Below are 41097 nucleotides of genomic sequence, written 5' to 3'. Positions count from 1 at the left end.
GCGGCGTGAGAACCGAAAATAATGTCCAAAATTACTGGACCAGATCAAGCCCGCTCCCACAGTTGAACCGCGTATATCCGCAAGAGATTGGTTGGCTGTCAGGTCGCTTTCGCGGGCAAGTCGGATCGCCGCACCGCTCGCTCCTACGGGATCGCCGTTGGCCTTTCAACGAACAAAGGCCCGGGCCAAAGCGGTGAAGCTGGGGCCGGCCAGTACGATCAGCAATGCCGGGAAGAGAAACAGCATCATCACCACGGACATTTTCGCGGACATCTTGGAGATGTATTCCTGCAAGCGCGTCAGGCGCCGGTCATCGAGCAGTGTCTTGAGTCCCAGCAGTGATTTCATGGCGCCGCCGCCCTGGTGGATCAGTTGCTGAAGAATCACGCAGGTGTCGGTGAACTCGTCCACTGCCAGTAACTGGGTGGCCTTGTTCAGTTCTTCGCCAAGCTCCAGACCGGAATCGACCCGGGTCAGTATCAGGCGCAGTTCATGGGTCAGGGCTGGCAGTAATTGTTTGCCTTCGATACTCAGCACTCGCAGCGACTGCTCCACCGCCATGCCGGATTCGAACAGGATGCGCAGCAGTGGAATGAAGGTCGAAATCTCGATCGCCAGTTGTTTTTGCCGACGGTGTGCGGCAGCGGCCAGTAAGCGTTTGGGTAGCAGATAGCCAAGAGCGGTGGCGAAGGCCGGGGTGATCCAGTGGTTGTTCACCTGCGAGAAGAACACGCTCTGGATCAACAGACTCAGGACCAACGCAAGCACCGGTATGCCGATCTGGCAGGCAGCGAACAGCGAGCGTTGCCGGGCGCTGCGCCAGCCGAGGCGATTGAGCAGCGTCTGGGTTTCGTTGTCCAGTTTGACCGAGCGCTGACCGATGCGACTGTCGCCCAGCACTTGCAACCAGTGACGGACGCGATGGTCGCTCAGTGGTTTGCCGTCCAGTCGTTGAGCCACCTGGCGAGCACGTCGATGTTGGTTCAGCAGGCCACTGAGCAGCAACAGCGTGGCCGCCAGAAACAACAGTGCGCTAATCAGCAGGGCTATTTTCATACGCTACGCAACATGCGCCACAGCGCCAGGCAACCCACGACCTGCAGGCCGAACGCGGTCGCGAGCATCATTTGTCCCGAGCTGCTGCTCCACATGGCGAACAGGTATTTGGGATTGGACAGCAAGAAGTAAGCGGCGAGCCCCACGGGCATCAGGGCCAGTACCAGTGCGGTGATACGGGTTTCGCCCGTCATGGCGCGCAGTTGGCGCGCAGCCTGGTCTCGTTCACGGACCATTTTGATCAGGTTCTCAAACAGCTCACTGGCATTACCGCCGTAGCGGTGATTGACCTTCAGGCCCAGCGCGAACAAGCGAAATTCATCTTTCTCATACAGTTCGGCGAAGTCCGTAACAGCGTCAGGCAGGCTGACGCCCAGATTCACATTGCGCTGGACCCGGCCCATAGCGTTTTTCAGTGGGTCTTCGGCGGCATCGATGGCGACCAGCACCGCATCGGCCAGGGTGCGTCCGGACTTCAGACTGCGCACCGTGTGATCGAGCAACGACGGCAGTTGTTCGATCATGCGCTTGAGCCGGCGCTGATAGCACCAACTGATGTACAGCCGCAGAGCCAGGGGTGGCATCAGCAGCAACACCAGCAAACCGATCCAGCCCGCGAGAGCAACGCCCAGCAAGACGCCCAAGGCCCAGAGCAGCAACCACGACCCCAGGCGCTCGGTGGGACGACCGAGGCCGGCGCGTAGAAAGGCCCGTTCCAGGCCTGCCCAGGATGATTTTGCCACCGCCAGTTGCGGTTGCCCCTGCATCAAGCGACCGAGGGTTCGATCGATGCCGGTCTGGCGCAGACCGTTGTAGAACAAACGGATCGACAGGCCCAGCAACGTCAGGCAAATCAGGATGAGCAGCGCCGGTTTGAGCATGCCGTGATCCTTCAGTGCGATAAGGGAGAGAGCGCCGATTCGCGACGCAGTTTGTCGCCGGCGGGGTTGACCGCCTCGCGCAGGAAACCGAAACCGGTGCGTCGGTCGAAGCGGAACAGCGTATTGGTCACATACACGTCGTCACGAATACCGACGACTTCCACCACTTCGCTGACGCAGCGGCGGCCATCGGGCAGGCGCGTCAGTTGGATCACCACGTCCAGCGCCGCGCAGATCATTTGCCGCAAGGTGCGTTCGGCGATGGTGCGTCCAGTCAGGCCCACCAGCGTCTCCAGGCGCAACAGCGCATCCTGGGCATTGTTGGCGTGCACGGTGCTCATGGAACCGTCGTGCCCGGTGTTCATCGCGGTGAGCACGTCGACCACTTCGACGCCGCGAATCTCGCCGAGGATGATCCGGTCCGGGCGCATCCGCAGCGCGTTGCGAATCAGATCGCTGGCCTTCACTTCGCCATGGCCTTCGGCATTCGGCGGTCGGGTTTCCAGGCGCACCACGTGAGGATGGCCGAGTTGCAGTTCGGCGACGTCTTCGATGGTGACCAAGCGTTCGTGGGGGGCGATCAACTGGCTGAGAATGTTCAGCAGCGTGGTCTTGCCGGTGCCGGTGCCGCCGCTGACAAGGATGTTGCAGCGCTTACCCACGGCCTCTTGAATAAATTCGAAGATCGCCTGATCGATGGTTTGCATCGCCATCAGATCGGAGCTTTTGAGCATGTCCTTGCGGAATTTTCGAATCGACAGGCATGGGCCATCGAGGGCAATCGGCGGGATGATCGCGTTGACCCGGCTGCCATCGGGCAGGCGCGCATCGACCATCGGTGAAGACTCGTCGAGCCGTCGGCCCAGGGGCGCGAGAATCCGCTGCATCACCCGCTCGACATGGTGGTCGTCGATGAAGCGCAGGTCACTCAGGTGCAATACACCCTCGCGCTCGACGAACACCCGGTGCGGGCCGTTGACCAGAATTTCGGTCACCGTCGAGTCACGCAGCAACACCTCCAGCGGACCGAAACCGGTGAGCTCATCGACGATTTCTTCAGCCAGCCGCTCCATCTCGTACCGGGAAATCGCCAGGTGCAGACGGGCAATGTACTCGGCGACTTTGTCGATGACGAACTGCGACAGCATTGGCCGCGAACCTTCCAGCAGGTTTTTCCCGGACTCTTCGATGGCGTCGATGATGTAGCGGTGCAGCACCAGTTTCAGGCCTTCGTGGTCGGTATTGCCGACCGGCCCGTGGGAGGGCGCGCCGAAGAGTTTTTCCCCGCTCATTGCGCGCCCCTCAATCGGTCAAACCAGCCAGCCTTGGGTTTGTCCAGGTCTTCGGAGCGTTTGGCCAGCCGTTCGCCGAGGGTGCGCAGGCTTTGGGTCAGGTTTTCGCGCGGGGCCAGTTCGAACAGGCTCACCCCCTGATTCTTGGCGTTGAGCCGCACTTCCGGGCTGTAGGCCAAGACTGCGATAACCTCCATGCCGAAGCTTTTGCTCAAGGTGTCGGAGTCTGGCGCGACGTTGCGCAGATAGCGGTCTACCAGCAACCGGGCGTGGTCGAGCTTCAGACCTTTTTCACGCCAGCGGCCGAGCACCTCAAGGTTGCGTCGGCAGTCGAGCACATTCTGATCGGTGTACCACAGCAACTTGTCGCAATGGCTGACGAAGGTGCGCAACGCTTCGCTGTCCGACTGGCCGGTGAGGTTCACCACGATGTGCTGGAAATGTTGACGCAAGGCGCTGAGCAGCATGTACAGCTCGGCGGCACTGGTCTGTTCCAGCGGTTCGTCGTGGCTGGCGTAGGCGAGAGTCCGCAGCCCGGCGTCACAGGTGGTGAAGGCGCTGTCGATCAGCGTCGCGTCGAGGCGCCTCAGGTGTCGCAACGCATCGCCAAAATGAAACGAGCTCTCTAGCCCCAGCAACGCAAGGCTGTCGCCACGCGGCAGGCCCAGATCCAGCAACAGTGTCTGCTGGCCGCTCTTTTGCACCACGTGCGCGAGATGGTTGGCGAGCAACGCTCCGTCGGCATTGCTCTGTGCACCGTAAAGCACGGTCAGGCCACCCTGTTGACTCTGTTGCAGGTTCGGCGCCACGGTCGGCAGACGTTTGCTCAGACGTCGCACCAGCCCGGCAACTTCACTGGAACGCGAGCCGTAAGAGACGAAATCCCGCGCGCCGGCACGCATGGCATTGAGCACGAGTTGGTTGTCCATGCCGTCGCCCAAGGCAACGATCGCCAGCATCGGTTTGGCTTCCAGGGCACCCTCGATCAACGCGCTCTGGGCCACCACATGCTCACGGTCCAGACCCACGAACACCAGGCTGGCGAAGGTCACGTCCACCAGCGTCAAGAGTTCATCGAGGTTGCCACCACCGGCGCTGATCACTCGGCCCAAAGGGGCAAGCGCACCTTGCAGCCACTCGAAGTCGGTGCTGTTACGCGTGATCGCGAGGAACGTCTGACTCAGGTTCTGGGGCTGGCTCATTGCGATAACCCACCGCATTTATCGAAGCAGCCGTTATCGAGCAAGTACTGCGTGAAACGTCTGCGCATGGAGAAGCGTCCTCGCTCGATTCAGGGCGTTTGTTGGGTGACTTCATTGCCGCGGATGACTTCCACGCTCGACTTGCGCGGTGCTGCGCCGCCAATGGCGGGTTTGGGTGTACCGTTCAGGGCCAGTTGACTGAATTGCACCAGTTCGCGATTGGCACTGGCCAGGCTCGCCTTTGATTCGCGGTTGCCAGCCCAGTATTGGTTCAGGCGTTTTTCCTCGGCGCTGCGCACGGCCAGGCGCAAAACCCCGACCTGAGCCGCGAGCATGAGGCGACTCAAGAGGGGTTCGGGGACGGCGAGCAAAACGGTGCGGGCGTTGGCACGCAGTTGTTCTTGCTTGAGTCTTTCTTCGGGGTTGCGTGCGGGGTTGGCAGGCTGACCATCGTTCATCAGCCCGAGCTGGTCGCCGACACCGAGTACTCGCAACGCCGGAATCACGACTTGGGCCGATTGCTGGAGGTTGTTGGTGTCCATGCGCAGAAACAGCAGGACGTCGACGTAGTCGCCGGGGCTCAGCTGCCCGCCGACATTGACTACGTCATCTGCCGCCACGGCAAGGGCGCGCTCATCGGGGCGGATCATTCGCGCCAGCGCACCGCCGGTTTCGAAACTTTCATCATTGAGCCAACTGCCGGCAGTCAGCGTGCGCCAAGGCATACGGCCGATGGCTTGATCGAGACGAGACAGGCTGCCGGCCGGGGCGGTACGGAGTTTTTCCAGGGTCACGTCGGCGGCGGTAATTTGCTCGAACGGCGCTATGTCACGCAGCAGCACAACCACTGGCTGGCGAGTCGGGTCGTCCGCCGGCGCCAATATCGGGGCCGATGACGTGCCGGGTTGCGCGACGGATTCGGGTGCCGGTTGGCGACTCAACGCCAGCCCCCAGTAACCGGCAATGATGGCGCCTACCAGAAACAGCGCGGCCAGGCCCATGGTGACGCGACTGTTCATGACGGCTCTCCCTTTCCTGCTGCGTAACGCCCCCCAAGAGTTCTAACGAGATGACTTCGCAATCAGGCAGCTATGAACATCGAACTATTTCGCTATTTGACGGTAGCGCAGGTAGAGCAAAACGCCATTACAGGGCGGGAAATATCTGACAAAAGTAACGGCTCGAAGCCTAAAGCGCTGTTTTATGACGTCAATGAACTTATTACTACTTCAGTATTAATAGGTTGTAACAGTTGTTGGTCTGGGGTTTGCCGACAATGCTGATGCTGGCATAGGGGAATCATGTTGCAGCTGTGCAACATCCGCTGTCATAGGAGACACATCATGTCCTTTACTAAAGTTGTGCAGAAGATCAAAACCGAAATCATTTTGTTCAAATACCTGGCCAAAGATACCGAGGGTGCTTCGGGTATCGAATACGCGATCATTGCGGGCATGGCAGCGGTTGCCTTGGTGGTGTTCATGACGCCTATCTCGGGTGCGGTAACCGATATTTTTACTGTGCTCAAGGATTCGCTAGTACCTGCTACTCCTTGATGCAGACCGCTTGCTAACCTGCCAGGGTGGTTCTAACGTCAACGCTTAGTCCATTGCAGGTGTTTACTCATGAATGCTCCCGAGCTGCCACGCCAACAGCTGCTTCTGGTCGATGATGAGGAAGATGCGTTGCTGGAACTGGCGGAGTTGCTGGCGGGCGAGGGCTTTACTTGTTTTACGGCAACGTCGGTGAAGCTCGCCCTTCATCATTTGACTTGTCATCCTGATATCGCGCTGGTGATTACTGATTTGCGGATGCCGGAGGAGAGTGGCATGTCGTTGATCAAGCGGTTGCGTGAGCATACGTCGCGTCAGTATTTGCCGGTGATTGTGACGTCGGGGCATGCGGATATGGATGATGTGAGTGATATGTTGCGGTTGCAGGTGCTGGATTTGTTCCGCAAGCCGATTTATCACGTGCGGTTGTTGGAGACGTTGAATAACTTGTTTCCGCAGCCGCGGGGTTTGGTCAGTTCCTGATCTTGGCGTTCGGTGTTCCGGCAGGATGACCGCGTTATCGTTCTTCGTCGGATCGCCGCCCGGAGCAAGCCCGCTCCCACACTGGATCTCCAGCGAACACAATATGTGTGAGCTCCCTGGGTCAAATGTGGGAGCGGGCTTGCTCGCGAATGCGATCTCGCAGACGCTGGTAATTGCAATGCCGAACCATCAAGCAACAGGCCGCCACTGCCCCACCATATGTTCCAGCTCCCCTGCACCCATCAACTGAAAGTCCCCACTGGACCCCGCCGCACTGGACATCAGCGTCACTTCACTGGGAAGGCGTACCGGTTTCCTGAACTGCACCGCGATCTCGACGTTGGCCGTCGGCAAATGATCGGTCAGGGCTGCCAGCGTACGCGCCTTGTTCCACAGGCCATGGGCGATGGCGCTAGGGAAACCGAAGAGCTTCGCGCTGATTGCACTCAGGTGGATCGGGTTGTAGTCCCCGGACACCTTGGCGTACCGCCGGCCAATGTCCGCGGGTGCTTTCCAGTGGGCCACTTCGGTCAGCGACAGCGTTGATGCAAACGCTTCCTCGACCGGCTCGCCTTCCAGTTTGACGCCGCGACAGAGCATCTGGCTTTCCGCCTCCCACAACACTCCCAACTGGTCGTCGAGCGTCGTCACCAAATCGAACGTCGCCCCCTTGGCATGGGGTTTCAGGTTCTGCACCTTCACGCTGACCCGCACCCGGTGCACGCCGCCCATGGGACGCAAGATGCGGATGCGGTTGCTCAAGTGAATCAGCCCCAGCAGCGGGAACGGAAACGCTTTGGCAGTGAGCAATTGCATCTGCAAGGCGAACGCCAGGATGTGCGGATACGTCGGTGGCAGCAGCCCGTTGTCGGCGAAACCACAGACCTTGCGATAAGCCTCCAGGCGTTTCGGATCGACATTGACCCAGCAGTGATAACCCAGGTCGGGCAAGGCGCTGCCGGTGATTTTGCGGCGTGTTACCGCCTTCACATACAGCGTTTGCAGGCCCGGTTCGCTATTGAGTGTGTGCCAGTCAGTGGTCATGGTCAGGCTCCCAAAACGCTTTGCCCGCAAATGCGCAACGCTTGTCCGGTAAACGCTCCGGTGCCCGGTTGTGCCAGCCAGGCCACGGCTTCGGCGACGTCTTGTGGCAGGCCGCCCTGGCCCAAAGAACTCAAGCGTCGCCCAGCTTCGCGCACGCCGAAGGGCAGGTGCGCGGTCATTTGGGTTTCGATGAACCCTGGCGCTACCGCATTGATGCTGATGCCGCGCTCACTCAGCAGCGGCGCCCAAGCCTGGGCCAGGCCAATCAACCCGGCCTTGCTCGCGGCGTAATTGGTTTGCCCGCGATTGCCGGCGATGCCGCTGATGGACGCCAGCAGGATCACTCGGCCGTTGTCGCGCAGGGTGCCGCTGTCGAGCAAAGCCTTGGTCAGCACTTGCGGTGCGTTGAGGTTGACTGCCAGCACCGCGTCCCAGAATTCCGGGGTCATGTTGGCCAGGGTTTTGTCCCGCGTAATGCCCGCGTTGTGGACCACGATGTCGATGCCGTCGGGCAAATGTTCGATCAATTGTGCGGCGGCGTCTTCGGCGCAGATATCCAGGGTGATGCCGCGCCCGCCGAGGCGTGCGGCCAGGGCCTCGAGATCGTTCTTGGCCGGTGGCACGTCGAGCAGGATCACCTCGGCGCCGTCGCGGGCCAGGGTTTCGGCGATCGAGGCGCCGATGCCGCGAGCCGCGCCCGTCACCAGTGCCTTGCGTCCCGACAAGGGGCGACTCCAGTCCATCACCTGCACCTCACACGCCTTTAAGCGAATGACTTGTCCGGAAATGAACGCGCTTTTAGGCGAGAGGAAAAACCGCAATGGGCCTTCCAGTTGATCTTCGGCACCTTCGCCGACATAGATCAGCTGCAAAGTGCCACCGCTGCGCAGTTCCTTGGCCAGCGAACGGCTGAAACCTTCCAGGGCGCGTTGGGCGCTGGCGGCGAACGGGTCGCTCAAGGTCTCCGGCGCCCGGCCAAGAATCACCAGGTGCGCATGGTGATCGAGGTTTTTCATCAGCGGCTGGAAGAACTCGCGCAGCTGTTTCAACTGATCGACCTGCACCAGATCACTGGCATCGAACACCACGGCTTTGAGTTTCTGACCGTGGCCGGGAATCCACGCGGTGGCCAGGGTCGGATCGGTGCCGTAGCTGTAAATCGTGTCGGTCAGGCGGTTGGCGAGAGTGCTGACTTTTTCCGCCAGCGGGCCACCGCCAATCAACAGCGCCCCCTCGATAGGCCGCAGCCGGCCTGCTTGCCAGCGTTCCAGTCGTACCGGCGACGGCAGACCCAGGGCACCGACCACACGATGGCCGATGGACGAATTGGCGAAGTCGATATAGCGATCAGACATGGATCATGCTCCAGCAACTGGGATTAAAAGTGTGGACCATGAACGGCAATTAGTCGTTCGATCCACGAGATACGGCCTACGCTTGATCATTGCAGGTTAGTTTGAGATTGGGTTTAGCAGGACTTTCAGGAAATGCAGCCCCCTGTGGGAGCGGGCTTGCTCGCGAAAGCGGTGTGTCAGTCAACAGAGATGTTGAAGGTGATGACCCCTTCGCGAGCAAGCCCGCTCCCACAGGGTTTGGTGTTCATATTTGATTAAAAGGAGCTTTTTCATGACTCAGCTGCGCCGCGTCGCGATTATCGGTGGTAACCGTATCCCCTTTGCCCGATCCAACGGGCCATACGCCACTGCCAGTAACCAGGCGATGTTCACCGCAGCGCTGGAAGGCCTGATCGAGCGCTATAACCTGCACGGTGTGCGCATGGGTGAAGTGGCGGCTGGTGCGCTGCTCAAGTATTTGCGCGATTACGGCCTGACCCGCGAATGCGTGCTCGGCTCGCGGTTGTCGCCAATGACGCCGGCCTACGACATCCAGCAAGCCTGCGGCACGGGGCTGGAGGCGACGTTGTTGGTGGCGAACAAAATCGCCCTGGGTCAGATCGAATGTGGCATTGCCGGTGGCGTCGACACTGCCTCGGACGTGCCGATCGGGGTCAACGAAAGCCTGCGCAAGATCCTCTTGCAAGCCAACCGCGCCCGAAGCACCGCCGACAAACTGAAAACCTTCCTGCAACTGCGTCCCCGACACTTGATGCCCGACTTTCCAAGTATCGGCGAGCCGCGCACCGGCCGGTCGATGGGCGAGCACTGTGAAATGATGGCTCAGACTTGGAGCATCCCGCGTGACGAGCAGGATCAGCTGACCCAGGAAAGCCATCAGAAACTGGCCGCGTCCTACGCCGAAGGCTGGCACAACGATTTGATGACGCCGTTCTTGGGCCTGACCCGGGACAACAACCTGCGCCCGGATCTGACCCTGGAAAAACTCGCCTCACTGAAGCCGGCCTTCGAGAAAAGCGCCAAGGGCACCCTGACCGCGGGCAATTCCACGCCACTCACCGATGGCGCGTCGGTGGTGCTGCTGGGCAGTGAAGAATGGGCGAAAGAGCGCGGCTTGCCGATCCTCGCCTATTGGCGTGACGGCGAGGCGGCAGCGGTGGATTTCGTCAACGGTGCCGAAGGCCTGCTGATGGCGCCGGCTTATGCCGTGCCGCGTTTACTGGCACGCAATGGCCTGACCTTGCAGGATTTCGATTACTACGAAATCCACGAAGCGTTCGCCGCGCAAGTGCTGTGCACATTGAAGGCCTGGGAAGATCCAGAGTTCTGCAAAACCCGCCTCGGCCTCGACGCACCGCTGGGTTCCATCGACCGCAGCCGCCTCAACGTCAAGGGCAGCTCACTGGCCGCCGGGCATCCGTTTGCCGCCACCGGTGCGCGCATCGTCGCCAACCTGGCGAAGCTGCTGGACGCGGCGGGCAAGGGCCGAGGGTTGATCTCGATCTGCGCCGCCGGCGGTCAGGGCGTGACGGCAATTATCGAGCGCTGATTATTGGTTGTTCTGATTTGTTCAGGCAGTGACGCCCCCATCGCGAGCAGGCTCGCTCCCACAGGGTTTTGCGCTGTCCTTGTGGGAGCGAGCCTGCTCGCGATTGGCCGCGTAGCGGCCACCGGGATTTTGGATCAGGTCCTGAACCGCCGAACCAACCCATCCAGCTCATTCGACAACCCCGCCAGGCTCTGAGAATCCAGCCGCGCCGAGTTCGCCAGTTCTGCTACCAACTGCGCATCGCCATGAATCTGGCTGATATGGCGATTGATGTCTTCCGCCACTTGATGCTGTTCCTCAGCCGCCGTGGCGATCTGGGTGTTCATGTCGCGAATCACATCCACCGATTCACGAATCTGCCCGAAGCTGCTGCGCGCTTCGCCGATACGGGTCACCGATTGCTGGGACACTTCCAGGCTCGCATGCATCTGCTGCGTCACCTGGCTGGTGCGCTTGGCCAGGTTGCCCAACAGCCCGTCGATTTCCGCCGTGGAGTCGGCAGTGCGTTTGGCCAGGGCGCGAACTTCATCCGCTACCACCGCAAAGCCACGACCCTGTTCACCCGCCCGGGCCGCTTCGATGGCGGCGTTCAGCGCCAACAGGTTGGTTTGTTCGGCGATGGAACGAATGGTCCCGAGGATCGACTGAATGTCGTTGCTATCGCGTTCAAGCTGTTGCATCGACTGCGCCGATTGTTCGATTTCCTGGCTCAAGCGATCAACACTGGTGACGGCTGCATCAATCTGTTGCTGACCTTCGCGCGCCTGGCGCTGACCGCTGTCGGCCGATTCGGCGGCCTGGCTGCAGGAACGTGCGACTTCGTTGGCGGTGGCGACCATTTCATGGAACGCCGTGGACACCATGTCCACCGCTTCACGCTGACGTCCGGCGGCTTCGGCCATGTCGCTGGACACCCGGGTCGAGCTTTGGGAGGTGGCGAGGATCTTGCTCGCGGCACCGCCGATGCTCTGAATCAGGTTGCGAATCGCCGCCAGAAACTGGTTGAACCAGTTGGCCAGTTGCGCGGTTTCATCGCTGCCACGGATGTGCAGGTTCTTGGTCAGGTCGCCTTCACCCTGGGCGATGCCTTCCAGACCGCTGGCCACGCTGCGGATTGGCCGCACGATCAGGCTGGCGAAACTGGCGCCGACGATGGCAAAGAGCACCGCGAGTACCGCCGCGATGATCGCGATCAGCCAGGTCAGTTGAGTGGCCGAGCTCATTACGTCGGTCTGCTTGATCAAACCAATAAAGGTCCAGCCCAGTTGCTCCGACGGCCAGACGTTGGCCATGTAGCGTTCGCCATTGAGCTCGACTTCCACCAGCCCTTTACCAGCCTTGGCCAATTGCGCGTAGCCGTCGCCGAGGCTATTGAGGGCTTTGAAGTTGTGTTCCGGTTGCTTCGGATCGACCAGCACCGTGCCGGTATTTTCCACCAGCATCAGGTAGCCGGTTTCGCCGAGTTTGATCTGTTTGACGATTTCGGTGAGCTGTTTGAGAGAGACATCGATGGCGAGCACACCGCCCTGAGCCCCGAGCTGATTGGCCACGGCACGCACGGTGCTGACCAGCACGGCGTCATCGCCGGCCCAGTAATAGGCCTCAGTGCGTAACGTCTTGCCAGGGTTGGCCATGGCTGTCTTGTACCAGGGGCGAGCACGTGGGTCGTAATTGGCCATCTTCGGGTCAGCCGGCCATGTGGCATAACCACCGCTGGACAAGCCGTAAGACACATAGGAGTAAGCCGGATGGCTGGTGGCCAGCCCAGTGAACAAGTTCAACAGCTTTGTGTCCATCTCACTTTCGGGAAGTTGCGCGGCATCGGCACTGACCCGGCTTTTTATGCTGGCATCGCCCGCTTTGACCAACGGCTGACCGGCCAGGTAATCGACGTTCTGGCTGATGCCGTCAAAAAACAACTGCATGGCATTGCTGACCTGACGAATCTCACGGCCACTGCCATCGACAAAATTATCCTTGGCATCGCTGCGCAAGTTCAGCACCACGAGGGTAGCGACCAGCACCACGGGCAAGCAGGCGATGATTGCAAACGCCCAGGTCAGCTTCTGTTTGATGTTCATCCGCGCTCCAGTTTTTTCTTGTAGGCCCACGCAGTGCAGATGACTCGCGGATTATTGGCAGCCGAAAACGTTAGATACCCCGATCCTTGAGTGCGCCCCCGTTATCATTGTCGGGGCTATTGTCGGACAATTCCTTTTCTCTCTAATGACTTCGGCTGAGGAACGTGGAAATTTAGGCCTGTTGAGAAAAATCCGGCGAAGGGTAGGGGCTATGTGTCAGATTCTGTCGCAAATGCCCCTGTAGCCCTTCGTCAACAAGTGGCGCAGGCTCAGCTATGATCCTGAGCGGTCAATGAGTTGTGCCCGATTAATCCGGCACATTGTGTGCTTCTTGATGTTCATGGGAACGTTCATAGGTCGGCAACCCCTCCCGCGAATGAGAGGATTGCCGTATAACGAATGACTTTCGCGTGTTTGGTAATAAAGGACCCACAATAAAAGCTGATGAAGACTCCAAAACGCATTGAACCCCTGATCGAGGACGGTCTGGTCGACGAGGTGCTGCGCCCACTCATGAGTGGTAAAGAAGCAGCTGTTTATGTGGTGCGCTGCGGCAACGAGCTGCGTTGTGCCAAGGTCTACAAGGAGGCGAATAAACGCAGTTTTCGTCAGGCGGCCGAGTATCAGGAAGGCCGCAAGGTGCGCAACAGCCGGCAGGCTCGAGCGATGGCCAAAGGCTCCAAGTTCGGCAAGAAAGAAACCGAAGATGCCTGGCAGAATGCCGAAGTGGCGGCGTTGTTCCGGCTGGCCGGTGCCGGTGTGCGAGTACCCAAGCCGTATGACTTCCTCGAAGGCGTGCTGCTGATGGAACTGGTGGCCGACGAGTACGGCGATGCCGCGCCGCGTCTGAATGACGTGGTGCTGGAGCCGGATCAGGCGCGCGAATATCACGCGTTTCTGATTTCGCAAATCGTGCTGATGCTGTGTACCGGTTTGGTGCACGGTGACCTGTCCGAGTTCAACGTGCTACTGACGCCGACCGGCCCGGTCATCATCGACCTGCCGCAAGCGGTGGATGCGGCGGGCAACAACCACGCGTTCAACATGCTGGAGCGGGACGTGGGCAACATGGCGTCTTACTTCGGTCGTTTTGCACCGGAGTTGAAACGCACCAAGTACGCCAAGGAAATGTGGGCATTGTACGAAGCTGGCACTTTGCACCCGGCCAGTGTGTTGACCGGCGAGTTTGACGAGCCGGAAGAGCTGGCGGACGTTGGCGGGATCATGCGCGAGATCGAGGCGGCCCGTCTCGATGAAGAGCGCAAGCAAGCGGTTCGGGCGGCGGATGATGCGCCACCGAGCAAGACCGAAGAGCCGCCTCCACCGTGGATGCAGTGATCGGTTGACCCAAAACCCGGCTTCGGCCGGGTTTTGTACATAGGATCACCGAATACCAAAACTTGGCGAAGATCCAATGTGGGAGCGGGCTTGCTCGCGAAAGCGGTGTGTCAGTCGACATCACCGTTGACTGACACGCCGCCTTCGCGAGCAAGTCGGATCGCCGCACCGCCGCACCGCCGCTCCCACAGTAGATTTTTGGTGTAAGTGAAGCCGTGTTCACACCATGCCCACATACCGGCGATTTTCGATGGCGGTCTGGGCCAGCGGGAAATTCATTGGAGCGCGAATCGCCAGTCGTCTGAAAGGTACGGACAACGTTCATCTGGAACGGCGATTTTTCTTCGGCGTGTTGCTGATGTCCTGCCATCCTGATGTTTCAGCAGCAGACACTTTACGGCTTGCTGCTGTTTTCATTGACCGCAGGCTTGGGCGATGGCTTCTCGGAAGTCGGCCTGATGTCGCGTCTGCAACGTGAACCGGACAACCTGCGCCTACCGATTTTCAGCTTTCTGACGCTGCTGCAAATGACCGGGTTCGGCATCGGCATGTTGATCGCCGCGTCGTTCTATTCGTGGTGGACGCGCGGCGCGGTGGTGTTGTTGTTCCACGGCATTCCCCTCACCACGTTGCTGGTGGCGAAGGGATTGGCGCTCAGGAATGGGCGGGTTCGGCGCAGCAGCCCGACGCCAGCTCCTTGAGGATCGGGCAGTCCGGGCGGTGGTCGCCGTGGCAATGTTCTACCAGGTCTTGCAGGGTGTCGCGCAGTTGGCCGAGTTCGCGAATCTTCTGGTTCAGCTCGTCGATGTGCTGACGGGCCAGAGCCTTCACATCGGCACTGGCGCGCTGACGGTCCTGCCAGAGAGTCAGCAGTTTGCCGACCTCTTCCAGTGAGAAACCCAAATCCCGAGAGCGCTTGATGAACGCCAGAGTATGCAGATCGTCATCGCCATAGACCCGATAGCCGCTGTCGGTGCGATGGGCCGCCTTGAGCAGGCCGATGGATTCGTAGTAACGAATCATCTTCGCGCTCAAACCGCTCTGGCGGGCCGCTTGGCCAATGTTCATCGGTTGTTCTCCAGGTCTTTGGGTTTCCAGGTTTTCAACAGTAACGCATTGCTCACCACGCTGACGCTCGACAGCGCCATGGCCGCGCCGGCCAGCACCGGGTTGAGAAAGCCGAACGCCGCCAGAGGCAGGCCGATCAGGTTATAGACGAAGGCCCAGAACAGGTTTTGGCGAATCTTCGCGTAGGTCTTGCGGCTGATTTCCAGCGCCGCCGGCACCAGCCGCGGATCACCGCGCATCAGGGTGATCCCTGCAGCGTGCATGGCGACGTCGGTGCCGCCGCCCATGGCGATGCCGATGTCTGCCGCGGCAAGGGCCGGTGCGTCGTTGATGCCATCGCCGACCATTGCCACCACACCGGTTTTTTTCAGTGCGGCGACGGTGGCGGCTTTATCCGCCGGCAGGACTTCGGCGTGGACGTCGCTGATGCCCAGCGCCTCGGCGACCACCTTGGCGCTGCCGCGGTTATCGCCGGTCAGCAGGTGGCTGCTGATGTTCCGTGCGCTTAAGCGTTGCACTGCTTGCAAGGCGCCGGGTTTGAGCGTGTCACCGAAGGCGAACAGGCCGAGCACCCGTGGTTCTGGGCTTTGTTCGATCAGCCAGGACAGGGTCCGGCCTTCGATTTCCCAGGCGATTGCGGAATCGGCCAATGGCCCGGCGCTCAGTCCGCTTTCTTCCAGCAGACGCCGATTGCCCAAGGCCAACCGTCGACCGTCGAGACTGCCGGCAATGCCGCGCCCGGTCAGCGATTGACTGTCGCTGACATCAGCCACGGTCAAACCGCGCTCGGCGCAGGCATCCAGCACAGCCTTGGCCAACGGGTGTTCACTGCCGCGTTGCAGCGCACCAGCCATTTGCAGCAGGGCAGCTTCATCACCCTCGATGGCACTCAGATGCGCGATGCGCGGCGTGCCCGAAGTCAGCGTGCCGGTCTTGTCGAACACCACGGCGCTGACTTCATGAGCGCGCTCCAAAGCTTCAGCGTCCTTGATCAGAATCCCGTAGCGCGCCGCCACACCGGTGCCGGCCATGATTGCCGTCGGCGTGGCCAGCCCGAGTGCGCAAGGGCAGGCGATCACCAACACTGCGACCGCATTGATCAATGCGGTTTCCAGTGGCGCGCCGTACAGCCACCAACCGATCAAGGTCGCCAGCGCGATCAACAGCACCGCAGGCACGAACACCTGGCTGACTTTATCCACCAGTTTCTGGATCGGTGCTTTTGCCGCCTGCGCGTCTTCGACCAGGCGGATGATCCGCGCCAGCACGGTTTCTGCACCGAGCGCCAAGGTCCGAACCAGCAACCGACCCTCGCCATTGATGGCGCCGCCGGTGACCTTGTCGCCCGGCTGTTTTGGCACTGGCAGGCTTTCGCCGCTGATTAGTGCTTCGTCGGCGTGGCTCTGACCCTCCACCACTTCGCCATCCACCGGGAAGCGTTCGCCGGGTTTGACCATGACCAGATCGTCGAGACGCAAAGCGCTGATCGCAACGTCCTGCTCGCGGCCATCGATCACCTGAATGGCTCGCTCCGGACGCAAGGCTTCAAGGGCGCGGATGGCGCTGGCGGTCTGGCGTTTGGCGCGGCTTTCCAGGTACTTGCCCAGCAGCACCAGAGCGATCACCACTGCCGAGGCTTCGAAATACAGGTGCGGCTGGCGGCCGGCGGCGGTGGCCCACTCGTAAACGCTCAAGCCATAGCCGGCACTGGTGCCCAGAGCCACCAGCAAATCCATGTTGCCGGCGCCGGCGCGCACGGCTTTCCACGCAGCGACATAGAAGCGTGCGCCGAAGATGAACTGCACTGGCGTGGCCAACGCAAACTGCACCCACGCCGGGAGCATCCAGTGCACGCCGAAAGGTTGCAGCACCATCGGCAGCACCAGCGGCAAGGCGAGGGCGATAGCTGCCAGCAAAGCCCAGCGTTCGCGGTGCAATCGTTGTTGTTGATTGTCGGTTTGCGGGTGTTCGACTTCCCAGACGCTGGCGGAGTAACCAGCCTTGGTCACGGCGCCGATCAGGGTTTGCGGGTCGACCTGGCCGAGCAATTCGAGGTGCGCACGCTCGTTGGCCAGGTTGACGCTGACACGTTTTACCCCCGGCACCTTGGCCAGCGCCCGTTCGACGCGGCCAACGCAGGACGCGCAGGTCATGCCTTCGATGCTCAATTCCAGGCTCTGCTGTGGAACGCTGTAACCGGCCTGATGCACCGCGTCCATCAAGGCCGGCAGGCTGTCGCTGGGTGCTTGAACCCGGGCCTGTTCGGTGGCCAGGTTGACGCTGACGGCCGTGGCGCCGATGACTTTGCTCAAGGCACGCTCGACACGCCCGGCGCAACTGGCGCAGGTCATGCCGGCAATCGGCAGATCGAAAGTGGTGGATTCGGACATCGGTCACGCTCCCTGTAGAAATTACCTACAGGATCAACCTTGCCATGCTGGCAAGGTCAAGCGCCACTCTGCAAATCGCTGAGAGCCAAATCCTGGAAGGACAGGGAGACCATGTCGCGCCTTTCGCGAGCAAGCCCGCTCCCACAGGTCTTGCATAAATCCTGTGGGAGCGGGCTTGCTCGCGAAAAGGCCATAACATTCACCCACGAAGATGAGTCAGACCCCATACGCTGGGTTTCAGTATTCCAAAGCCGCAGGCTTGAGATACATCCCTTCCTGCGTCATCGCAATCCGGAACTTCAACACATCCCCGGCCTTGAGCGTGATGTTCTGCGACCCCGGTGCGAGCATTCCCGGGTTGCACCCCGGCGCCTGGCCCGGCAGCAGTTTGAGGCGCAGGGACACATTGCCCGGCGGCAGGTTGAATGAGGTGCTCTGTTCCTGGAACAGTCGCGCCGATAGCTGATCCTGGATGTACACGCCGATCTCGCAGGAAGTCGACACTTCCAGGCGCTCGCGGGAAATGATCAGCACACCGTAGTCCTCCCCGGCGGCTTGAACCGAAGGTGTCGCGCCAAATAGGCTGAGGAAGCCAAACAGGCTGAAAGCTGACCAGCGCATGGCTGAATCTCCTGATGTCGAGTCATAGATGGACGCAGCTTGGCCGAGCGCGGCGCCGATTGCCACCCCGGCAGCTTGCTTCAGAACTTGACCTTGCCATGGTGGCAAGCTCGAGACTGCCCTCAACCCTATTGAAGGGCCCCATCAAGGAGACGTCCCATGCAAGTGTTCAACGTTGAAGGCATGTCCTGCGGTCATTGTGTCAAGGCCATCACTCAGGCGCTGCAAGCCAAGGATCCCGCGGCCAGCGTGCGCATTGATCTGGCGGCAAAAGAAGTCGGCGTTGAAAGCGCGCTGACGGCCGATCAGGTGATCGCTGCAATCAGCAAAGAGGGTTATGGCGTCAAACTGGCCTGAGTTTTTTAATAGTTAGCGACCTAACGGAATGTTCAAGGCGTCCACGCCCGGCTAGACTATTGGCCTGCCGATCCATGGCCAACCTGCATGCCTAACCTGGACGCCTGATGAACCTCCGTACAATCCTGATTCTCGGCACCTTGAGCGCTTTCGGTCCGCTGGCGATCGATTTCTATCTGCCGGCATTCCCGGCGATGGCGCTCGCTTTCGGTACCGACGAAAAACACGTTCAACTGACCCTGGCGGTCTACTTCCTTGGCTTGTCCATTGGTCAACTGGCGTATGGCCCGGTGGCGGATCGCTTTGGGCGACGGATCCCCTTGCTGACCGGCGTCGGTTTGTTCACTGCTGCGTCATTGGCCTGTGCTTACGCGCCGAGTCTGGAGTGGCTGATCGGTGCACGTTTCGTCCAGGCGCTGGGCGGTTGCGCAGGCATGGTGATCGCTCGGGCGGTGGTCAGCGATAAATGCGATGCGGTGGGTTCGGCGAAAGTCTTTTCGCAACTGATGCTGGTGATGGGCCTGGCACCGATTCTTGCGCCGATGCTGGGTGGGCTGCTGGTCAACACGTCGGGCTGGCAATCGATCTTTCTCGTGCTGACCGGTTTCAGTGCACTGGCAGGGTTGGCCGTGGCCCTCGGGCTGCCGGAAAGTCTGCCAGCCCATGTGCCGCGCCAACCGTTGTCGGGCGCGCTGCGTCAGTACGGTCGGTTACTGGCGGATCCGATCTTCCTCGGTCATGCCCTGACCGGTGGTGTCGCCATCGCCGGCATGTTTGCCTACATCGCCGGTTCACCATTCGTCTTCATCAAACTCTATGGCGTGCCGGCCGAGCATTTCGGCTGGCTGTTCGGCATTAACGCGGCGGGTTTCATTCTGGTGGCCCAGGTCAATGCCCGATTGCTGGCCAAGCGCGGTCCGGCTTTTTTACTGGCGCGTACTGTCTGGCTTTACCTGGCGGGCGGTCTGGCCCTGTTGGCGGTCAGTGCGTTGCACACCGCGCAGTTGTGGCCGTTGCTGATTCCGCTTTTCCTCTGCATCGCCAGCCTGGGTTGTATTGTGCCCAACGCCTCGGCCTGCGCCATGAACGGTCAGGGCGCGCGCGCGGGCAGTGCCTCGGCGATGCTCGGTTGCCTGCAGTTCAGCGTCGCCGCCGGGGCCGCAGCATTAGTGGGTGTTTTGCACGATGGCAGCGCCATGCCGATGGCCATGGTCATCAGCCTGTGTGGAATTCTGGTGGTGAGCGCAGCGACGCTCACCCGACGTTTGCAAAATACCCGGGCGCTGACGCAAGCCCAGGTCTGAGGACGGACTCAGCCAGCAGCGCGATGCTGACGGTCGGGAATCTGATGGGGCGCGTGCAGGCGCGCTTCAAGCGTTTTAGTGAAGGCCAGGGCTTCGGCCTCACTGCGGAACGTCACAGCGTGTTGATCCAGGCGGACCTGCCAGCGGGATGTTGCCACTTCTTTTATCTGGATCTTCATTGCTGAACTCCTCTGGTAAAAGACGTCTCGCAAAAGGCGTCTCATAAAAGCCATCACGTAAAAGAATGTTCGCAGAGTTTTCGATTGTAGACCTGTATGCGATCGCAATTGTGACAACGGTCAATTCTCTGACTGACGGCAAAAGATCGCAGCTTTCGGCAGCTCCTGCAGAAGCCTGCGATCATATGCCTTAGATCTTTAGAACCCTTCAAGCACAATCTTGCCCTTGGATTTGCCGCTCTCCAGCAGCTCATGGGCACGACGCAGGTTGGCCGCGTTGATGCTCCCGAAGTGCTCGCCGACCGTAGTTTTCAGCGTGCCCGCATCGATCAGCCCGGCGACCCGGTTGAGCAGTTTGTGCTGCTCGATCATGTCTGCAGTTTCAAACAGCGAGCGGGTGTACATGAACTCCCAGTGCAGCGACAGGCTCTTGCGCTTGAGTTTGGTCACGTCCAGCGACTTCGGATCGTCGATCAGCGCCAGTTTGCCTTGCGGCGCCAACGCCTCCACCAATTGATCCAGATGTTGATCGGTCTGGGTCAGACTGGCGACGTGGGTCACCTGCTCGATCCCGGCACGTTTGAGTTCTTCACTCAGCGGCTTGTTGTGGTCGATCACCAGATCAGCGCCCAGGCCACGCACCCAGCTCTGGGTTTGAGCCCGGGAAGCGGTGCCAATGACCTTCAGCCCGGTGAGCTGGTTGGCCAATTGCGTGAGGATCGAACCCACACCGCCAGCGGCACCGACGATCAACAAGCTCTGTCTCTCATCGGTTTTGTCTTCGCGCACTTGCAGGCGTTCGAACAGCAATTCCCATGCGGTGATGGCGGTCAGCGGCAGGGCGGCAGCTTCGGCGAAACCGAGGGTTTTCGGCATATGACCGACGATTCGCTCATCCACCACATGCAACTCGCTATTGCCGCCGGCACGGGCGATGGAGCCGGCGTAGAACACCTTGTCGCCAGCCTTGAACAAGGTCACTTCGCTGCCGATGGCTTTGACTACACCGGCCACGTCCCAGCCCAGCACCTTTGCCGCGCCACTTTCAGGCTGGACGTTCTGGCGAACCTTGGTATCTACCGGGTTCACCGAGATGGCTTTGACCTCCACCAACAGGTCGCGCGGCCCGGCGACAGGTTCTGGCAGTTCGATGTCTTGCAGGGATTTTTCGTCGCTGATGGGCAGGGAGGCGTAGTAGGCAATGGCTTTCATGTTGGGTTCCTGAGCGGAAATGATTTCGATGGGACAGATGATTGGTTATTTCACGACAAGATAAAACCCGCTAAAAGAGCAGTCTCTTTCAATATTTTTTTGATAATCGGGGCTGACGATGTTGCGTTTCGATGACTTGCAGTTGTTCGTTCGGGCTGCGGACCTGGGCAGTCTGTCGGCGGCGGCGCGGGGCATGGATATGTCGGCGGCGGTGGCCAGTGCGGCGTTGAAGCGTATCGAACTGCAACTCGGCGCGCGCTTGCTCGCCCGTTCTACCCGCAGTCTGCGCCTGACCGCTGAAGGCGAGGGCTTTGTGGAATACGCCCGGGCAGCCTTGAGCAATCTCGATGAGGGCCGCCGCTTGCTGGCCAGCGGGCAGGATCAGGTCAGCGGGATTTTGCAGCTGTCGGCGCCTTCGGATTTCGGTCGCAACCTGTTGTTGCCATGGCTCGACGAGTTTCAGCGTGAGCATCCGAAACTCACGGTACGGTTGCTGCTGGGCGACCGCATCGCCGACCTGTTCCGCCAACCGGTGGATATTGCCCTGCGTTATGGCGAGCCAGAAGACTCGAGCCTGGTGGCGTTGCCCATCGCCCCGCAAAACCGTCGCGTGCTCTGTGCGTCGCCGAGTTACCTGGCCCGGCATGGCGAACCTCGGCATCTGGAGAAACTGGCTCAGCACAATTGCCTGTTGTTCATGCTCGGCGGCCGGGTTCACGATCACTGGAGTTTCCACGATGGCAAACGTGAAGTGAGCCTGACGGTCAGTGGCGATCGCTTCAGTGACGACGCCGATGTTGTGCGTCTGTGGGCCGTGGCGGGGGCGGGGATTGCCTATAAGTCCTGGCTCGATGTCGCTGCCGATGTGCTGGCCGGTCGTTTGAAGGTGCTGATGCCGGAGCTGTTGTGCGAGAGCGCACCGCTGAATTTGTTGTGCGCCCATCGCGCACAATTGAGTAAGCCGGTGAACCTTTTGCGGGAAATGCTTGCCAGCCGATGCGCTCGCATAAGCAGTCAATTTCCGACGAAATCGAATGTCGATCATTAGTCGCAGGTAAATAGCGAAATTTCTGTCAGGAACTATCACCATCAATGGATCCCCGAGGGCAGGAACCGGCGGTTAACCCGCTTATACTAGCGCCCGCCTCATGTACGCACCGTCGACCTCGCAATGGCGAGGTCAGGTTCGATTCGGTCAGACCCGATGGTCATCACCGGACCTTCTTTGCACCTGCGAAGCAATGACCGGGCTTTGGCCGGTTTATGGCGGTTTTCGCGTCTTGGCCGACGACACATTACTGGTCAAGATGTCTCTGAGCAGTAAGACGAAACGATTCAACAGGGAGTGAATACATGGAACATGCACCTTGCATCAGCCAGATCGCCACATTGCTGGCTGACCCAAAGCGCAGCGCAATGATGTGGGCCTTGATGGACGGCTCGGCGCGGCAAACCGAAGAGCTGGCGTTGCTGGCCGGCCTGTCGCCGTCTTCGGCCAGTGCGCATTTAGGGCGTTTGTCCGCCGGTGGTCTGTTGAAAGTCGAAACCCGTGGACGCAAACGGTTTTTCCGGCTTGCCGCGCCCGAAGTCGGCGCCGCGATAGAGGCCCTGGCCAGCGCGACCCTGGCCAGCGCACCTCGGGACATTCCAGAGGTTTTCAAACGCACGAGCCCTATTGCCAAACCTCAGGCGGCGCCTTCGTCACTGCTGCGGGCCAGGCTCTGCGACGACCATCTGGGCGGCACCCTGGCCGCCGACCTCTACCAGCGCCTGCTGGATGCGGGCTGGATCGAGCAATTCGATCAGCGGGTCATGATCACTCACAAAGGCGCCACACAATTGGCAACACGCGGTGTGTTCATCCAGGCGCTGGCTCATCGCAACAGCAGAGTCGCCTGCGCTTGCCCGGACTGGAGCGAAAGACGCCCGCACATGGGCGGTTCATTGGGCGCGGCGTTGTTGCAGCTGTTCATGCAATCCGGCTGGTTGAGCCTGCCCAACGATTCGCGAGCGTTGCAGATCACCGCCGCGGGGCAACGGGAAATCCATCGTTTTGCCAAAGAAACCGAACTGGAAATGGCGCTTTAGAGCCATTGAGGTGCGACGTCCTGGATCTTGGGTTTCAGGCGTCGTTCAGGGCTGTGGGCAGGTCGCATCCAGCAATAACCCCTAGCCACTATCGCCCACACTCGATCCGGGGATTTTCGGATTGGGAGAATGTGGCATGGACACACGAAGCTTCAGCGCGGCAGAACGACTGGAACGGCTGCCCGTCAGCGGTTATCACCGCATCATTTTCATCATCATTGCGTTGGCGTTTTTCTTCGACTCCATGGACCTGGCGATGATGACCTTCCTGCTAGGCTCGATCAAAACCGAGTTCGGCCTGAGCACGGCGCAGGCCGGGTTGCTGGCCAGTTCGAGTTTCTTCGGCATGGTCGTGGGCGCATCGCTGTCCGGCATGCTGGCCGACCGCTTCGGGCGCAAACCGGTGTTCCAGTGGAGCATTGTGTTGTGGGGCATCGCCAGCTATCTGTGCTCCACGGCGCAGAACGTCGAAACGCTGACGCTGTTCCGAGTCTTGCTGGGGGTCGGCATGGGCATGGAGTTTCCGATTGCCCAGTCGATGCTGTCGGAGTTGATTCCGGCCAAACGGCGTGGGCGTTACATCGCGTTAATGGATGGTTTTTGGCCGCTCGGTTTCGTCGCGGCCGGGGTGCTGTCGTACTTCCTGTTGCCGGTGATTGGCTGGCGCGACATCTTTCTGGTGTTGGCGGTGCCGGCGGTGTTCGTCCTGGCGATTCGTTTTTTCATTCCAGAGTCACCGCGCTGGCTGGAGCAGGCCGGGCATCATGACGCGGCGGATAAGGTCTTGCTCGGCATCGAAGATCGGGTCCGGGCTTCACTGGGCCGTGCGGATTTGCCTGAACCCATTCGCCTGCCACGAATGGCGAGTCAACCGGGCACTTTTTTCTCTGCCCTGCGGGAGATCTGGTCACCGCAGTATCGCCAGCGAACGATGATGATCTGGAGCGTGTGGTTCTTCGCCTTGCTGGGTTTCTATGGCCTGACGTCCTGGCTCAGTGCGCTGTTGCAACAATCGGGTTTCGCCGTGACTCAATCGGTGTATTACACGGTGCTGATTTCCCTCGGCGGGATTCCCGGTTTCCTCATGGCTGCCTGGCTGGTGGAGCGTTGGGGGCGTAAGCCGGTGTGCGTTGTGACATTGCTCGGCGGCGGGGGCATGGCGTTTCTTTACGGCCAGAGTGCGGTGTTCGGCGGCAACGTCAGTCTGTTGATTACCTCGGGACTGCTAATGCAGTTCTTCCTGTTTGGCATGTGGGCGGTGCTCTACACCTACACCCCTGAGTTGTACCCGACGTCGGCACGGGCCACGGGTTCGGGGTTCGCTTCGGCCATCGGCCGAGTGGGGTCGTTGCTCGGGCCGTTGGTGACCGGGCTGGTGTTCCCGATGACCGGGCAGGGCGGAGTGTTTGCGCTGGGGGCAATGTGTTTTGCGATTGCGGCGGGGGTGGTATGGATGTTCGGGATGGAGACCCGGGGCAAGACGTTGGAAGAGTTGAGTGAGCCGGTGATTATCAATTAATCACCGATTAAATGTGGGAGCGGGCTTGCTCGCGAAAGCGGTATGCCAGTCGACATCATCGTTGACTGACACGCCCCCTTCGCGAGCAAGCCCGCTCCCACATGGGTTGTGCGGTGATTTTTATTGTGGGGTAGATGCAAAAAAAGATCGCAGCCTTCGGCAGCTCCTACAGGGTTATGTGTACACCTGTAGGAGCTGCCGAAGGCTGCGATCTTTTGATTTTAAGGTTTCACCAACCGCGCATCCAGGCTGTTCTGCGCCAGGCGCTTGGCCTGATCCTGGGTCATGCCCAGATCGGTGTACAGCGCGTGGAAGTTCTCGGTGACGTACCCGCCGAAGTAGGCCGGGTCATCGGAGTTCACTGTGACCTTCACGCCGCGCTCGAGCATGTGGAGGATGTTGTGTTGGGACATGTGATCGAACACGCAGAGCTTGGTGTTCGACAACGGGCACACGGTCAGCGGGATCTGCTCGTCGATGATCCGCTGCATCAAGCGCTCGTCTTCGATGGCGCGCACGCCATGGTCGATACGCTGGATTTTCAGCAGGTCGAGGGCTTCCCAGATGTACTCGGGCGGGCCTTCTTCACCGGCGTGCGCCACGGTCAGGAAGCCTTCGCTGCGCGCACGATCGAATACCCGCTGGAACTTGCTCGGCGGGTGGCCCATCTCCGAACTGTCCAGGCCCACGGCGACAAATGCATCGCGGAACGGCAACGCCTGGTCGAGGGTTTTCTGCGCTTCGTCTTCGCTCAAGTGGCGCAGGAAACTGAGGATCAAACCACTGGTAATGCCCAATTGCTGCTCGCCATCCTTCAGTGCAGCGGCGATGCCGTTGAGCACTACTTCGAACGGGATGCCACGGTCGGTGTGGGTTTGTGGGTCGAAGAACGGTTCGGTGTGAATCACGTTCTGCGCCTTGCAGCGCAACAGGTAGGCCCAGGTCAGGTCGTAGAAATCCTGAGAGGTGCGCAACACATCGGCGCCCTGGTAATACAGGTCGAGAAACTCTTGCAGGTTATTGAAGGCGTAAGCCTTGCGCAGGGTTTCGACGTCGCTCCACGGCAGGGCGATCTTGTTGCGTTCGGCCAGGGCGAACAGCAGCTCAGGCTCCAGCGAACCTTCCAGGTGCAAGTGCAATTCTGCCTTGGGCAGAGCGTTCAGCCAGTCGTACATTTTTGAAATCTCATCAGGTGCAATGAGGGCATTCTACAGATGCCCGCAGAAACAATGAGCAAAACCTGACCAGCCGGTTCATTCCACGGCGTCCTGTTCCCGTCGATAGGCATAGGTATCGGCAAAGCGCGAGAGCAGGAATTCGGCACAGGTGGTGGCCGGATACTTCGGCGGATGCCGTTCGTCCTGGCAACCGGGCAGGCATTCAATGGCGGTGTCGGGATGCGGTTCGGCAAAGAACGGCATCGAGTAACGATCCACCCCCAGCGGGCTGATCACCCGGTGCGGCGTCGACAGGTAACGGTCGTTGCTCCAGCGCGCCATCATGTCGCCGAGATTGACCACGAACGTGCCTTCGATCGGCGGCGCATCGATCCATTCGCCCCGCACGTTGCGCACTTGCAGGCCACCGGCGGCATCCTGATAGAGCAGGGTGATGCAGCCGTAATCGGTATGAGCGCCGGCACCTTGCTGATCTTCGGTGCTGGCGGTGTGGCGCGGCGGGTAATGAATCATCCGCAGCACGCTGACCGGTTCTTTGAAACGGCTATCGAAGAAATCGCGCTCGATGCCCAACGCCAGGGTCATGGCTCGCAGCAGGGTTTGGGCGAGCGCTTGCATGTCGACGTAGTGTTGCTCCATCAGCGATTCCCAACCGGGTATTGACGGATGACGGTTGGGACCGCGCAAGGGTTTTTCCGCAATAACCTCGGGATGATCAGCCGGTAGGTGTAGCCCCATGTCGAAGGTTTCTTTCAGATCGCTGGGTTTGCTCGGGTCGAGTTGCTCGGTGGCGATGGCGCCATAGCCGCGGTGGTGACGGGATTGAGTGATGTCGATCTTGAGTTTTTCGGCGGTGGGCAGGGCGAAGAAACGTTGGGCATGGTCGAGCACGGCCTCGATACGCGACGGGGCGATCGGGTGGCCCTTGATATAGAAAAAGCCCCATTCGCGACAGGCGCGGTCGATCTGCGTGGCGACCGATTGCCAGGCGTTTTGATCAGCGCTGTAGAGCGGGCTGATGTCGATGATCGGGAGTTGGTTCATGCGCAGTCCTTCAGAACGCTGAAAATCCATTGTGGGAGCGGGCTTGCTCGCGAAAGCGGTGTGCCAGTCGACATCAATGTTGCATGACACACCGCTTTCGCGAGCAAGCCCGCTCCCACAGGGTTTCGTGTCTGACTAAGTTACTTCGGTATCCCGGCCTTCATGCCTTCGACGTAGTAGTTCATCGACGCCAGTTCTGTATTGGTTGCCGTCGCGCCCGCCGGGATTTTCTCCACGCCGGCCTGATCCTTGATCGGCCCGGTGAACGGATGCAGGGCACCACTCTTGATGTCGGCAATGATCTGCTCGGCTTCGGTTTTCACCGCAGGCGGCACCAGGTCGCTGATCGGCAGCTCAACCGTACCTTCCTTCAGACCACCCCAGTAATCCTGGGATTTCCACGTGTGGTCGAGCACGCCCTGAGTCGCCTGAATGTAATGCGGCCCCCAGTCGTTGACGATAGACGTCAGCACCGCTTTTGGCCCGAAGTGCGCCATGTCCGACGCATAGCCGACGGCGTACACGCCACGACGTTCGGCCGCCTGGATCGGTGCCGGGCTGTCGGTGTGCTGGAACACCACGTCCACGCCTTGGTCGATCAGCGCGTTGGCGGCGTCAGCTTCCTTGCCCGGGTCGAACCAGGAATTGACCCACACCACTTTGATCTCGGTGCCCGGGTTGTACTTGTTCAGGGCCAGTTGAATGGCGTTGATGTCGCGGATCACTTCCGGAATAGGGAACGAGGCGACGTAGCCGACTTTTTTGGTCTTGGTCATCTTCGCCGCAAGGAAACCACCGACGTAGCGGCCCTCGTAAGTGCGCGCCAGATAAGTACCGAGGTTCTTGTCCTGCTTGTAGCCGGTGGCGTGTTCGAAGGTCACTTTGGGAAATTGCTTGGCGACTTTCAGGGTCGGGTTCATGTAGCCAAAAGACGTGGTGAAGATCAGGTCGTACTTGTCCTTGGCCATGTTGCGGATGACCCGCTCGGCATCGGCACCTTCGGCGACGTTCTCCACATAGTTGGTGGTGATCTGCTCGCCGAACTTCTCAGCCAGCGCCTTGCGTCCCTGTTCATGCTGATACGTCCAGCCGTGGTCTCCGATCGGGCCGATATAGACGAAGCCGACTTTTAGCGGGTCGGCAGCACTGGCGGTCAGGCTGGCGCTCAGACCGATGGCTGCGACGACAGCGCAAAGCAGCTGCTTCAACGGACGTTTATGCATGAACTGGAACTCCATTTTGTTGTGAGATGGAGGAGGGCAATGCAAATTGCTGACCAACAGGACAACAAATGGATCGAAATCGCGTAACGGCCATCGCGGGCAAGCCCGCTCCCACATGACCTGCGCAAATCCCGTAGGAGCGAGGCTTGCCCGCGAAGAGTCCCTGACGACCACCACAGAACCATCCCGGTGCGCCCTCACCAGTCCACGCCATCCACTGGTGCGGGCGCCTCACACAAAACTGTGGGAGCGAGCCTGCTCGCGATAGCGGACTAACATTCAACATCAATGTTGAATGACATGGCCTCATCGCGAGCAGGCTCGCTCCCACAATAGGTCTACGTCGACTTAGACACCGGCGATAAGATGCCGAGCCGCCTGGCTATGATCGGCAATCAACCCTTTCAGATCCAGCCCCTCAACCTGCCCATCGATCACGCGCCACTTTCCGCCGACCATCACCCGGTCCGCCCGATCCGCGCCGCACAGCAGCAGCGTCGACACCGGATCATGGCTGCCGGAGAAGCGCAGTTCATCCAGTTTGAACAGCGCCAGATCCGCCTGCTTGCCCACCACCAGTTCACCGATATCGCTGCGCCCGAGCAAACTCGCAGAGCCCTTGGTCGCCCAGCCCAGTACCAACTCCGGCGTAATCTTTTCCGCGCCATAACGCAACCGCTGGATGTACAGCGCCTGACGGGTTTCTAGGATCATGTTCGAGGCATCGTTGGACGCCGAACCGTCCACGCCCAGACCCAGCAGCGCACCCGCAGCGGTCAGATCCAGCGTCGGGCAAATACCGGAGGCCAGACGCATGTTCGAACTCGGGCAATGGCAAATGCCCGTGCCGGCCGCGCCGAGGCGGGCGATTTCGTCGGGGTTGAAATGAATGCCGTGGGCCAGCCAGGTACGCGGGCCGAGCCAGCCGACGCTGTCCAGATAATCGACGGTACGCAGGCCGAAGCGTTGCAGGCAGAAGTCTTCCTCATCGAGGGTTTCCGCCAGGTGCGTGTGCAGGCGCACGTCGAGGGTGTTCGCCAGTTCGGCGCTGGCGGACATGATTTGCGGGGTCACCGAAAACGGCGAGCACGGTGCCAGGGCGATCTGGATTTGCGCACCATCGCCGCGCTCGTGGTACGCGGCAATCAAACGTTGGCTGTCGTCGAGGATCACTTCGCCTTCCTGGACGGTTTGCTGCGGTGGCAGGCCGCCGTCTTTTTCGCCAAGGCTCATGGAACCGCGAGTGAGCATGGCGCGCATGCCCAGTTCGCGGACGCTCTCGACCTGCACATCGATCGCGTTTTCCAGGCCTTCCGGAAACAGGTAATGGTGGTCGGCGGCGGTGGTGCAACCGGACAGCAGCAACTCGGCCAACGCGACTTTGGTGGCGAGGGCAAGTTTTTCAGGGGTGAGGCGAGCCCAGACCGGATAGAGGGTTTTCAACCACGGGAACAACGGCTGATTAACCACCGGCGCCCAGGCACGGGTCAGGGTTTGATAGAAGTGGTGATGGGTGTTGATCAGCCCTGGCAGGATCACGTGTTCGCGCGCATCGAAAACGTTGTCACAGGGCGCGGAGGGTTGCTGGCCGGCGCTGAGCACTTCGACGATCAAACCGTCTTGCAGCACCAGACCGCCACGGGCATCGAGCGTGTTGGCCGTGAAAATGGCGAGGGGATTTTTTAACCAGGTACGGGTCGCAGGCATGGTGACCGGCTCCTCTGAAAGTTGGGTTCAGGGTTGCCAGCTCAGTGTTGCCCTGTCTGCTGATCCAGGGTCGCCGCGGGGGCGAGGTGCGGAGTTTCGAACAAAAAAGCTTCGCGGGCAAGCCCGGCCCGACAGGACAACGCAAGACCCCTGTGGGAGCGGGCTTGCTCGCGAATGCGATATTACATTCAACATGGATGTCGCCTGACACACCGCCTTCGCGAGCAAGTCGGATCGCCGCACCGCCGCTCCCACACTCGATCTGTGGTGTTACCAGGGAATGGTCTCACCCCGGTAGTTCACAAAATGATGCCCGCCCTTGCCGGCATACGCATTCACCTGATCGATCAACCCGCGCGTGCTGGTTTCCACATCAATGTCCGCGCCTTCACCACCCATGTCAGTCTTCACCCAGCCCGGATGCAGCGACAGCACGGTGAGTTTCTGTTCGCCCAATTGCGTGACGAAGCTATTGGTCATGGAGTTCAGCGCTGCTTTGCTGGCCTTGTACAGCGCCAGCTCTGGCGCGTCGGGCATGGTCACGCTGCCCAGCACCGAACTCATGAACGCCAGCACGCCGCTGCCATCGCGAATTTGCCCGACGAAACGCTGGGCCAGATTGATCGGCGCCACGGCGTTGGTGAAGAACAGCTGACCCACCTCGGCCAAGGTCGCGCCGCCCGGCGTCTGGACTTCCGGGCCCTTGACACCGGCATTCACGAACAACAGGTCGAACACTTCACCCTTGAGTTGTTGGCTCAGGGCGATGACCGCTTGCTGATCGTCCATGTCGAGTTTTTCGATCCGCACCTTGCCTAACGCTTGCAAGGCTTCGGCGCTCTGCGGGTTGCGCACGGTGGCGGTGACTTGCCAGCCGTCGGCCAGCAGAGTTTTCACCAGACCGAGGCCCAAGCCTCGGGAGGCACCGATGATGAGTGCGGTTTTTGCCTTGGACATGAATGGCTTCCTTGATAGATGAGAATCACGGTCTCGAGAGGGCTTGACCCTGGAGCATACTCCAGGCTTTAGCCTTGTTGCTCCCTGAATTGATGGAGCAAAACGGATGTGGACTTCAACGCAATATCGTCAAGTGGTGCGTGGCAGTGCATGGTACGACCTGATCGTGACCGCTGCTTTTATGACGCCGTGGAGTTTTGCGGCTGTTCTTTGAATTGGCCTGGGGTGTGGCTCAAGCGTTGCCTGTTCGGGAGCCATCGCGAGCAGGCTCGCACACAGTAGATTTGTGTTCATCACAAAGGTCCTGCTCGACTCGGTCAACTGTGGGAGCGGGCTTGTTCGCGAAGAGCCCGCCCGGTCACCGCTTAATGCCCAGCCTGCCACGGCTGCCCCAACGAAACCGGCGCATACAACCGTGTGCGTACGGCATCTCGAGACAGCAGCACCAACACCACAATAGTCGCGACATACGGCAGCATCGCCAGCAGGCTCGACGGAATCGCCAGCCCTAACCCCTGCGCCACCAAATGCAGGATGCTGGCGAGACCGAACAGATACGCACCGAGCAGCAATCGCCACACTCGCCAACTGGCAAACACCACCAGCGCCAGGGCAATCCAGCCTCGACCGGCGCTCATGTTTTCCGCCCACATCGGCGTGTAGGCCAGGGACAGATAAGCCCCGGCCAACCCCGCCATCGCCCCACCGAACAGCACTGCCAGTGTGCGAATGCGCAACACCGGCAAGCCCATGGCACTGGCCGCGTCCGGGTTTTCACCGACCGCCTGAATGATCAACCCGACGCGACTTTTCAGAATCACCCAGGCCACTAACGTGAACAGCGCGAACGACAGATACACCAGCAAGTCCTGGGCAAACAGCATCCGCCCGATCAGCGGGATTTCACTCAACAACGGAATCGCCACCGGCTCAAAACCCGCCAACGGTTTGCCGACCCATGCAGCGCCGACAAAGGTCGACAGGCCCACGCCGAAGATCGTCAACGCCAACCCGGTCGCCACCTGATTGGCGTTGAACACCAGTGCCACCAAAGCGAACAGCGACGACAACAGCATCCCGGCGAGCATCGCCAGCAACACGCCAAGCCAGAGGTTGCCGCTGTTCAGAGCGACGATGAAACCGATCACCGCCCCAAACAGCATCATGCCTTCCTGTCCCAGATTGAGGACGCCGCTCTTCTCGCAAATCAGCTCGCCCAGTGCCACCAGCAATAACGGCGTACCGCAACGAACCATGGCGTAGAAAATATTGCTCAGCAGATCGATATCCATCACAAGGCTCCTGCGTGTACGGCGTTGGTCGAGGTGCGCCGTACCCAGCGCAGGTTCAAACGCGGTCGGTAGAGAATCAGCACGTCACTGGCCAGCAGGAAAAACAGCATCATCCCTTGGAAAAGTTGAGTGATCGCTTGCGGCAGATTCATGCTCATCTGCGCGCTCTCGCCACCGATGTACAGCAGCGCCATCAACAAGCTGGAAAACAGAATGCCGATGGGATTCAGTCGCCCGAGAAACGCCACGGTGATCGCCGCATAGCCGTAACCCGGCGAGACCTGCGGCACCAATTGACCGATCGGCCCGGTGACTTCGCACACGCCGGCCAACCCCGCCAAACCACCGCTGATCAACAGCGCCAGCCAGATCAGCCGCTTCTCGCGAAAGCCGACGAAACCGGCGGCACGCTTGTCCAGCCCGAGCACTTTGATTTGGAAGCCGACAAAGCTTTTCTGCAGCAACACCCACACCGCCACCAGCGCGAGCAAGGCGAAATAGACTCCGGCGTGCACCCGACCGTCCTCCATCAACAGCGGCAAACGACTGGCATCGCCGAACATCGCCGACTCTGGAAAGTTGAACCCAGCGGGGTCCTTCAAAGGCCCGTGGACGCAGAACAGCAGCAAGTTCAGGGCGATGTAATTGAGCATGATGCTGGTGAGGATTTCATTGGCGTTGAATCGCGTACGCAACCATGCCGTCAGCCCGCCCCACGCGGCGCCGGCCAGGGTGCCAGTGAGCAGGATCAACACCAGCGCCCAGCGACTTTGCATATCGATGATGTTCACCGCCAATGCACTGCCCGCGAGGGCGCCGAGCAGCAACTGACCTTCGGCGCCGATATTCCAGATCCGCGCCTGATATGCCACCGCCAGGCCCAATGCGCAAAGCAGAATCGGCAGCGCTTTGACCAACAGTTCGGAGACGCCATACATGTCGCTGATCGGTGCAATCAGCAACGTGTGCAAGGTCAGCAGCGGGTCATGCCCCAGCGCGATAAACAGCAATGAGCCACAGCCCAGCGTCAACACGGCCGCCAGCAAAGGCGAGCACCACACCATCAGGCGTGATTGCTGGCCACGGGGTTCGAGAGAAAGCAGCATGTGAAACTCCGTTAAAGCGTTACTGGGGCAAGTGATTGAGGGGCGTCGAACTGGCCGGCCATCCAGCCGCCGACATCGCTCAGGCGGGTGTCGATGGTGGCCTGCAAGGGCGACAACCGACCGCCGCACAAGGCGCCGAGGCGGTCGCTGATCTGGAACAATTCGTCCAGGTCTTCGGAGATCACCAGAATCGCCGCGCCAGCATCGCGCAAGGCAATCAACGCTCGGTGAATGGTCGCGGCCGCACCGACGTCCACGCCCCAGGTCGGGTGTGCGGCCACCAACAGTTTCGGTTGTTGAAGGATTTCCCGGCCGAGGATGAATTTCTGTAAGTTGCCGCCGGACAGGCTGCGGGCCGGCGCTTGAGTGTCGGGTGTCTTGACCCCGAAGCGGTGAATGATTTCCTGGGCCAGCACTTCGACCTTGCCGCGCTGGATCAGCCCGTTGCTGACCAGGCCCTGTTGAAATGCGGTCAGCAGGGCGTTATCTGCCAGGCTCAGTTCCGGCACCGCGCCATGGCCCAGGCGCTCGGCGGGGACGAACGCCAGGCCAAGTTTGCGTCGTGCATCCGGCCCCAGATGCGCGACCGGTTGCCCGCCGAAACTGATCGTCGCGCTGTCATCGCAGGGCAGCCGTTCCTCACCGCTGAGCAAGGCCAGCAACTCATCCTGACCATTGCCGGCCACTCCGGCGACTCCCACGATTTCGCCGCTGCGCACCTCCAGGTCAATGTCCTTCAGCGAGCAGCCGAACGGGTCCGGGTTGTGCCAGGACAATCGCGTCACGTTCAAAAAAGCATCAGCGCCCATGACCTTTGGATACTCGGTAATCAGCTCGGCGGCTTCACCGACCATCAACTGCGCCAGCTGCCGGTCCGAGCACTCGCCCGGCACGCAATGCCCGGCCACTCGCCCGCCGCGCAACACCGTGGCGCTGTGGCACAACGCGCGTACTTCGCCGAGCTTGTGGCTGATAAACAGAATGCTGCAGCCCTCGGCGGCCAGTCGGCGCAAAGTGACGAACAATTCGTCGGCCTCTTGCGGGGTCAATACCGAAGTCGGCTCATCGAGAATCAGCAGGCGGATGTCTTGCATCAGGCAGCGAATGATTTCCACCCGCTGACGCTCGCCGATGGACAGGCTGTGGACAAGTCGCTCTGGCTCCAGCGCCATGCCGTAGCGTTGGGACACTTCACGAATCTTCGGCTCGAGCTGCTTCGGCGTACCTGCCGCCGCACCCATCGCCAAGACGATGTTCTGCGCCACGCTCAGGGTTTCGAATAGCGAGAAATGCTGGAACACCATGCCGATTCCGAGGCCGCGAGCCTGGGCCGGGTTGCGCATGGTCACGCGCTGGCCCTGCCAGATCATCTCCCCTGAGTCTGCGTGAGTGACGCCGTAGATGATCTTCATCAGGGTACTTTTGCCCGCACCGTTTTCGCCGAGCAGGGCGTGGATTTCACCCGGCGCAATGCTCAGGTCAATGGCATCGTTGGCCACGCAACCGGGGTAACGTTTGCTGATTCTGCGCAATTGCAAGCGGGGTGTTTGATCGGGGATCGGCATGGGATTGGACATGACAGGCTCGGGTCGACAGAAGTTATGCCTGTGGATAAAGCAATTTCCTGGCCATTGAGTCAGGAAATAGACAAAGCCCTGCTGGCATAGGCGTTGTGGACGGTATCCGTCATATTTCCAATTCCGAATCAGGCACCACTTAAGGGCATGCTTTTTGATCAGGCTCCGGTTTTGCGCTCGGTGATTTGATCAAAAAACGAGCAGCAACCCGCAAGCTATGTCAGACAGGGGGCTGAGCCAGCCATGAACGGGTTATCCACAGGTTGTTCCACAGTATTTGTGCGCAAGCCGAGCGGAGGGGCATAAGCACTGAGGGGCTTTCTTCTAATGGCGATAAACCGCTCTAACTGATTGTTTTTATGTGGAATAAGTTATCCTGCTGGGGATTTGGATGAAAAATGAGCAAACCCCGCAAAGCCGCATGACAGAAGGGTTACAGCGGAATGTGCTCAGGTTATCCACAGCCGGGTGCACAGCAGATGTGGGCAAGTGTCGAGAGTAAAGAAAACCGGGGTGCCCCAAAAGATCGCAGCCTTCGGCAGCTCCTACGGGATTGCGTTTCTTACGGAAGTACACGGTGGGCGTAGGAGCTGTCGAAGGCTGCGATCTTTTGATCTTTCTTTTATCGCTGCAACAAAATGCGCCCGCGACTCAAATCCGCCAGTTGTATTTGCAAGGTATCTATCTGCCCCTCACCAATCGCCAATTGCAGTTCCACGCCATTGGCCGTGAAGGTTTCTTCCACCACCAAACCGCCCAGCTCCGCTACCCGAAGTTTCACCAACGCCAACTCGCCAAAGGCACAGGCGCAACTGACCGGCACCCGACTGATCAGTTCGACCTTCGGCGCCCCTTGCAGGCATTTGTTGGCACCGCCGCCATAGGCCCGGGCGAGGCCGCCGGTGCCCAGTTGGATGCTGCCATACCAGCGGATCACCAGCACCGCGACCTGATCGCAATCCTGCGCTTCGATCGCTGCCAGAATCGGCCGGCCAGCGGTGCCGCCGGGTTCGCCATCGTCATTGCTGCGGTATTGATCGCCGAGTTTCCAGGCCCAGCAATTGTGCGAGGCGTTCAAATCACTGTGCTGCTCGATGAACGCTTGGGCATCCGCTGCGCTGGTGATTGGCCCGGCGAGGGTGATGAAGCGGCTTTTGCGAATCTCTTCGCGGTATTCGCAAAAACCGCTGAGGGTAAAAGGCATAGGTGTCTTAGATAGCAGGCGTCAGGCCGCAGCCTTTGAGAATGATGCGGATCAGGTTGTTGCCGGCGTCTTCCATGTCTTGCTTGGTCAACTTGGTGCGCCCGGTGACACGGCAGATCTGGGTGGCAAAATCGGCGTAATGCTGGGTGCTGCCCCACAGCAGGAAGATCAGGTGCACCGGGTCGACCGGATCCATTTTGCCGGCGTCGATCCACGCCTGAAACACAGCGGCCCGGCCCTGAAACCAGATGCGATAGTCCTGGTTGAAATGCTCGCTCAGGCATTCGCCGCCGCTGATGACCTCCATGGCGAAGACCCGCGAGGCTTGTGGCTGGCGCCGGGAGAATTCCATTTTTGCGCGGATGTATCGGGTCAATGCTTCTGCCGGATCATCCTCGACGGTCAGGGTATTGAAGGTGCTGTCCCACAATTGAAGGATGTTACTCAGCACCGCCACGTACAAACCGAGTTTGTTGGTGAAGTAGTAATGCAGATTCGCTTTGGGTAACCCGGCATTCTGCGCGATGGTGTTCATGCTGGTGCCTTTGAACCCGTGACGGGCGAACTCGTCTTCGGCGGCTTTGATGATGGTCTCTTCGTTCTTCTGACGAATGCGGCTGGCGGGTTTGCCGCCGTGGGCTGGGACTTCAAAGGTCATAGGCACTTCCGAACAGGTAAATGGGTGCAACCAGATGCGTTGATAGCGCACCCGCAGGCCGCAGACAAGTCCTGTCGCGATAAAACCTGAACACCATAACCCCTGAACACCATAACCCCTGTGGGAGCGGGCTTGCTCGCGAAGGCGGTGTGTCAGTCGATATTTATGCAACTGACACATCGCCTTCGCGAGCAAGCCCGCTCCCACAAATTCTCAGCGCGTCGCCGCCAGGCTCTCCAAAAAACTCTCCAGCACCAAGTGGGGGCGACGGCCCTTGCGGGTGACCGATGCCAGGCTCAGGTCATAGAAACGCACCTTGGGTTTCAGTGCACGCAGTCGGCCCTGCTGCACCCAGAGGCTGGCGTAGTGATCCGGCAGGTAACCAATGTAGCGCCCGGTCAGAATCAGAAATGCCATGCCTTCGCGATCCGATGCACTGGCGGTGCAGTTGAGCGCCTGATAGTGGGCCTGGATCTCGGCGGGCAAGCGGAAGGTCGGGGCGATGGCGTCCTGGTTGTTTAGGCGTTCATCGTCCAGTTGTTTGTCGTCGACATAAAATAACGGATGCCCAACTGCGCAATACAGCAGCGAACGTTCGCTGTAGAGCGGCTGATATTCCAGCCCCGACAGCGCACTGGCTTGCGGCACCACGCCGACATGCAAGCGACCGTCGAGCACGCCTTGTTCGACTTCATTGGGCGCGATCATGCGGATCTGGATCTGTACGTCCGGGCCGCGCTCCTTCAACTGCGCCAAAGCGTGAGTAATGCGCATGTGGGGCAGAGTGACCAGGTTGTCGGTCAGGCCGATGGTCAACTCACCGCGCAAGTGTTGGTGTAGGCCGTTGACCTCGGTGCGGAAACTTTCCAGCGCACTTAATAGCTGCAGCGCAGATTGGTAGACCTCGCGGCCTTCTTCAGTCAGGGAAAAACCGGCGCGACCGCGTTGGCACAGACGCAGACCAAGGCGTTGCTCCAGATCGCTCATCTGTTGGCTGATCGCCGAGCGACCGATGCCGAGCACGGATTCCGCCGCGGAGAAGCCGCCGCAATCCACGACGCTGCGAAAAATCCGCAACAGGCGAATATCAAAGTCACTGACTTGCGCCAGCGGATCGGGACGACGGCTGCTCATGCTTTGTTTACTCAAAGTTTAGTAGCTGGCTGACTGAAGGTTAGAAAAGTTGGATTTCACCGACTTTATCTCCGTGGCAATTTAGCTGCAAGAACGCTTTTCATCTCCACGCCGCTTATTGCCCTGCGAGGTTTTGCCCATGAACGTGCCTGAAAACGCCCCGACTTCCCTGGCCAGCCAGCTCAAGCTCGATGCTCACTGGATGCCCTACACCGCGAACCGCAATTTCCAGCGCGACCCGCGACTGATCGTGGCTGCCGAGGGCAGTTGGCTGACAGACGACAAGGGCCGCAAGGTCTACGATTCGCTCTCGGGCCTATGGACCTGCGGCGCCGGGCACACCCGCAAGGAAATTCAGGAAGCGGTGGCCAAGCAATTGGGCACCCTCGATTACTCGCCGGGCTTCCAGTACGGTCACCCGCTGTCGTTCCAGTTGGCCGAGAAAATCACTGACCTGACGCCGGGCAATCTGAATCACGTGTTCTTCACCGACTCGGGTTCCGAGTGTGCAGATACGGCGGTGAAAATGGTGCGTGCTTACTGGCGTCTGAAAGGCCAGGCCACCAAAACCAAAATGATCGGTCGTGCTCGTGGTTATCACGGCGTGAACATCGCCGGCACTAGCCTCGGTGGCGTGAACGGCAACCGCAAACTGTTCGGTCAGGCGATGATGGACGTCGATCACCTGCCGCACACTTTGCTGGCGAGCAATGCGTTTTCCCGGGGGATGCCGGAGCAAGGTGGTATCGCCCTGGCCGATGAACTGCTCAAGCTGATTGAGCTGCACGATGCCTCGAACATCGCTGCGGTATTCGTCGAACCAATGGCTGGGTCCGCTGGTGTATTGGTTCCGCCGCAGGGTTATCTCAAACGTCTGCGCGAAATCTGCGATCAGCACAATATCCTGCTGGTGTTCGACGAAGTGATCACCGGGTTCGGCCGTACCGGTTCGATGTTCGGTGCCGACAGCTTCGGCGTGACTCCTGACCTGATGTGCATTGCCAAGCAAGTCACCAATGGCGCGATCCCGATGGGCGCGGTGATTGCCAGCTCCGAGATCTATCAGACCTTCATGAACCAGGCGACGCCGGAATACGCGGTGGAATTCCCGCACGGCTACACCTATTCCGCCCACCCGGTGGCTTGCGCTGCGGGCCTGGCGGCACTCGACCTGCTGCAAAAGGAAAACCTGGTGCAGAGCGTGGCGGAAGTGGCGCCGCATTTCGAAAATGCACTGCACGGTTTGAAAGGTAGCAAGAACGTCATCGACATTCGTAACTACGGGTTGGCCGGTGCCATCCAGATTGCGCCTCGCGACGGCGATGCCATCGTGCGTCCGTTCGAAGCCGGCATGGCCTTGTGGAAAGCCGGGTTCTACGTGCGCTTCGGCGGCGACACTCTGCAGTTCGGCCCAACCTTCAACAGCAAGCCACAAGACCTCGATCGTCTGTTCGACGCGGTCGGCGAAGTGCTTAACAAAATCGACTGATTTTTCCTTCTATATAAAGGCGTCCTTTAGCGGGCGCCTGTGGACAACTTTTCAGGAGCCCCGCATGAGCCTTATCCCGCATTTGATCAATGGCGAACTGGTGACCGAAGACGGTCGTACGGCCGACGTGTTCAACCCGTCCACCGGTCAGGCGATCCACAAGCTGCCATTGGCCAGCCGTGAAACCATTCAAAAAGCCATCGACTCGGCCAAAGCTGCATTCCCGGCCTGGCGTAACACTCCGCCGGCCAAGCGTGCCCAAGTGATGTTCCGCTTCAAACAACTGCTGGAACAGAACGAAGCCCGCATCGCCCAACTGATCAGCGAAGAACATGGCAAGACCCTGGAAGATGCCGTCGGTGAATTGAAGCGCGGGATCGAGAACGTCGAGTTCGCCTGTGCTGCACCGGAAATTCTCAAGGGCGAGTACAGCCGTAACGTCGGCCCGAACATTGATGCCTGGTCGGATTTCCAGCCATTGGGCGTGGTGGCCGGTATTACCCCGTTCAACTTCCCGGCCATGGTGCCGCTGTGGATGTATCCGCTGGCGATCGTTTGCGGCAACTGCTTTATTCTGAAACCGTCCGAGCGTGATCCAAGCTCGACGCTGCTGATTGCTCAGTTGTTGTTGGAAGCCGGCCTTCCAAAAGGTGTGCTGAGTGTGGTGCATGGCGACAAGGCTGCGGTGGATGCTCTGATCGAAGCGCCGGAAGTCAAAGCGTTGAGCTTCGTCGGTTCGACACCGATTGCCGAATACATTTACGCCGAAGGTACCAAGCGCGGCAAACGCGTCCAGGCGCTGGGCGGGGCGAAGAACCATGCGGTGCTGATGCCGGATGCGGATCTGGATAACGCGGTCAGCGCACTGATGGGCGCGGCGTACGGTTCGTGCGGTGAGCGCTGCATGGCGATCTCGGTAGCCGTGTGCGTCGGTGATCAGGTGGCGGATGCGTTGGTGGCCAAACTGGTACCGCAGGTCAAAGCGTTGAAAATCGGTGCCGGTACGACCTGCGGCCTGGATATGGGGCCGCTGGTTTCCGGTCAGGCTCGCGATAAAGTCAGTGGCTATATAGAAGACGGCGTCTCAGCAGGTGCAACCTTGGTGGTGGATGGTCGTGGTCTGAGTGTGGCCGGTCATGAAGAAGGTTTCTTCCTGGGCGGCTGCCTGTTCGATAACGTCACGCCAGAAATGCGCATCTATAAAGAAGAGATCTTCGGGCCGGTGCTGTGCGTCGTTCGGGTCAACAGCCTGGAAGAGGCGATGCAACTGATCAACGATCACGAGTATGGCAACGGCACCTGTATCTTCACGCGTGATGGGGAAGCGGCGCGGTTGTTCTGCGATGAGATTGAAGTGGGTATGGTCGGCGTCAACGTGCCTTTGCCGGTGCCAGTGGCTTATCACAGCTTTGGCGGCTGGAAGCGTTCGCTGTTCGGCGATCTGCATGCTTATGGTCCGGATGGCGTGCGTTTCTACACTCGTCGCAAGGCGATTACCCAGCGCTGGCCGCAACGAGCGAGCCATGAAGCTTCGCAGTTCGCATTCCCTAGCTTGTAAGTAGAAGGGCAGAAGGCCGACCTCTTGAGGTTGGCGTTCGTGCTTTCGGGTTTATATGACAGAAATGTGAAAATTGGTGTTGACGGCAGATTCTGGAAGTCTATAATTCGCCCCACTTCCGGCGCAGTCGAAGCGGAAAACTCCTTGGTAAACAATGAGTTATGCGGTTTTCGGCAGCGGTTACGCTTCAGTTCATCGAGGCCAGAAGGAGTTGGTAAGGCAGTGTGTTGTCGCCTTATTGACGGTTCGATCATCTCGGTCGAAAGCGGAGAAAAAGAGGTGTTGACAGCAGCGGGTAACGCTGTAGAATTCGCCTCCCGCTAACGAGAGTTCGAAAGCGCAAGTGGTTGAAGTTAAAAAGGAAACTTTGAAAACTTCTGAAAATAACCGCTTGACAG

35 protein-coding genes and 2 pseudogenes are annotated in these 41097 nt (G+C 59.8%); 12 read left to right on the top strand and 25 right to left on the bottom strand.

The window, feature by feature from the left end; translation table 11 throughout:
• Positions 1-165 precede the first annotated feature (165 nt).
• The 5 genes from IC37_RS26490 to cpaB all read right to left on the bottom strand — a co-directional run bounded on the left by IC37_RS26490 (position 166) and on the right by cpaB (position 5450).
• Entirely contained in the window at positions 166-1056 is an 891-nt protein-coding gene (locus IC37_RS26490; RefSeq protein WP_030128350.1) for a type II secretion system F family protein, read from the bottom strand.
• A complete protein-coding gene (locus IC37_RS26485) occupies positions 1053-1937 on the bottom strand; it encodes a type II secretion system F family protein (RefSeq protein ID WP_030128351.1) in 885 nt (294 codons plus the stop codon). The genes IC37_RS26490 and IC37_RS26485 overlap by 4 nt, the downstream gene beginning before the upstream one ends.
• An 11-nt stretch (positions 1938-1948) precedes the next feature.
• Complete coding sequence (locus IC37_RS26480; RefSeq protein ID WP_030128352.1) at positions 1949-3229, bottom strand: CpaF family protein; 1281 nt, start codon at positions 3227-3229, stop codon at positions 1949-1951.
• Positions 3226-4431 carry a pilus assembly protein gene (locus tag IC37_RS26475; protein ID WP_030128353.1) on the bottom strand — a complete coding sequence of 402 codons (1206 nt, stop codon included), beginning with the start codon at positions 4429-4431 and terminating at the stop codon, positions 3226-3228. The genes IC37_RS26480 and IC37_RS26475 overlap by 4 nt, the downstream gene beginning before the upstream one ends.
• Positions 4432-4520: 89 nt before the next feature.
• Entirely contained in the window at positions 4521-5450 is a 930-nt protein-coding gene (gene cpaB / locus IC37_RS26470) for a Flp pilus assembly protein CpaB (protein ID WP_030128354.1), read from the bottom strand.
• A gap of 324 nt (positions 5451-5774) precedes the next feature.
• On the opposite strand from cpaB, the gene IC37_RS26465 reads away from it, so the two are divergent.
• Entirely contained in the window at positions 5775-5987 is a 213-nt protein-coding gene (locus tag IC37_RS26465; RefSeq protein WP_030128355.1) for a Flp family type IVb pilin, read from the top strand.
• Between the two features lie 69 nt (positions 5988-6056).
• Positions 6057-6467: a response regulator gene (locus IC37_RS26460; protein ID WP_030128356.1), complete on the top strand. Its 411-nt coding sequence runs from the start codon at positions 6057-6059 to the stop codon at positions 6465-6467.
• Between the two features lie 189 nt (positions 6468-6656).
• On the opposite strand, the gene IC37_RS26455 is transcribed toward IC37_RS26460, so the two are convergent.
• Both IC37_RS26455 and IC37_RS26450 read right to left on the bottom strand, forming a co-directional pair.
• Positions 6657-7511 carry a MaoC family dehydratase gene (locus IC37_RS26455; protein WP_030128357.1) on the bottom strand — a complete coding sequence of 285 codons (855 nt, stop codon included), beginning with the start codon at positions 7509-7511 and terminating at the stop codon, positions 6657-6659.
• A 2-nt stretch (positions 7512-7513) separates the two neighbouring features.
• Complete coding sequence (locus tag IC37_RS26450; RefSeq protein WP_030128358.1) at positions 7514-8866, bottom strand: 3-oxoacyl-ACP reductase; 1353 nt, start codon at positions 8864-8866, stop codon at positions 7514-7516.
• Between the two features lie 271 nt (positions 8867-9137).
• Here IC37_RS26450 and IC37_RS26445 point away from each other — a divergent pair, with 271 nt between their 5' ends.
• Positions 9138-10415 carry an acetyl-CoA C-acetyltransferase gene (locus tag IC37_RS26445; protein WP_030128359.1) on the top strand — a complete coding sequence of 426 codons (1278 nt, stop codon included), beginning with the start codon at positions 9138-9140 and terminating at the stop codon, positions 10413-10415.
• Between the two features lie 134 nt (positions 10416-10549).
• On the opposite strand, the gene IC37_RS31070 is transcribed toward IC37_RS26445, so the two are convergent.
• Positions 10550-11278 (bottom strand): methyl-accepting chemotaxis protein, encoded by a 729-nt coding sequence (locus IC37_RS31070; protein ID WP_371916351.1) that lies wholly within the window; start codon positions 11276-11278, stop codon positions 10550-10552.
• Positions 11279-11407: 129 nt separating this feature from the next.
• Positions 11408-12340: pseudogene (locus IC37_RS31065) on the bottom strand (cache domain-containing protein); the annotation flags it as partial.
• 600 nt (positions 12341-12940) lie between these two features.
• Between IC37_RS31065 and IC37_RS26435 the strand changes: the two are divergent.
• A complete protein-coding gene (locus IC37_RS26435) occupies positions 12941-13834 on the top strand; it encodes a PA4780 family RIO1-like protein kinase (RefSeq protein WP_030128361.1) in 894 nt (297 codons plus the stop codon).
• Positions 13835-14084: 250 nt separating this feature from the next.
• Positions 14085-14535 (top strand): annotated as a pseudogene (locus tag IC37_RS26430) (MFS transporter); the annotation flags it as partial.
• Here IC37_RS26430 and cueR read toward each other — a convergent pair.
• The 3 genes from cueR to IC37_RS26415 form a co-directional block, all read right to left on the bottom strand.
• On the bottom strand, positions 14489-14902 hold the full coding sequence (cueR, locus tag IC37_RS26425) for a Cu(I)-responsive transcriptional regulator (RefSeq protein WP_007907120.1): 414 nt from the start codon (positions 14900-14902) through the stop codon (positions 14489-14491). The pseudogene IC37_RS26430 and the gene cueR overlap by 47 nt on opposite strands.
• On the bottom strand, positions 14899-17292 hold the full coding sequence (locus IC37_RS26420; protein WP_030128363.1) for a heavy metal translocating P-type ATPase: 2394 nt from the start codon (positions 17290-17292) through the stop codon (positions 14899-14901). Before IC37_RS26420 ends, cueR begins: the two co-directional genes overlap by 4 nt.
• Before the next feature lie 237 nt (positions 17293-17529).
• A complete protein-coding gene (locus tag IC37_RS26415; protein ID WP_030128364.1) occupies positions 17530-17913 on the bottom strand; it encodes a hypothetical protein in 384 nt (127 codons plus the stop codon).
• A gap of 159 nt (positions 17914-18072) precedes the next feature.
• Here IC37_RS26415 and IC37_RS26410 point away from each other — a divergent pair, with 159 nt between their 5' ends.
• On the top strand, positions 18073-18270 hold the full coding sequence (locus IC37_RS26410) for a heavy-metal-associated domain-containing protein (protein WP_030128365.1): 198 nt from the start codon (positions 18073-18075) through the stop codon (positions 18268-18270).
• 107 nt (positions 18271-18377) lie between these two features.
• Positions 18378-19574 carry a multidrug effflux MFS transporter gene (locus IC37_RS26405; RefSeq protein WP_030128366.1) on the top strand — a complete coding sequence of 399 codons (1197 nt, stop codon included), beginning with the start codon at positions 18378-18380 and terminating at the stop codon, positions 19572-19574.
• 8 nt (positions 19575-19582) lie between these two features.
• Here IC37_RS26405 and IC37_RS30145 read toward each other — a convergent pair whose 3' ends face one another.
• Positions 19583-19753 carry a hypothetical protein gene (locus tag IC37_RS30145; RefSeq protein WP_176466883.1) on the bottom strand — a complete coding sequence of 57 codons (171 nt, stop codon included), beginning with the start codon at positions 19751-19753 and terminating at the stop codon, positions 19583-19585.
• A gap of 198 nt (positions 19754-19951) precedes the next feature.
• Entirely contained in the window at positions 19952-20965 is a 1014-nt protein-coding gene (locus tag IC37_RS26400; RefSeq protein ID WP_030128367.1) for a zinc-binding alcohol dehydrogenase family protein, read from the bottom strand.
• 118 nt (positions 20966-21083) lie between these two features.
• Between IC37_RS26400 and IC37_RS26395 the strand changes: the two genes are divergently transcribed.
• The 3 genes from IC37_RS26395 to IC37_RS26385 all read left to right on the top strand — a co-directional run bounded on the left by IC37_RS26395 (position 21084) and on the right by IC37_RS26385 (position 24572).
• A complete protein-coding gene (locus IC37_RS26395; RefSeq protein WP_030128368.1) occupies positions 21084-22013 on the top strand; it encodes a LysR family transcriptional regulator in 930 nt (309 codons plus the stop codon).
• Positions 22014-22318: 305 nt separating this feature from the next.
• The gene (locus IC37_RS26390; protein ID WP_030128369.1) at positions 22319-23053 is read left to right on the top strand and encodes a helix-turn-helix transcriptional regulator; all 735 of its coding nucleotides are present in this window, start codon (positions 22319-22321) and stop codon (positions 23051-23053) included.
• A 136-nt stretch (positions 23054-23189) separates the two neighbouring features.
• Entirely contained in the window at positions 23190-24572 is a 1383-nt protein-coding gene (locus IC37_RS26385) for an MFS transporter (RefSeq protein WP_030128370.1), read from the top strand.
• A gap of 221 nt (positions 24573-24793) precedes the next feature.
• Here the strand turns inward: IC37_RS26385 and IC37_RS26380 are convergent, their stop codons facing one another.
• From IC37_RS26380 to IC37_RS26330, 11 genes are all read right to left on the bottom strand, one after another.
• The gene (locus IC37_RS26380; protein WP_030128371.1) at positions 24794-25747 is read right to left on the bottom strand and encodes an adenosine deaminase; all 954 of its coding nucleotides are present in this window, start codon (positions 25745-25747) and stop codon (positions 24794-24796) included.
• A 78-nt stretch (positions 25748-25825) separates the two neighbouring features.
• Positions 25826-26794 carry a 2-oxoglutarate and iron-dependent oxygenase domain-containing protein gene (locus IC37_RS26375; RefSeq protein ID WP_030128372.1) on the bottom strand — a complete coding sequence of 323 codons (969 nt, stop codon included), beginning with the start codon at positions 26792-26794 and terminating at the stop codon, positions 25826-25828.
• A gap of 140 nt (positions 26795-26934) precedes the next feature.
• Entirely contained in the window at positions 26935-28017 is a 1083-nt protein-coding gene (locus IC37_RS26370) for a BMP family ABC transporter substrate-binding protein (protein ID WP_030128373.1), read from the bottom strand.
• A 348-nt stretch (positions 28018-28365) separates the two neighbouring features.
• Positions 28366-29724: an 8-oxoguanine deaminase gene (locus tag IC37_RS26365; protein WP_030128374.1), complete on the bottom strand. Its 1359-nt coding sequence runs from the start codon at positions 29722-29724 to the stop codon at positions 28366-28368.
• 270 nt (positions 29725-29994) lie between these two features.
• Positions 29995-30681, bottom strand: coding sequence for an SDR family oxidoreductase (locus tag IC37_RS26360; protein WP_030128375.1), 687 nt, complete (start codon positions 30679-30681; stop codon positions 29995-29997).
• Between the two features lie 365 nt (positions 30682-31046).
• Positions 31047-31973: an ABC transporter permease gene (locus IC37_RS26355; RefSeq protein WP_030128376.1), complete on the bottom strand. Its 927-nt coding sequence runs from the start codon at positions 31971-31973 to the stop codon at positions 31047-31049.
• Complete coding sequence (locus IC37_RS26350; protein WP_030128377.1) at positions 31973-33079, bottom strand: ABC transporter permease; 1107 nt, start codon at positions 33077-33079, stop codon at positions 31973-31975. Before IC37_RS26350 ends, IC37_RS26355 begins: the two co-directional genes overlap by 1 nt.
• 11 nt (positions 33080-33090) lie before the next feature.
• Positions 33091-34656, bottom strand: a complete 1566-nt coding sequence (locus IC37_RS26345; protein ID WP_030128378.1) for an ABC transporter ATP-binding protein — start codon at positions 34654-34656, stop codon at positions 33091-33093.
• 622 nt (positions 34657-35278) lie between these two features.
• Positions 35279-35860: a YigZ family protein gene (locus IC37_RS26340; protein WP_030128379.1), complete on the bottom strand. Its 582-nt coding sequence runs from the start codon at positions 35858-35860 to the stop codon at positions 35279-35281.
• Between the two features lie 7 nt (positions 35861-35867).
• Positions 35868-36518 (bottom strand): TetR/AcrR family transcriptional regulator, encoded by a 651-nt coding sequence (locus IC37_RS26335; protein WP_030128380.1) that lies wholly within the window; start codon positions 36516-36518, stop codon positions 35868-35870.
• A 213-nt stretch (positions 36519-36731) separates the two neighbouring features.
• Positions 36732-37652, bottom strand: a complete 921-nt coding sequence (locus IC37_RS26330) for a LysR family transcriptional regulator (protein ID WP_030128381.1) — start codon at positions 37650-37652, stop codon at positions 36732-36734.
• A gap of 139 nt (positions 37653-37791) precedes the next feature.
• On the opposite strand from IC37_RS26330, the gene IC37_RS26325 reads away from it, so the two are divergent.
• Positions 37792-39141: an aspartate aminotransferase family protein gene (locus tag IC37_RS26325; RefSeq protein ID WP_030128382.1), complete on the top strand. Its 1350-nt coding sequence runs from the start codon at positions 37792-37794 to the stop codon at positions 39139-39141.
• 64 nt (positions 39142-39205) lie between these two features.
• Complete coding sequence (locus IC37_RS26320; RefSeq protein WP_030128383.1) at positions 39206-40699, top strand: CoA-acylating methylmalonate-semialdehyde dehydrogenase; 1494 nt, start codon at positions 39206-39208, stop codon at positions 40697-40699.
• Positions 40700-41097: the final 398 nt, after the last annotated feature.

The organism is Pseudomonas sp. QTF5 (assembly GCF_000512695.2).
In the GTDB taxonomy this organism is placed as follows: domain Bacteria; phylum Pseudomonadota; class Gammaproteobacteria; order Pseudomonadales; family Pseudomonadaceae; genus Aquipseudomonas.
This window is presented reverse-complemented; position numbering and strand designations above follow the sequence as displayed.

Excerpts from the sequence above, each read along its gene's own strand:
- IC37_RS26490 (WP_030128350.1), bottom strand. The coding sequence starts at position 1,056 with ATGAAAATAGCCCTGCTGATTAGCGCACTGTTGTTTCTGGCGGCCACG.
- IC37_RS26485 (WP_030128351.1), bottom strand. The coding sequence starts at position 1,937 with ATGCTCAAACCGGCGCTGCTCATCCTGATTTGCCTGACGTTGCTGGGC.
- IC37_RS26480 (WP_030128352.1), bottom strand. The coding sequence starts at position 3,229 with ATGAGCGGGGAAAAACTCTTCGGCGCGCCCTCCCACGGGCCGGTCGGC.
- IC37_RS26475 (WP_030128353.1), bottom strand. The coding sequence starts at position 4,431 with ATGAGCCAGCCCCAGAACCTGAGTCAGACGTTCCTCGCGATCACGCGT.
- cpaB (WP_030128354.1), bottom strand. The coding sequence starts at position 5,450 with ATGAACAGTCGCGTCACCATGGGCCTGGCCGCGCTGTTTCTGGTAGGC.
- IC37_RS26465 (WP_030128355.1), top strand. The coding sequence starts at position 5,775 with ATGTCCTTTACTAAAGTTGTGCAGAAGATCAAAACCGAAATCATTTTG.
- IC37_RS26460 (WP_030128356.1), top strand. The coding sequence starts at position 6,057 with ATGAATGCTCCCGAGCTGCCACGCCAACAGCTGCTTCTGGTCGATGAT.
- IC37_RS26455 (WP_030128357.1), bottom strand. The coding sequence starts at position 7,511 with ATGACCACTGACTGGCACACACTCAATAGCGAACCGGGCCTGCAAACG.
- IC37_RS26450 (WP_030128358.1), bottom strand. The coding sequence starts at position 8,866 with ATGTCTGATCGCTATATCGACTTCGCCAATTCGTCCATCGGCCATCGT.
- IC37_RS26445 (WP_030128359.1), top strand. The coding sequence starts at position 9,138 with ATGACTCAGCTGCGCCGCGTCGCGATTATCGGTGGTAACCGTATCCCC.
- IC37_RS31070 (WP_371916351.1), bottom strand. The coding sequence starts at position 11,278 with ATGGTGTCCACGGCGTTCCATGAAATGGTCGCCACCGCCAACGAAGTC.
- IC37_RS26435 (WP_030128361.1), top strand. The coding sequence starts at position 12,941 with ATGAAGACTCCAAAACGCATTGAACCCCTGATCGAGGACGGTCTGGTC.
- cueR (WP_007907120.1), bottom strand. The coding sequence starts at position 14,902 with ATGAACATTGGCCAAGCGGCCCGCCAGAGCGGTTTGAGCGCGAAGATG.
- IC37_RS26420 (WP_030128363.1), bottom strand. The coding sequence starts at position 17,292 with ATGTCCGAATCCACCACTTTCGATCTGCCGATTGCCGGCATGACCTGC.
- IC37_RS26415 (WP_030128364.1), bottom strand. The coding sequence starts at position 17,913 with ATGCGCTGGTCAGCTTTCAGCCTGTTTGGCTTCCTCAGCCTATTTGGC.
- IC37_RS26410 (WP_030128365.1), top strand. The coding sequence starts at position 18,073 with ATGCAAGTGTTCAACGTTGAAGGCATGTCCTGCGGTCATTGTGTCAAG.
- IC37_RS26405 (WP_030128366.1), top strand. The coding sequence starts at position 18,378 with ATGAACCTCCGTACAATCCTGATTCTCGGCACCTTGAGCGCTTTCGGT.
- IC37_RS30145 (WP_176466883.1), bottom strand. The coding sequence starts at position 19,753 with ATGAAGATCCAGATAAAAGAAGTGGCAACATCCCGCTGGCAGGTCCGC.
- IC37_RS26400 (WP_030128367.1), bottom strand. The coding sequence starts at position 20,965 with ATGAAAGCCATTGCCTACTACGCCTCCCTGCCCATCAGCGACGAAAAA.
- IC37_RS26395 (WP_030128368.1), top strand. The coding sequence starts at position 21,084 with ATGTTGCGTTTCGATGACTTGCAGTTGTTCGTTCGGGCTGCGGACCTG.
- IC37_RS26390 (WP_030128369.1), top strand. The coding sequence starts at position 22,319 with ATGGAACATGCACCTTGCATCAGCCAGATCGCCACATTGCTGGCTGAC.
- IC37_RS26385 (WP_030128370.1), top strand. The coding sequence starts at position 23,190 with ATGGACACACGAAGCTTCAGCGCGGCAGAACGACTGGAACGGCTGCCC.
- IC37_RS26380 (WP_030128371.1), bottom strand. The coding sequence starts at position 25,747 with ATGTACGACTGGCTGAACGCTCTGCCCAAGGCAGAATTGCACTTGCAC.
- IC37_RS26375 (WP_030128372.1), bottom strand. The coding sequence starts at position 26,794 with ATGAACCAACTCCCGATCATCGACATCAGCCCGCTCTACAGCGCTGAT.
- IC37_RS26370 (WP_030128373.1), bottom strand. The coding sequence starts at position 28,017 with ATGCATAAACGTCCGTTGAAGCAGCTGCTTTGCGCTGTCGTCGCAGCC.
- IC37_RS26365 (WP_030128374.1), bottom strand. The coding sequence starts at position 29,724 with ATGCCTGCGACCCGTACCTGGTTAAAAAATCCCCTCGCCATTTTCACG.
- IC37_RS26360 (WP_030128375.1), bottom strand. The coding sequence starts at position 30,681 with ATGTCCAAGGCAAAAACCGCACTCATCATCGGTGCCTCCCGAGGCTTG.
- IC37_RS26355 (WP_030128376.1), bottom strand. The coding sequence starts at position 31,973 with ATGGATATCGATCTGCTGAGCAATATTTTCTACGCCATGGTTCGTTGC.
- IC37_RS26350 (WP_030128377.1), bottom strand. The coding sequence starts at position 33,079 with ATGCTGCTTTCTCTCGAACCCCGTGGCCAGCAATCACGCCTGATGGTG.
- IC37_RS26345 (WP_030128378.1), bottom strand. The coding sequence starts at position 34,656 with ATGTCCAATCCCATGCCGATCCCCGATCAAACACCCCGCTTGCAATTG.
- IC37_RS26340 (WP_030128379.1), bottom strand. The coding sequence starts at position 35,860 with ATGCCTTTTACCCTCAGCGGTTTTTGCGAATACCGCGAAGAGATTCGC.
- IC37_RS26335 (WP_030128380.1), bottom strand. The coding sequence starts at position 36,518 with ATGACCTTTGAAGTCCCAGCCCACGGCGGCAAACCCGCCAGCCGCATT.
- IC37_RS26330 (WP_030128381.1), bottom strand. The coding sequence starts at position 37,652 with ATGAGCAGCCGTCGTCCCGATCCGCTGGCGCAAGTCAGTGACTTTGAT.
- IC37_RS26325 (WP_030128382.1), top strand. The coding sequence starts at position 37,792 with ATGAACGTGCCTGAAAACGCCCCGACTTCCCTGGCCAGCCAGCTCAAG.
- IC37_RS26320 (WP_030128383.1), top strand. The coding sequence starts at position 39,206 with ATGAGCCTTATCCCGCATTTGATCAATGGCGAACTGGTGACCGAAGAC.